The following is a 57,671-nucleotide window of genomic DNA, read 5'->3' as shown; positions in this document are numbered from 1 at the left end:
TTCAAAGGTTAATGAAAACTCATCAATGATGTTTCCAGCATAGCTGAGCGGCTTTGTGCTTGAGACTGTCCCATTTACACCGTCTTTTTTCGGTACGGTAAAGACTTCTTCTGTCGGCATGTTGGCCATGAATGAAACGCCGCGTTCACTTACGCTGCCAGCACCTACCCAAATGTGCTGCTCTGGAAGCTCGATTGTTAAGTCTGTGCCCGGTGCTTCATAATGAAGCTTGTGGTAGTGGCCTTCATTGAGTATTTTGACCTTTTCGTTTAATGAGGCATCGTGCTTTTTCCAAGCCTCAACTGGATCTGCTTGATCAGCGCGTGCGACTTTAAAGATTTGATCCCACAATAACGTGACAGCTTCTTCATCTGTATGATCAGGGAAAATCTTTTTCGCCCATTCTTTTGATGCAGCACCTACGACTGTCCAAGCGACTTTGTCAGATTGAACGTATTGACGATATGTATGTAGTGCTGAACCAGCAGCTTTTTGCTGTGCAGCGATTTTTTTCGAATCAATGCCTCGCAAAAGGTCAGGGCTTTCTGACAGGATGGTAATAAAAGCGCCTCCGCGTTTTGCGATGGTTTCCATCATCTGTGCTTCCCATTCAGGGAATTGCTCAAATACATCTTGCGGTGCATGTTCATACTTTAAACGGGTGAGAACACCATCACTCCAGCGGATATGTACGTTTTTCGCCCCGCGCTCATACGCGTGTTTCGCTACAAGACGAACAAGATGTGCAGATTCAGTAAATGCGGATACAACGACTTCCTGCCCCTTTTGTACATTCACACCGACTTCAACGATGGTCTTCGCATATTGATCTAGTTGTTTTTCAAATGAACTCATAAAAACCCCTCCTTTAGTCATGTTCATCATATCAGATTTATGACCGAAAAGGAAAATGGGGAGCCCGTTTAAAGCCAAAATAAAAAAGCCGCTTTCGTGCGGCTTTTTTAGCGGTTCAGTTGTTTCACAGGCTGTGCATTAGAAGGCGGCATATGTGAAAACGACAGGCTCATTCCTCCTAAAATAATACCCGTTAAAATGACTGTGACAACGACCCGTTTACCTAAATCAAGCAACATGTTCTTCCTCCTTCACGTTTATCCATTTCTCACGATATGATCGAAATGACAAAAAAAGAAGTAGAACAAGAAGATTATTTTAAAGTTTTTTGCAATTTGTCGATCACTTCTAATGAACGACCTGTTCCAATTGCAACAGATTCAAGGGGATTGGCTGCAATATGGACTGGAACAACAATCTCTTGAGAAAGCCATTCTTGTATTCCATTTAAAAGAGCGCCTCCGCCAGTTAAAATGACGCCGCGGTCTACAATATCTCCGCTTAGCTCTGGAGGGCTGTCCTCTAATGTGGCACGAATCGCTTCTAAAATATGAAGAAGTGATTCACGCATGGCGCCTTGAATTTCATGAGAAACAAGTGTGATCGTTTTTGGCAGACCTGTCACAAGATCGCGCCCGCGCACTTCTAATGATTCAGGCTCATGCTCAATAAGACCATACCCAATTTCCATTTTCACCTGCTCAGCAGTCCGTTCGCCGATTAATAGGTTATATTTCTTTCTGACAAACGTAATGATATCTTCATCCAGCTGATCGCCGCCAATTCGGATCGAATGACAAGAGACAACACCGCCAAATGAAATGATCGCAACTTCTGTTGTTCCGCCGCCAATATCGACTACAACGTTCGCAACAGGCTCGTCTACCGGAAGATCGGCCCCGATTGCAGCTGCAACAGGTTCTTCAATTAAATGCACATGTTTTGCTCCGCAGTTTTTCACAGCATCGCTGATCGCGCGGCGCTCAACAGCCGTTGAACCAGAAGGTGTACATACAACGACAGTTGGCTTTCTGAAGGTAAACCCGATATTTTTTCCTGCTTTTTTCATGATTTGTTTAAGTAAATCTGTTGTCATATCATAATCAGCGATGACACCGTCTTTCATCGGACGGATCGCAACAATTTTCCCAGGTGTTTTCCCGATCATTTCTTTCGCTTCTGATCCGACGGCAAGTACAGTCTTTGTTTCTGTATCGACTGCTACGACGGACGGTTCATTTAAAATAATTCCCTTATTTTTACTATAAACCAATATGTTAGCTGTTCCTAAATCAATTCCAATTTCGGCATTTTGAAACATGTTTTCACCCAATCTCTATTTTTGCTGTTTTAAACAATTTTACATTTAAAAGTTCAGAGGGTTGATGTCATTTGTGGGGGTTTGTGATCACCTTGAAATGAATCTGTAAAATTCAAGTATCATTTTGACAATCACAATAAATTTTCCCTTTGTTTTTTCTTTTATGAAAAAAATTTTTATAGAGGAGAAACCTTTTAAGAATCTCTTACGTCTACGATATATCAATTGGTGAAAAACAGATTGATCTTGAGCTAATGAAAGAAAGAGGGAACGAAATTGAAATCTATCGGAGTCGTAAGAAAAGTAGACGAACTAGGGCGTATTGTGATGCCAATCGAATTGAGAAGAGCACTTGATATCGCTATTAAAGACAGTATGGAATTTTTTATAGATGGAGATAAAATCGTCTTGAAAAAATATCAGCCAGAGGGCGTTTGTCTCATGACTGGTGAGATTACATCAGAGAACCATGAATATGGAAATGGTCAAATTACATTAAGCGCTGAAGGCGCAGAACTGCTGTTAAAAGAGCTGCAAGAAGCTCTTCAGAAGTAATCAAAATAGCCTGCTCTCTTCCTTTGTGCTGAGAACAGGCTATTTTTTCTTTAAAAAAGTTCCTTAAAAATGCCCCATCTCCCTCAAAAAATAAGTGGAAAATGGTACAATTGACAAAGAATCTCAGGGCGGCAGGTGGAATCATTTGAACAAAACATATCAAGTGCGGATCGTGTTATCTGTTCTTGCATTTATCTTAATCATAAGCTGGGATTTGTTTTATTATCTAGGCGGCTATCAAATTAATTGGCCGCTCGATCTAGCCTTTACAGTCGTTGTGTTAGCAGGGATCTGGGTTGTCTCAGGATATGTAGACCGCTTGAATTTACTTGTGTCAGATCTAAATAAGAGAGAAAAAGAAGCACACGAACTGACAGAGCGGCTGAATCGAATTACAGATAACTTGCAAGAAATTGTCTTTGAAACAGATGAAAAAGGGCACATCATCTTCTTAAATCAAGCATGGAAACAAATGACCGGCTATGACATAGATGAATGTCTAGGTACGATGTACAATCAGTACTTTGATCAAGAAGAAAGAGTTATTCAGCATTTGTCATCTGTCATCAAAGAGCATAAAGATTCAGGGCGGATCGAGCTGCAGCTTCTTCATAAAGAGGGGAAGAAAGTATGGGGAGACGTTCATTATAAACTCTACTTTGATGAGCAGCACCAGTTTACTGGAGGTATTGGAACAGTTGCAGATATTACAAAACAAAAGCTGGCAAAGCTTGAACTTGAAAGATCAAATCAACAAGTGCAAATGCAGGCGCAAAAGTTAGCCGTTGCAGGACAAATAGCCGCTGGAATCGCCCATGAAGTCAGAAATCCGCTGACCTCAGTAAACGGCTTTTTGCAGCTGATGAAAACACAATATCCTGAAAGAACCGATTATTTTGACATTATCTTTTCCGAAATTAAACGGATTGATTTTGTTTTAAGTGAGCTGCTTGTGCTGGCAAAGCCGCAGTCGGTCCATTTTCAAGAAGTTCAGCTTCATGGACTGTTAGAGCAGGTCATTACATTGCTGAAAACCAATGCAGTCCTTGCGAATATTGATCTCAAACAGCCATTTAAAAAGCAGGATGCCGGCGCTATATTAGCAGACGCTAATCAAATGAAGCAGCTGTTCATTAATTTAATCAAAAATGCCATTGAGGCAATGCCCGAAGGCGGCAGCATATACATATCAACAGAAAAAGTGATGAACGAATGGAAAATTACCATTCAAGATGAAGGAAAAGGGATGTCTGAAGAGGATATTCAGAAAATATATGATCCTTTCTTCTCCACGAAAACAGAAGGGACGGGACTTGGCCTCACCATCTGTGCAGCGATTTTAAAAGATCATCACGGTAGGATGGATGTGGTCAGTGAGCTGGGAAAAGGTACAGCTTTTCATATCTACTTACCTGTGTGGCAAAAATGCAGACAGCAGAAAGGCGAGAGGACGTGATTTCATGAAGGTGAAAGCTTTATTTGTATATGGGACGCTTTTGCAGCATGAAGAGCACCACGAGGCGTATATGAAAGATAGCAGGTCATTAGCTAAATCAGCTTGGATCAGCGGCAGAATCTATGATACAGGTCAAGGATACCCTGCGTGCGTTCTAGAAGAGAAAAGCACAGTATATGGAGAATTGTACGAGGTAACCGCAAGCACGCTGAATAAGATAGATTTTCTTGAGGAAGGGTATGACAAGCAGGTGGTCGATGTCATGACAGACCAAGGGCTGGTGGCGGCTGTTACATACACTTTACCAAAGCAGAAGACATCATCTCTGAAGGAGATCGAGAGCGGCTGCTGGAAGGAATATAGACTGTGGCAGCAGAAGCCGGCATCCTTCTATTATTTTGCCTATGGCTCCTGTATGGATGATGCAAGATTGAAACTGGCAGAAGTTGATCATTATTTTAAACAAATCATCGGCGGCGGTGGTCTGAACGGCTTTACAACTAGATTTACGTTGGTGAGGCCTGATGGATCAAGAGCAGATATGGTAGAAGACGGCGGAGAAACAGAGGGCGTTTTATATGAGGTTCCTTTTGATGCCATTCGATATTTGTACAAACGAGAAGGCGTCTATGAGGGCACATATCGTCCAGCTTTTGTCGATGTCAAAATAGGTGATCAAATATATGCAGACTGTTTAACCTTTCTAGTTCTTCAAAAGAGCGATGAAATTGCTCCGCCAGGTCATTACCGCAGTGAAATTGAAAAAGGAGCAGATCTTTACTTAAGTGAAGCGTTCCGCAAAAAAATTCGCTCGCATATGGATTCGTTAATCAAACCGTAGTAAAATGCATGGTAAGTGAGATAAAAGGAGTCTGAACATGAAAAAGGAATATGCAGTCATTGGTCTTGGACGCTTTGGCGGGAGTATTTGCAAGGCGCTGAGCGAAGAAGGACTTGAAGTCATGGCCATGGATATGAATGAAGATCGAGTGAACGAATACGCGAAAATTGCCTCACATGCGGTGATTGGTGATTCGACGGACGAATCTGTTTTAAAAAATCTCGGCATTCGCAATTTTGATCATGTCATCGTTGCGATTGGTGAAAACATTCAGGCCAGTATTTTAACGACGATCATGCTGAAAGAGCTTGGCGTCAAAATGGTCACAGTAAAGGCGCAAAACGACTATCACGAAAAGGTACTAAATAAAATTGGGGCTGACCGCATCGTTCATCCAGAGCGGGACATGGGCAGACGAATTGCACATAAAATCATCTCCAATAACGTATTAGATTATCTTGAGCTGTCAGATGAGTACAGCCTCATTGAAATCGTTGCCAACAGCAGGCTTGCAGGGCATTCTCTTCTAGATCTCGATATTCGAGCGAGATATGGCATTAATATTGTGGCGATTAAGCGTGGAAAAGAAGTGATTGTTTCACCGCTCGCAGATGAAATGATTCAAAAAGAAGATATTCTGATTGTCATTGGGGCAGTAGCCGATATTGGACGCTTTGAAAAACGAGAAATGCAGAACGATTATTAAACACCCTGGGCGGGGTGTTTTTTTATATGATTGTGTACACATGAGGTGGACAGTGAAGAGGGAAGAAGACATTTAAAAGGGCTGTTTTGTTCTGCATAAACAGCTAAAGTCAATCATCATATTATTCATGCAATTATCACTATTCAGAAATAAAAATCAGTCTTTTTATCTGGATGATTTTCTCTAAATGTCATTGACTGGGCAAACAGATTCGTTTACGATAAGAAACATTATATTGTTTACTTGGAGGAGGCAGTGTCGTTGGATAAGGAGCTTTTCAGACATCAAATTGAGGTAGCTGCAAAGAGAAAAAAAGCAGCCCTAGTGATTAAACATGCGAAGGTTATGGACGTGTTTAACCAGGAATGGCTAAACGCTGATGTCGCTGTTGAAAATGGACAAATAGTAGGGATTGGAGAGTACGAGGGAGAACAGGAGCTGGATGCAGCAGGTCAAATGCTTGTACCCGGTTTTATTGATGGCCACGTTCATATCGAGTCCTCTATGGTGACCCCTGCTGAATTCTCCAAAGCTGTCGTCCCGCGCGGTGTGACAACTGTCGTAACAGACCCGCATGAAATTGCCAATGTGTCAGGGATCACAGGCATCCGTTTTATGCTGGAAGAAGCGAGAAAAGCTGCCTTAAATATTTATTTCATGCTGCCATCCTGCGTACCGGCAGTTAGTTTTGAGCGATCAGGTGCTGTTTTAAAAGCGAAAGATTTAAAGCCTTTGTATCAAGAGAAAGAGGTACTTGGTCTTGCCGAGGTGATGGATTACGTCGGTGTGGAGCAGGCTGAAGAAGATATGCTTCAAAAACTGCTTGATGCTCAAAATGAGAATAAATTGATTGATGGCCATTTAGCAGGCTTAACGGACCGATTAATAAACGTTTACCGCACAGCTAGTGTCCAAACAGATCACGAGGTAACAACAGCCGGCGAAGCCCTTGAACGTGTAAAACGAGGCATGTATGTCATGCTGAGAGAAGGCTCTGTTGCCAAAAACGTGAAAAACGTTTTACCAGCTGTGAATGAAAAGAATGCGAGACGTTTTTTCTTTTGTACCGATGATAAACATTTAGATGATTTAATGGCTGAAGGAAGTATTGATGAACAAGTACGTATGTCTATAAAAGAAGGGTTAGACCCATTTTTAGCGTATCAAATGGGAAGTTTAAACGCAGCGGAGTGCTTTGGCCTCAAAACAAAGGGAGCCATTGCGCCAGGCTTTGATGCTGATTTTATGCTTGTCTCTGATCTTCATCAAGTAGACATCACCAGCGTATTTATTGCAGGAGAATTGGTGGCGCAGCATGGAGAGTACAAGCCAAGTGTCGAAAAAATTGCACCAAGTCCAGCCTTATTACAATCTGTTCATGCTATAGACGTTCAAGAGCAGGATCTGTCTCTGCCTATCACAGCTCATCAAAAAATGAATGTCATCCGCATTATTCCAAATCAGCTAGAAACAAAATTAGAACGCATCTCTCCATCAGAAACGAACGGACAATTCACTAGTGATACAGAAAGAGATGTATTAAAAATGGTGCTTGTTGAACGCCATCAAGGCTTATCTGAAATGGGGATAGGGGTTGTCAGCGGCTTTGGATTAGAAAAGGGCGCAATTGCAACAACGGTTGCGCATGATTCTCACAATTTAATTGCGGTTGGCACAAATGATGCTGATATCGTGAAAGCCATTGACGCATTAAAAGAAGCAGGGGGCGGTTTGACGGTTGTCAAAGAGGGTCAGTCTCTTCATACGCTGCCATTACCGATCTCTGGTTTACTTTCAGATCAGCCGGCACATCTTGTAAATGAAAGCCTTCATGCACTCCATGAAGCGTTGAAAGAAACAGGCTTTACATTAGATTTTAATCCATTTTTGACGCTGTCCTTCTTGGCACTCCCAGTCATTCCTGATGTGAAAATGACGACAAAGGGTTTGTTTGATGTCAGAAGCTTTCAGCATCTCCCAATTCAATAAAAATGAGAAACCGCATGTGTACCTTGTATATATGCGCTTTTTTCAATGAATAGTGAAAAAAAGAGACACAGCCAAGCGGCTTGTGTCTCTTTTTGTGATTACACTTCCATAATAATCGGTAAGATCATTGGACGGCGTCTTGTTTTTTCATAAAGGAAAGGTGCAAGGGTGTCAGTAATTTCGTTCTTGATTTCAGACCACTGAGTTGTCTTACGTTCCATTACTTTTTCAAGATGCTTCGAAATTAAATCCTGTGCATCGTTGATCAGGTCTCCAGATTCTCTCATGTAGACAAAACCTCTTGAGATCAAATCAGGACCAGCAGAGATTTTGAATTCTTTCATGTCCATGCTCACGACGACAATGACAAGACCTTCTTCAGAAAGAATGCGGCGGTCTCTTAAAACGATGTTTCCGATATCGCCAATACCGCTTCCGTCGATATACACGTTGCCTGATGGAATTTTGCCAGCGACACTTGCTTCGTCACCTTTAAGTGCAAGAACTTCACCGTTATCCATGATAAAGCAGTTTTCCTCAGGGATGCCGCAATCATTCGCAAGCTTGATATGCGTTTTTTGCATGCGGTATTCACCGTGAATCGGCATAAAGAATTTTGGTTTAATTAAACGGAGCATGAGTTTTTGTTCTTCTTGTCCGCCGTGACCAGATGTATGAATATTATTAAGCGAGCCATGAATGACCTCAGCACCTGCACGATAAAGCTGGTTAATGGTGCGGCTTACACTAATATTGTTACCTGGAATCGGTGAAGATGAGAAGACAACAGTGTCTCCAGGGTTAATAGAAATCTGGCGGTGAGTACCGTTGGCAATACGAGAAAGAGCTGCCATCGGTTCACCCTGGCTTCCAGTACAAAGAATGGTCACTTTGTTAGCCGGAAGGCGGTTGATTTCATTATGTTCAATAAACGTGTTTTTTGGACATTTAATATAGCCAAGATCTTGACCAATATCAATGGCAGATTCCATACTGCGTCCAAATACAGCGACTTTTCTGCCGTTGGCAACAGCAGATTCAATCACTTGCTGAAGTCTGTGAATGTTTGAAGCAAACGTGGCAAAGATGATGCGTCCATCGACTTTTCTAAAGATGTCATCAATGCTTTCACCTACGCGTCTTTCAGACATCGTAAATTCTGGGATTTCACTATTTGTACTATCAGATAAAAGACAAAGGACGCCTTCTTTTCCGATCTCAGCCATTTTGGTTAAATTGGCAGGCTCGCCAACAGGAGTAAAGTCAAACTTGAAATCACCTGTATGTACGATGTTACCAGGAGGTGTCTTGACGACAATTCCATAAGAATCTGGAATACTGTGAGTCGTTCTAAAGAAAGACACGGCTGTTTTTCTAAATTTAATGGTATCTTCTTCTTCAAAAATGTGAAGTTTTGTTTGTCTCAAGAGACCGTGCTCTTCCAATTTATTACGAAGTAGGCCGATTGCGAGTTTGCCGCCGTAAACTGGAATATTCACTTGCTTGAGAAGGTAAGGGATACCGCCGATGTGGTCTTCATGTCCGTGAGTGATGAAAAGACCTTTGATTTTATCTTCGTTTTTAACTAAGTACGTATAGTCAGGGATGACGTAGTCAATTCCAAGAAGCTCGTCTTCAGGAAACTTAATACCTGCATCAATTAAAATGATTTCATCTTGAAATTGAACGCCATACGTGTTTTTACCGATCTCGCCTAAACCGCCGAGCGCAAAAACTGCCGCCTGATCGTTTTTAACAAATTTCATTCCTCTCATAGCTCCAATACTTTAAAATTTTCACTTTCTCGTTCATAGTCTAAAAAAGCACCGTCTACAGGCTGAATGAATTCAATGTTGTAGTTATGTTTTTTCAACTTATCGCGTACGTCTCTTTCAGAAACCGCTTCAACGTATAGTGAATCTGTGTGTTCTCTTACAGGTACCTCAGTAGTACTTGCCTGAAAAAATACCTTATATATCATCCAAATCTCTCCTTAAATACCGTATGTTACACTCGCTTATTCTATTATATTAAAAAAACGCGCATAAGAAAAGTCTCTGAGAAAAAAGGACCTTCGGCAAATGTGCGGAAGATCCCTTTAAGCAATCGATTTTTTACGAAGCATGTCCTTCCATTGTCTTCGAATTTTCTTACGCAGACGACGAAGCATCACATGCCGCCTCCTTTCGGGTTGAAGTAAGCTTAACCAGCGTGTTCCGGTCTCTCTATATACTTGTATTATATGATGTTTCTATTGAATGTTACATGGTTATATGTGGGAAATAGGCGCTTTCAAAAGGAATTGGTTTCGAAAGCGGAAATCTTTCTGTATGATGAAAGGGAGTGTGTATACATAACGAAGAGCAGGAGGGCGAGATATGAATAAAAAAGTCATCTTCTTTGATATCGACGGTACTTTATATGACCATGATAAAAATATACCTGAGTCAACGAAGCGAGCGGTTCATTTATTAAAAGAAAAAGGTCATCATCTCTTCATTGCATCTGGGCGTTCTCCTTTTTTGATTCGGCCCATTTTAGAAGAATTAGGGCTTGACTCATTCATTGCTTATAACGGTCAGTATGTCATGTATGAGGGAGACGTTATTTACGGCAATCCGCTGAAGCAGGAGCTGATGGAGCGGATTTATGAGACAGCGGATCGTCATGATCATCCGCTTGTTTTTATGGGAGAAGAAACGATGAAGGCGTCTGTGCCGAATCATCCGTTTATCCATGAAGGAATCGGTACTTTAAAAACCGAGCATCCTGAGCACGATGTATCTTACTTTAAAGAAAACGACATTTTTCAAATGCTGTTATTTTGTAAGGCAGAAGAGGAAGTGGAGTATAAGGCATTCCGCGAAGAAATTGACCTTGTCAGATGGCATGAGCTGTCAACAGACGTTCTGCCAAAAGGCGGATCAAAAGCTGAAGGAATCAAACGAGTCATCGAAAGACTTCCTTACGATCAAAAGGATACCATTGCCTTTGGAGACGGACTGAACGATAGAGAAATGATTTCGTTTGCTGGAACAGGCGTGGCGATGGGAAATGCTGTGAGTGAACTGAAGGCATTGGCTGATTTTGTGACAAAGCCAGTAGATGAGGACGGCATATTCCATGCAGTGACCCAGCTTGGCCTCATTGAAGAATAAAAAAGAAGACCCTTAGATCGACGGGTCTTCTTTTTATGTCATGATCTGCCGATCGCAACAGAGTTTTCTGGCTCAGCGAATGGCTGATCCTTTTGAATATGATCATAAAACATAATACCATTTAAATGGTCAATTTCGTGCTGAAAGACAATGGCAGGGAACCCTTTTAGACGGATATCAATGTCCTCTCCTTCAAGCGTAGTGGCCTTGACCCTGATTTTTTGATATCGAGGAACAAATCCAGGGATGGCTTCATCAACTGATAAGCAGCCTTCACCAGTCGCTAAATAAGCTCTTTTGACTGAATGACTGACAATACGCGGGTTGAACAGAGCATAGCTGTATTCTTCTCCGTCTTCATCCTCACAGTGAACAGCGATCATTCGTTTACTAATATTGATTTGCGGAGCTGCCAATCCAACGCCGGGTCTTAGTCCATATTTTTCAGCAATGTCAGCATCCTGACTGTTTTTGACGAATTCGATCATGTCAGCTAATTGCTGTTTTTCCTCTTCTGTCGGCGGGAGCTCGACCGCTTCAGCTGTTTGTCTTAAGACGGGATGGCCGTCCCTTACGATATCATCCATGGTAATCACAAAACTTCACTCCTATTTCCTTTGTATGTAAAGTATATAAAATGATACACAACATATGCAATGAAATAAAGAAGACCGGTCCTATGAGACCGGTCAGAGGCTTAAACAGCCTTAGCAGCAGCCACCGCCGCCTAAGAATGCTGCGCCAACGATAATTAATAGGATGAAAAGCACAACGATTAAAGCGAATGTACGTCCGCCGCCGTATCCGCATCCGTATCCACCGCCATAGCTTGGGTAACAACAGCCGCCGCCATATCCACCACCGAATCCATACCCGTAACCGCCGTATCCACCATACATACTTCCATGACTATAATTAGACATACTTTTGACCTCCTTTGGAAATACACTTGGCCTCTCATAAGTGAAGGCGAAGCGTGTAATATAAACTATGTATGAATGCACTATTTGTATAGTCATGCGCCTATTGCTTGAAAAAAATCTTCTCCGCCTCATTTGACTGACCTCTTTCCTTGTCACAAACGTCTATAAAAATTATAGTGGTATGTGGAGATGTAAAGGGGGACCTTGTCATGAGACAGATGAAAAGAAGCATGAAAGCAGGTGCTGCTTTAGCGGGGATATGTACCCTTTTGCTGACAGGGTGCGGAGGTCAAAGTCCGTTCAATGATATGCAGGACGCAATGACGAAAATGAGTGAAAAAGAAGCATCCTTCGAAAAAGAGCAAGGTACACTGCAAAGCTATGAAGAAAAAGAGCAGAAGCTGTATAAAAAAATGATCCAAACAACGAAGGACCATACAAAAACAGTGGCAAGCCTTTCTGATCAGGCGTTAGCATCGGCAGCGAAACGAGAAGAACATTTAAAAACAGAAAAAGACAGTATGGATGAATCGAAAAAAGAATTGAAAACGGTAAAGGAATCTGCCGCACGATTGCAAGATGCGGAGTTAAAAGAGAAAGCAGATCAAACGGTCAAATCGATCGAGAAACGATATGCGTCATATGATCAGCTTTACAAGGAGTATCAAAAGGCGCTGAAACAAGACCAGCATTTGTATCAATCTTTGAAGAAAAAGGATCTCGGATATGACGAACTGAAGTCCAAGCTGAAGACCGTGAATCGTTCATATAGCAAAGTCAGAAAAGAAAGTAAGAAGTTCAATCGATATACAGATCAATTGAATGATCATAAAAAGGCTTTGTATAATGCAGCAGATCAAGAGTCGAAAAAGAGCTGAAAAACAGCTCTTTTTTTATTTTTCGACAAAAACAAACATTTTCTATTGTAGTACAGTAGTACACTCTATACTAGTACAGATTAGGTTGTTTGTTAAACAGATTGATACAGTTCACCATAAAAAGTAAAGCGAATACATTTATTTAAATAAAGCCGTTAAATCAATTGACGGACTATTTTTCTTGTTGTAAACTATTCCTTGTTAACAGAAGTTGTATTAGTTTTTTGTGAACTATCGTTAATACAGTTAGAAGGACTCAAAAACGAGTGGTCAACCAATGTTTCGACAACGATCTTAGTGGCTATTATATACAGGAGTCATATGAGTATTTTGGGTTATCCTATATCTGTATGTATAAATGGATTCACGACAAATGGACTGTTAAAAGAAAGGAAGAGGTGACTTTAGAATGGCTGCAAAAACAAAAAAAGCAATTGTTGATAGCAAAAAGCAATTTGATGCCATCAAAAAGCAGTTTGAAACGTTTCAAATTTTAAACGAAAAAGGCGAAGTCGTAAACGAAGCGGCAATGCCGGATCTTTCAGATGACCAATTAAAAGAATTAATGCGCCGTATGGTGTTTACACGAGTATTAGATCAACGTTCAATTTCATTGAACCGTCAAGGACGTCTTGGCTTCTACGCGCCAACAGCTGGACAAGAGGCTTCTCAGCTTGCAACTCACTTTGCACTTGAGAAAGAAGATTTCATTCTTCCAGGATATCGTGACGTACCACAATTAATCTGGCATGGTCTTCCGCTAACAAAAGCATTCTTGTTCTCTCGCGGACACTTTGTTGGTAACCAAATGCCTGAAGATGTGAATGCACTTTCACCGCAAATCATTATCGGTGCTCAAATCATTCAAGCTGCTGGTGTAGCTCTTGGTTTGAAAAAGCGCGGTAAAAAAGCTGTTGCAATCACTTACACTGGTGACGGTGGAGCTTCACAAGGTGATTTCTACGAAGGTATTAACTTTGCAGGGGCTTACAAAGCGCCAGCGATTTTTGTTGTCCAAAACAACAGATATGCGATCTCTACACCTGTTGAAAAGCAGTCTGCTGCACAAACTATTGCGCAAAAAGCAGCTGCAGCTGGTATCGTAGGCGTACAAGTTGACGGTATGGATGCATTAGCTGTTTATGCAGCAACTGCTGAAGCTCGTGAGCGCGCTGTAAATGGTGAAGGTCCAACATTAATCGAAACTCTTACATTCCGTTACGGCCCACATACAATGGCTGGTGACGATCCAACAAGATATCGTACAAAAGAAGATGAAAACGAGTGGGAGCAAAAAGATCCATTGGTACGCTACCGCAAATTCTTGGAAAACAAAGGCCTATGGTCTGAAGAAGAAGAGAATAAAGTGATTGAAGATGCAAAAGAACAAATCAAACAAGCGATCAAAGAAGCTGACGAACAGCCTAAGCAAAAAGTCACTGACTTGATTGAAAACATGTACGATGTAAAACCATTCAACTTAGTTGAACAGCTTGAAATTTACAAACAGAAGGAGTCGAAGTAAGCCATGGCGCAAATGACAATGATTCAAGCGATCACTGATGCGTTACGCACAGAACTGAAAAATGACGAAAACGTTCTCGTTTTCGGAGAAGACGTTGGTAAAAACGGCGGCGTATTCCGTGCGACTGAAGGATTGCAAAAAGAGTTTGGTGAGGATCGTGTATTCGATACTCCACTTGCTGAATCTGGTATTGGCGGTCTTGCTATTGGCCTTGGACTACAAGAATTCCGCCCGGTAATGGAAATTCAATTCTTCGGATTCGTTTACGAAGTATTAGATTCTGTTTCTGGACAAATGGCTCGTATGCGTTACCGTTCTGGCGGACGCTGGCATTCTCCAGTGACAATCCGTTCTCCATTCGGCGGGGGAGTTCACACACCTGAGCTTCACGCTGACAGCTTAGAAGGTCTTATCGCACAACAGCCTGGTATCAAGGTTGTTATTCCTTCAACACCTTACGATGCAAAAGGACTTTTAATTTCTGCAATTCGTGACAACGATCCTGTAGTGTTCCTTGAGCATATGAAACTTTATCGTTCTTTCCGTCAGGAAGTTCCTGAAGAAGAGTACACAATTGAAATCGGTAAAGCTGACGTGAAACGTGAAGGTTCTGACCTTTCAATCATCACTTACGGTGCAATGGTTCACGAATCACTAAAAGCTGCTGAAGAGCTAGAAAAAGAAGGCGTTTCTGCTGAAGTGATCGACCTTCGCACAGTAAGCCCGCTTGATATTGAAACAATCATCGCTTCTGTTGAAAAAACAGGCCGTGCGATCGTTGTTCAAGAAGCACAAAAACAAGCTGGTATTGCTGCAAACGTAGTAGCTGAAATCAATGACAGAGCGATCCTTAGCTTGGAAGCACCAGTACTTCGTGTAGCTGCACCTGATACTGTATTTGCTTTCTCTCAAGCTGAGAGCGTATGGCTTCCAAACCATAAAGATGTACTTGAAACAGCGAAGAAAGTTCTTGAATTTTAATTAAATGACAGAGGGGAAAAGAATTTATTTCTCTTCCCCTTTATCAATTACATGACCGTGTAAATATACACAACAAGGGTTCAACAAAATCTAGGAGGCGAAAAACAGTGGCATTTGAATTTAAACTTCCGGACATCGGAGAAGGTATCCACGAAGGTGAGATCGTTAAGTGGTTTGTTAAACCAAACGACGAAATCAATGAAGATGACGTTTTAGCAGAGGTACAAAATGATAAAGCAGTTGTAGAAATTCCTTCACCTGTTAAAGGAAAAGTATTAGAATTAAAAGTTGAAGAGGGAACAGTTGCAACTGTAGGACAAACAATCATTACGTTTGATGCACCTGGTTACGAAAATCTTCAATTTAAAGGCAGCGAAGAAGAAGGCGAAGCAAAAACTGAAGCTCAAGTACAAGGTACTGCTGAAGCTGGTAACGAGCCAGAGAAGAAAGAAGTAGCACAAGAAGAAGCGGCAGCAGCAACTGGTGCAGGCGCACAAGAGCAAGTAGACGCTGATCCAAACAAACGCGTAATCGCTATGCCATCTGTACGTAAATATGCTCGCGAAAAAGGCGTTGAAATTTACAAAGTTGCAGGTTCTGGTAAAAACGGCCGTGTGTTAAAAGAAGATATCGACAGCTTCGTTAATGGTGGTTCTGCAGCTCAAGAGGCAGCACCTCAAGCAGCTGAAAGTGCGAAAGAAGAAGCAGCTCCAAAAGCGGCAGCAGCTCCAGTTCTTGAAGGAGAATTCCCAGAAACTCGCGAGAAAATGAGCGGAATCCGCAAAGCAATCGCAAAAGCAATGGTGAACTCTAAGCATACAGCTCCTCACGTAACATTAATGGATGAAGTTGATGTAACAAACCTTGTTGCACATCGTAAACAATTCAAACAAGTTGCAGCTGATCAAGGAATCAAGTTAACTTACTTGCCTTACGTTGTAAAAGCTCTAACTTCTGCTTTGAAAAAGTACCCAGTACTTAACACTTCTATCGATGATAAAACAGATGAAGTTGTTCAAAAGCATTACTACAACATCGGAATTGCAGCTGACACTGAAAAAGGCTTGCTAGTTCCAGTTGTAAAAAATGCAGATCGCAAAGCGATTTTCGAAGTTTCTAACGAAATCAATGAGCTTGCAACAAAAGCACGTGATGGTAAATTGGCTCCAGCTGAAATGAAAGGTGCATCTTGCACAATCACAAACATCGGTTCTGCTGGTGGACAATGGTTTACTCCAGTCATCAACCACCCAGAAGTAGCGATCCTTGGTATTGGCCGTATCGCTGAAAAAGCGGTTGTTCGTGATGGCGAAATCGTTGCAGCTCCAGTCTTAGCTCTTTCCCTAAGCTTTGACCACCGTATGATTGACGGAGCTACTGCGCAAAATGCCCTTAACCACATCAAGCGTTTATTGAATGATCCACAATTAATTTTAATGGAGGCGTAATGTCATGGTAGTAGGAGATTTCCCAATCGAAACAGATACTCTTGTCATCGGTGCAGGTCCTGGTGGATATGTAGCTGCTATTCGTGCTGCACAGCTTGGACAAAAAGTAACAATCGTTGAAAAAGGAACACTTGGCGGTGTATGTCTAAACGTTGGCTGTATCCCTTCAAAAGCATTAATCAATGCTGGCCATCGTTTTGAAAATGCTAAGCATTCTGAAGACATGGGTATCAAAGCTGAAAACGTAACAGTTGATTTCACAAAAGTTCAAGAGTGGAAAGCTTCTGTTGTTAATAAGTTAACAGGTGGAGTTCAAGGTCTTCTTAAAGGAAATAAAGTAGACATCGTCAAAGGTGAAGCTTATTTCGTAGACAGCAACTCTGTACGTGTAATGGATGATAATTCAGCACAGACTTACACGTTCAAAAATGCAATTCTTGCAACTGGATCTCGTCCAATTGAATTGCCTACTTTTAAATACACAGACCGCGTGATCAACTCAACTGGTGCTTTAGCGCTTAAAGAAGTACCTAAAAAGTTAGTTGTCATCGGTGGTGGATACATCGGTACTGAGCTTGGTACTGCTTATGCAAACTTTGGAACAGAAGTTGTGATCCTTGAAGGTGGAGACGAAATCCTTCCAGGTTTCGAAAAGCAAATGAGCTCATTGGTTAAACGTAACCTGAAGAAAAAAGGAAACGTTGAAATCCATACAAACGCTCTTGCAAAAGGCGTTGAAGAAAAATCTGATGGTGTCACTGTTACGTTCGAAGTAAAAGGCGAAGAAAAAACAGTTGATGCTGATTACGTACTTGTGACTGTTGGTCGTCGTCCAAACACTGATGAGCTTGGTCTTGAGCAAGTTGGTGTTGAATTGACTGACCGCGGAGTTGTCAAAACAGACAAACAATGCCGTACAAGCGTATCTAACATCTATGCAATTGGTGACATCGTTGATGGACCACCACTTGCTCACAAAGCTTCTTACGAAGGTAAAATTGCAGCTGAAGCAATCGCTGGAGAGCCAGCTGAAATTGATTACCTTGGTATTCCTGCTGTTGTATTCTCTGAGCCAGAACTTGCAACTGTTGGATACACTGAAGCAGAAGCAAAAGCAGAAGGAATCGAAATCGTTGCAGCGAAATTCCCATTCGCAGCGAACGGACGTGCACTTTCTCTTGATGCAACTGATGGCTTCATGAAAATGATCACTCGTAAAGAGGATGGTCTAGTTATCGGTGCTCAAATCGCAGGTGTTGGCGCTTCTGATATGATTTCAGAGCTTAGCCTTGCAATCGAAGCTGGAGTGACTGCTGAAGATATCGCTATGACAATTCACGCTCACCCAACATTAGGTGAAATTACAATGGAAACGGCTGAAGTAGCAATCGGAAGCCCAATCCACATCGTAAAATAATGAAACCTATGAAACCCTCTCCTTGATGGAGAGGGTTTTTTTGGCGCCCTGAACACCATATGAAAAACCCCTCATGAGGTGAGGGGTTTTTTCATATGGATATATATAAGTGCAAGGTAAATATCATTAGTTTGTATTGACGCGGTCTAAAGCATGACATAAAGGCGATAAGATCTCTTGTTTACTGCGGACATTTCCTTCCACCTTCACGATCACTTTTTCATCATTGACAAGTAAAATAGCCGGTAATTCGTCCACTTCATTTTTCCAGCCTTTACGATCTTCTTTTACAATCATTTTTGACATTTCCTTAGGGTATTCATTTTTTAAATCGAGGACTGCATCATAATATGGGCTTTCTTTATCAAGGTTTTCTGCATCAGTAAAAAAGAGAATTCTCGGTTTTTGAATATGACGGACTTGGTCGGTCTGATTCGGTATGATATACGCAAATGAGCATGAACTAAGTACAAAGAGCATGGGGAATATAATGAGAAGTGTCCTCATAAAATTCAATCTATTCACCTCAAAATCATTTGGGGTTGTCCCAACATTTTTAGGAGCTTGTTCCCTGTTAGTCACTCTAGTGTATCATGTCCCTTTTGACAATTTTCGATTGTTACTCAATTGTTACAGAATTGATATGAAGCAAAATACAATTGAAACGTTCCCTCAATATGATAAGAAAAAAGCACATATTTATAAAAAATGATTAAATGTGTCATACAATTAACCGTTGACAACTTAAATGTGACATCATATTATAGAAATAAGAAATAGATCAAACGCTTTCAAACTATGAATGAAGAAAAGGGGAATGTACGTGGGTACAATTATTTGTCAAGATTGCAATGAAACCATTGATCAATTTGAAAATGAAAAAGTGACAACGCTATACGGAACATGCGGTCACTGTCATTGCTGTGATGAAGCCTCTGAATAAATAAAAAAGCATGCAGCTCCATTTGGGGCTGCATGTTTCTTTTTTATAAAATTGGTTTTTGTTCCTTAATCACACGGATCATTTCAAGCGTTGAATCTTCAGGTCCTTGGACAGGGAGACCAATTTCAATATTTTTAAAGATATACGATATATTTTCTTCTGTGATAATTTCACCTGGTATAAAAATCGGAATACCTGGCGGATACACCATCACAAACTCTGCGATAATGCGGCCGACTGCTTCCTTAAATGGAACGACTTCCGTTGTAGCGTAAAAGGCGTCACGCGGCGTCATAGCAAGCGATGGGATCTCAGGCAGCAGCACTTCCGTTACTGCTTGTTTGCCGCTCTCACGAGTAGAGGCTGCGGCAATTTCCTGCATCGCCGTCACGAGCGTATCAATTGTCTCATCTGAATCGCCAGGGGTAACGATACATAAAATGTTGTAAAGGTCAGAGAGCTCTACTTCAATTCGATAGCTTTCTCTCAGCCATTTTTCGACATCATGTCCGTTTAACCCAAGGTCTTTAATGGAGATAATTAATTTCGTTGGGTCATAATCGTAAGTGGAAGCTGAACCGAGTACTTCCTTGCCAATGCAGGTAATGCCTTCAATTTGATTCAAGCGGTCTCTCGCTGATTCAGCTAAACGAATGGCTTCTTGAGCTAGTGCCTTTCCTTCAGTGGCTAATCGTTTTCGAGCGACATCAAGTGACGCTAAGAGCAAATAAGAAGTGGACGTTGTCGTCAGCATACTCAAAATCGATTGCACTCGGTCTTTTGAAACAAGCCCTTCCTTCATATTTAAAATAGAGCTCTGCGTAAGAGAGCCGCCGAGTTTATGGACACTTGTTGCTGCCATGTCGGCACCTGCCTGCATCGCAGAGAGGGGAAGCTCATCGTGAAAATGTATATGCACACCGTGTGCTTCATCGACAAGGACAGGCACATCAAATGAATGGGCAATGTCTACGATTGATTTTAAGTCAGCTGAAATACCAAAATACGTTGGATTAATGACAAGCAAACCTTTCGCATCTGGATGCTCAGTGAGCGCCTTTTTGGCTGATTCAGGTGTAATACCGTGAGAGATGCCAAGTTCTTTGTCTATTTCTGGGTGAATAAAAACAGGAACTGCGCCAGAAAATACAATCGCGGACATAATTGATTTATGGACATTACGCGGAACGATAATTTTATCTCCAGGCCCGCATACCGTCATCACCATTGTCATGATAGCGCCGCTTGTGCCTTGAATGGAGAAAAACGTATGATCAGCACCGAAGGCTTCAGCAGCAAGCTCCTGTGCTTCTTTTATCATCCCTCGAGGAGAATGTAAATCATCGAGAGGTTCTATATTAATGAGGTCAATGCTTAATGCATTGTCGCCAATGAATGCTCTAAATTCAGGATCCATTCCGGCTCCTTTTTTATGGCCTGGAATGTGAAATTGGACTGGATTGGTTGCTGCGTGTTTTTTTAGTCCAGTATATAAGGGTGTATCATGTTGTGACAATTGCTTTCCCACCTTCATCGAAATACCTGCTATTATTGTGCCAATTACAGCAGATTTCATTGCATAAAACAAAAGAATTATATTATGAACTGATCGGAATGTAAAGCATAAAATCAATCGGTTTCTGATCAAACAGATGCTATAATAAAAGTTCAAATGAGAAATGAGTGTTAAAGTGAGGGACAAGTAAATGGAATATCAATATCCAATGGATGTCGACTGGACGACAGAGGAAAAAATTGCAGTCATTTCATTTTTTCAGGCTGTTGAAAAAGCCTATGAAAAAGGAATTGCGAAGCAGGAGTTATTAGATGCTTATAAACGATTTAAAGAGGTTGTGCCATCAAAAGCAGAGGAAAAAACGCATTGTGCAGCATTTGAAAAGGGAAGCGGGTATTCCCCTTATCGTGCAGTGAAAACCGCAAGAGAGGCAGAAGAGACTGCTATTATACGTATGTAAAAAACGAGCCTATAAAGGCTCGTTTCAGCGTGCAGACAAACCCTCGCATTCGGTGTCAGGCCTGCGTGCCGGTGCTCACGAATGTCAAATTCGCTCCGCGCGGGTACTCGTCCTTCCTAGACTTCAAAGGTTTTCTATCACGCTGAAAAAGAAGACAAAGGGCTAAAATCAAAATCATTTTAGCCCTTTGTCAACAATTTGAATCGAGCCTATAAAGGCTCGTTTTTTTATACAGATTCTTTCTGTGTGAAGCGGTATAGATACGTCAGCGTGCGGAAGGCATTTTCGATTTTCGATAGGAATTCTTCATTATTCATTTGAACGACTTCCTCTCTAGGCAGCTGAATACCGCACAGAAGCTCGGCTTTCTTCACTGTTTGAACACGTTCAAAAAGCGTTTTCAGCTGTTCGGAATCTAGTTCGCTGTGACGCATGACATCTGGTTTCATATGATCTTTAGACCAAACAAAATCTTGCGGTATTTTCTGCTGGATGGTGTCTAGCTCTTTTTCAAATAGCTGGCCGTACTCACCCTTAACTGGAGATTCATAAATGAGCGCAAACCAGACAAAGACATGTGTTTTCCAAAGCCCAATTTGAAAATGAGGGAGCTTTTTATATCCGCGCTTACTGTTTGCAAAAGCAACCCATGTATCATTTGGCGGGTTGACAGATCTTCTAGCATGCTTTGCGACGTGTACAAACATTTCGTCTCCTGTAATAGAAGAAAGAAGTGGTGCAAAATGTTCGCCAAGTGCCTCAAGCTTTGGACGGACTCTTTCTTTTAATACAGTCATTCGTTCATCTAAACCATCAACTGTGAATGTTTCAAAATCTTCATCTCTAAAACGTATTTCACTCATGTTATGCCTCCTGTATCTTTTCGCTGATCATATTTTATCATAGCTTGGGTCAAGCTCAAAAAAAGATGCACCGGCAGATAAAAGGGCGTGGTGCAGCGTTTAAAACCTTTCAATTTGTGGTACATCATTAATAGGTAAAGACACAATTTTCAGAATGTCGTTGCGGTTATGCGATCGCTTCATACGATATAAGCAAGAACCATTTCTCTTATCGATTGAATTTTTATCAATGAAAACTGACAAGGAATGAATCATTCTCTGGAAGGGGCGTTGACCAATGAAGCAAATCGTGAAGCAGGGCTATAGACAGGAGAAGAAAAATCGCATCGCTGTGTGGAGATTAGAGGTTGATTATGAGCTTTCTACGCTTCATGAAGCCATCGAACAAAAAGATGACATCCAAATCGAACGCAGCAAACGAAAGCTTGAGCGCCTAAGAAAAGAATGGGAGCAGCTTCAAGGGTAAAACAGCGTGAGGTAAAAACGAACCAATTCATCGGTTCGTTTTTGTATGAAGCTGCTTTTTTCTTGCTTTTACGTACATAATATCAGTATGCTATTACAAATAGGTCCTACATAGAAAAGAGGTTTACAATCTGATGACAAACTGGGTGGAAATTGACCGTCTTGCAAAGCTCTGGGTAAAAGAAGCAGGAAGCCGTATTAAAGCGTCCATGCAGGAAGGTCTATCAATTGAAACAAAATCAAATCCAAATGATCTAGTCACGAATATCGATAAAGAAACAGAACGTTTTTTTATTGAAAAAATACAGTCGACATTTTCAGATCATCACATTTTAGGAGAAGAGGGACAAGGGGAAGAGGTCACCTCACTCGATGGAATTGTGTGGATCATTGATCCGATCGATGGCACAATGAACTTTGTCCATCAAAAACGAAACTTTGCCATTTCAATCGGGATATTTGAAAATGGTGTGGGGAAAATCGGTCTTATTTATGACGTCATTCATGACGAGCTCTACCATGCCATTAAAGGAGAAGGAGCCTATATGAACGATATCCTGCTCCCGCCATTAAAAGATGTGGAGATTGAAAAAGCCATTGTGGGTATTAATCCGACATGGGCGATTGAAAGCCCTTATTTTGACGCCAAACCATTTGCCCGTCTTGTGCGTGACGTGAGAGGGACACGAACGATTGGATCAGCTGCCCTTGAGCTTGCTTATATTGCAAGCGGCAGAAGTGACGCATATGTCACCTTAAGGCTTGCGCCGTGGGATTATGCAGCGGGCTGCGTACTGCTTGATGAAGTAGGGGCCGTTTACTCAAATATTCACGGAGAACGTCTTACGTTCCTAGACAAAAACAGTATAGTGGCTGGAAATCGATCCATTTGTGAAAAAATCTTGCATGATTACATAAAAGGAAGCGGAAATAAAAAATAAACGACATCACTTCATGAGAATGAAGTGATTTTTTGTTTTTCCTGAAACTTTTTGGTAAGGCGGATGTCTATACGAATGAGGCCTTAATTTCAAGTAAAGGATTGTGTATCAATGTTTGATTTGTTTAGTGATTTATCGCTCCATTTTGAAAGGTATTTTATTTTAAATGAGTACAGTATCCACATCATTCAATGGTGTGTACTTGGACTATTTGTCCTGTTCGTAACACTCCCCATATGGAAAGAAAAGAGGAGTAGTTATGTATTTTATGCTGGAATCGTATTAAGAGTTGTTCTGCTTGGCGGGATGACAGTTGAAATGATCCACCAAGTTCTGTCTAGACAGTATACGATCGAAACATTTGAAGTGCTGACAGATTTCATGCAATTTCTCATTTATGGGTATGTCTTGCTTGCATCACTGTACTATGTGATTACTCTTCCTTATTTAAAAAATAAAGGTATGTTCTTTGTTTTTGATTTATCTGTATTACTTCTGCCTTTATGTCAAACAGTGTTTATTGTGTTTGCTGAAAGCAAAAAGTTCTTTCTTAGCGGTGATACGGGGCTAGTATGGAGAGATATGATCACCATTTTGGTTATGGCTTGCTTTGCCGCTTTGCTGCTGCACCTTTTCTTTCGCTTGTTTTGGCACCGAAAGTGGAAGGAATTGCTTTTCTTCTATGGCTTAATTTTCGCAGCCTTGCTTTATATATTTTATCCTTCTATCTCGAAGCATGAGCTCCAATCTTCATTTAAATCGATAGTCATTTTAGCGGCAGCAGCAGGAAGCTTTATGACGATTGATTTGTTATCTGCTTTACTACGGGACAAGCTGAGATTAAGGAAGTGGGGCGTTGGTTGTATAACTGTCTTTTTTCTGCTGTTACTCAACCCGGTTGTCAATATTCCTCATACCATGTTCCAATTTACCAAAACGGAACTGGTAGATACTTTTTCAGAAGAATATCGCCCTTTATCAGCAGCAAGTGCAAAAGCATTCGCTTCAAAGTTTGTACCGGAGAATCAATCGCTGTATTTAAATACTAGTCATCAGCCTATCCCTTACCATTACGTGTTTGCAGATGATCAGTATGAAGTGAATATTTCTCCGTTTACAGGTGAATTAAGCGGATATTCTTATCGAGGTCGTGTAGAGGGAAAGGAGATGACCGATAAAGAATATAGGAAAAAAACCATTGAATTTTTCGAAAGAAGCGGGCGGTCAATAGATCTCAATCGCATTCAATTGACTGTACAAAAAGAGGACGGAGAAACGGACGTTCTTCTTCTGCCAAAAATGTCTCAGAATGAAGAGGACAGTTTAGCGTCTGCCACCTGGAAAAAAGGGACGCTTCGACAAGCGCGATACGTAAACGCCATCTTTCAATTAAAGGATATAGACGGCATCCGTTTAACAGAAACGGAGATAAAAAACAGGATCAACAGTATTTATAAACATTTAAATTTAAAGCCGCCAGCTTATCAAATCACAGGCATTGATGAATTTTATTTTAATTGGCAGCATGAAGTGAGGGTCACAACTAAAGATCAATCGGAGTTTCTGTTTAATGGCTCAACAAAAGAAGTTATCAGCTTTAAGCTGTCAAAAACGATTCTTCAACAGAAAAAAGGGAACGTCAGCGATGAAGATTTGTTAAAAATCATAGGGAAAACGCCAAAAGACGTAAGGAAAGAAACAGGTACTAGTGAAAGCAAACAATATACGTTTAACCGTTTCTCTCATGTCGCCAATCTGTTTAAAGGGGATGATGGAATTGAGTTGAGAGTACAATCAGATTCTTCAATCCCGCACGCAGTATCTAATCAAGATCGGGAGGACGTCTATCAGCAAGTACTTAAAAGGTATAAACCATATACGATTTATAAAAAACAAATAAAACCTGTGAAGATGATCGACAAAGAAGGGAACATCGACATTTCATGGCTTGTCATCATCCAAACCTTCGGATCAAATGAGCATAAAATCTATGAAGTGAATGGACGAACAAAAGAGGTGCATCGTTTTGACAGATAAAGAAAAACAAGCCATCTTTCAAGACTTATATGAACTGTATCAAGAAGGGGATCTGGGAGCCGAGGCAGCGAGCTGGATGAAGGCACACGAGCAGCAATTTCAGCATGTGGACACGGGTAAAAAGCAGTCTTCAGCGCCGATGGAAAGTCAGAATGACTATGACGAGTTAAAACGTATGAAAGGGTTTATTTACTCATTATATTTCTTTTTTATCGTTTTATCGATTTGGATGACTGTGTGGTTTTATTTTTGATGTCCAGACCAGCAGAGCAAATTGAAAAAATCTATGAAGAATATTTTCAGGAAATCACCAAATATTTATATCGCCGGACGGGAAATATGGAAACGGCCAAGGACCTTGCGCAGGACGTATTTATGAAGGCACTTCATGGGTTGTCCTCCTTTAAGGGACATTCAAGTATAAAAACATGGCTTTATACCATTGCGTATCACACATTTGTGAATGATTATCGCCGAAAAGTAAAATGGACTTTTACGAACGTAGAGGAAATGGATTTCTTAGAGCAGCAGTCGTTCACGACACCAGAAGATCACATTGAAAAACAAGCTGACATCGAAAGGCTGTGGCATCATATTTATCAGCTGAAGGATTCCTACCGGGAGGTCCTTATTTTAAGAGATATTCAAGAATTGTCATATGAAGAAGTAGCAGAAATTTTGAATTGGACTTTATCTAAAGTCAAAACAACCCTTCATCGAGCCAGATTAGAGCTGAAGCGAAAGCTACATTGTGAGGAGTTCAATAAATGAGCTGTTATTTGATTGAAGAATTGTTACCACTTTATATAGAGGGGGACACAAGTGCAGAAACAAATAAAATTGTTGCAGAGCACTTACAATCCTGCGAGAGCTGCCAACACCTTTATCACGAAATGAAAGAGCCAATAACCTTTATACAAACTCCTGATCTCATGCCATATATAGATGAAAAGGAAGAAAGAAGAAAATTTGAAAAGCGCTACTATGGCAAGCTGTTATATCGAGCAAGTATCGCGTTTTGTATAGGATATGTCGTGATGATCATTCTTTATTGGCTGAAATAAAAAACCCCCATCTGGATAAACCAGGTGGGGGTTTTTCTAGCTTAGCTTAATTTTTCTTTCGCAATTTGAACTGCATCATAGAACGTTTTCAATTGCTCTTGAGGAATTTTCTTAAGCATTTGGTTGAAAACAAGTAATTCAGTAGAGCTGAATCCAAGACCTTTTGCGATTTTTGAATCAATTACAACGTTTCCTTTTTTGTCTAGAACAAGGGCATCACCAGCAAGATCAGCAATTCTGATCACTGATTTGAAAAGCTTTTCGAATTTAGCCGCTTCTTCTTTTGTAAGACCAAGTTCAACAGCTTTTGCTGCATCAAAAACCAATTTCCCTTTTTCGTTTTTAGTGATGCTTTCACTGAAAACGATTGTAAGAACAGCTGCGCGATCTAAGAATTTCTCAGCAGTCGCCGCTTCTTCTTCAGTTAGTCCGAGCTCAACAGCTTTTTTCACATCAAATGTGTAGTTGTTGTCTTCCTCAACAAATGAATTGATGAGAATGTTGATGACACGCTCGTTTTTCTCCAATAATTCTTTAATGATTTGCTGCTGTTCAAAAGGAATTCCTTTGAAAGTTGCAGCGCTTGCTTGCCCAGGAGCTACTGTTGTGAAAGTAAGAATGATAGCTAAAGCGAAAAATACAACAGAGCTGAGCGATTTGCTCAAAAACTTCTTCATGCTTCTTTTCTCTCCCTTTTCTGTTAAATTTTGTTGCAAGAAAAGCATACCATGAGAAACTTTGTGGAAGAATAGGAAAATTGTAACTTTATGTTTGGTTTTGGAGAACTATAAAAGTTCTTGTCGAAAAATGGAGGGGTTCAGATTGCTTACTTTTGTCAACTCTTCAAGATACGTTCCGTCTGATGAATGAAGCTTTCATAGGTGATTTGTCTTGTTTTTACTCAAAATAAAAAGCCTTCTACATATAGAATGTAAAAGGCTTTTAACTAATTTTATGATTGCACGTTTAATTTTCTTTTTAATGTAAATCCTGTACCCATGAAAATCATGGCGAACACGATACTTAAACATATGCCCAGTATGTTTTTTTCAGCAAGAGATACCCCAATAAACGCCATACTGACAACTGCAAGTAATGCACATAATAATAGAAGCCATTTGATTTGTTTCATATGTCCCCATCCCTTTTTTTAGAGTTAATATAAGTTTACAGAAAAACGATCGGCATTTAAAGGGGATTGTGATATAATATGAAAGTTATCTAATTATTTTAGGAGATGAAAATGTGAAACTTCGAAAAGACCTTCGCAACATCGCAATTATTGCCCACGTTGACCATGGTAAAACGACGCTTGTTGACCAATTGCTCCATCAAGCTGGTACTTTCCGTGCGAATGAAAATATCGCTGAGAGAGCCATGGATTCAAATGATTTAGAGCGAGAGCGCGGTATTACGATTTTAGCTAAAAATACTGCGATCCATTATAAAGATACACGCATTAATATTTTAGATACACCCGGACACGCCGATTTCGGTGGTGAAGTTGAGCGTATCATGAAAATGGTAGATGGTGTACTCCTTGTTGTGGATGCTTATGAAGGCTGTATGCCTCAAACACGCTTTGTGCTGAAAAAAGCACTTGAGCAAAACTTAACACCAATCGTTGTCGTCAATAAAATTGACCGCGACTTTGCTCGTCCGGCTGAAGTAGTCGATGAAGTGATTGACTTGTTCATTGAATTGGATGCAACAGAAGAACAGCTTGAGTTCCCAGTTGTCTATGCATCAGCAATCAATGGTACAGCAAGTAACGATGCGAGCAAGCAAGATGAAAACATGGAATCTTTGTTTGAAGCCATTGTGAACCATATTCCTTGCCCAGTTGATAACCATGAAGAGCCGCTTCAATTCCAAGTGGCACTACTTGATTACAATGATTATGTCGGCAGAATTGGAATTGGCCGTGTATTCAGAGGAACAATGCAAGTAGGACAGCAGGTAGCCTTGATGAAAGTCGACGGCACTGTGAAACAATTCCGTGTGACAAAGATCTTTGGTTTCCAAGGGTTAAAACGAGTGGAAATCAACGAAGCGAAAGCGGGAGATCTTGTCGCTGTATCTGGAATGGAAGACATCAACGTAGGTGAAACGGTTTGTCCGGTAGAACACCAAGAAGCACTTCCAATCCTTCGTATTGATGAGCCGACACTTCAAATGACGTTTGTTGTAAACAACAGCCCATTTGCAGGCCGTGAAGGAAAATACGTGACATCACGTAAAATCGAAGAGCGTTTAGAGCAGCAGCTTCAAACAGACGTCAGTCTTCGTGTAGATCCAACTGATTCACCTGATGCTTGGGTTGTTTCTGGACGCGGAGAGCTTCACTTATCCATTCTCATTGAGAATATGAGACGTGAAGGTTTTGAATTACAAGTATCGAAGCCAGAAGTTATTGTAAAAGAAGTTGATGGTGTTCGATGTGAGCCTGTAGAGCGCGTTCAAATTGATGTACCAGAAGAGCATACTGGCTCTGTTATGGAATCAATGGGTGCAAGAAAAGGTGAAATGATTGACATGATCAATAATGGTAACGGTCAAGTTCGCCTGATCTTTACAGTGCCATCACGTGGTTTAATTGGATATACAACTGAATTTCTTTCATTAACTCGTGGTTTTGGTATTTTGAACCATACGTTTGACAGCTACCAGCCAATGCAGTCTGGTCAAGTCGGCGGACGCCGTCAAGGTGTACTTGTTTCAATGGAAACAGGTAAAGCGACTGCTTACGGAATCCAAGGTGTTGAAGAGCGCGGTGTGATCTTCGTTGAGCCAGGTACTGAAGTATACCAAGGGATGATCGTTGGGGAGCATAACCGTGAGAACGACCTTGTTGTAAACGTAAGCCGTATGAAACAACAAACAAACGTACGTTCAGCGACGAAAGATCAAACAGTTAGCATGAAAAAACCTCGCATTATGTCACTTGAGGAATCTCTTGAGTACTTGAATGAAGACGAATACTGTGAGGTTACACCTGAATCCATTCGTCTTAGAAAGAAAATTTTAGACAAAAACGAACGTGAGAAAGCAGCGAAGAAGAAAAAGCTAGCAGGATTATCTTAATTCCATGAAGAATTAAAAAGATAGAACCCTGAAAGATAAGGGGAGGGAATCTTTTTGAATGATCAGGAAGTAAGTGAAAATCTATCCTTTTTCGCGATGCTGTTTCGTGTCGATGAAAATCCGCAAACAGGGATGTGGCTCCTATATGGCACCATCCTTGTTTTAGCGATTATTGTTTTTAAGCTCGGCTTTGCAAGACGTTTACCGATTTTAAAAGCGCTCGTGATTTATTTGTTTTTGATTTTTGGCTGCACGTTTCTCACATTTCTAGGTATCTTCCTGCCAGTAGCGGAAGGACTGGTTGTGGCAGCTGCCATTTTGATTATTTATAAAATACGGCTGCATCGTGCGAAAAAAGAAGGAACAGTCAATACGTAAAAAAAGACCTGAACATGTGTCAGGTCTTTTTTATGTCTTTTGTTCTTTCTTTCCTTTTTTCTTCTTTTTCTCTTTCGTCGCAGGATCCTGATAAAGAGAGAATCTGCCAGTTTTGATGCGAGCTTCAGTCTTTATTTTAATGCGTTCTTGGCAGTCATCGCACATATATGTATGAATAGGCCGGTTTCTTAACCGTTTAGCAACAAGTGTATCATCATCAATGGTTTCAAGCTTTTCACATAATGAGCACTTCACTCTCATCATTTTCACCTCACTTTATTGCATTTATTATAGCATGTTTTCCAGCTACTTAAAATCAGCGTAGAAAAAGGCTTATATCACAGGAGATATAAGCCGTTCTCATTAGTTCTTCTGATTCATATGATGGTTTGATTGGTCGTTTTGATTTTTTTCTAACTGCTTTTGATCCTGTTCTTTGAGCTGATTATTCGGATCATTTGTCGGATCCTTTTCGTTACGGTCGATCTCATTTCTCGGCATCTCTGGCATCACGCGGCCGACAATGGCAGCCAGTTCATCCATAATACCGCTTACCGGACGGCCTGCTTGGATTTCTTTGCCCATTTCTTTTAATCGGCTGACTGTATCCGGATCAGCAACCACAACAGCATTTGCGCCTTCCGGGTCATTTCTCAGCGCTTTTGCAACTGAATATTTAATGGTTTCTACTTTGCTTCTATCTAAATCATCTTTTACATCAATACCAACAACAGCATAACGGCCGATGACGATTGCCGTTGCATCATTGACATCTGCTACGTGCTCTGTCACATTGACAAGATGCTGCGCAACATCTGTGGATGGGCGGGCTTGATTGGTCTCTTTCTTGGATGAGTCAGACACCCTTACTAAGTGCTGGCGTCCATCTTGCTTGTCCAGCGCTTCTGGCTTTTCCTGCTGCTGGCAAGCGCCTAACAGAATGATCGATTGAATCATGAATAATGTTAAAAATAGTCGCATCTAAATTCCCTCCTTCACAAACTGCATGATTTATTTTATTGTTGAATTAACCTTCTAACTTTATTCATGAAAACATATATTTTAACAATCGTTTTGGGAAAGACAAGGATGAATGAAACCCCGATCAGGAGGCGAAGGACCTGAGTAAAATTTATGTATTAGACACAAATGTGTTATTACAGGATCCGAATTCAATCTTTTCATTTGAAGACAACGAGGTCGTCATTCCGGCCGTTGTGTTAGAAGAAGTAGACTCGAAAAAGAGATACATGGACGAGGTTGGGCAAAACGCCCGGCGTGTCTCACGTTTAATCGACGGTTTGAGATCGAAAGGGAAACTGCATGAAAAAATTACGCTAGAGTCAAAAGGGACGCTGCGAATTGAGCTGAATCACCGCTCTTTCCATGAGCTTCAAGAAATTTTTATTGAAAAAACAAATGATAATCGAATTTTGGCTGTCGCGAAAAATTTGAGCTTAGAGGAAGAAACAAAGCCTCACGGACGGCCTGTTATTTTGGTCAGCAAGGATGTCTTAGTCAGGGTAAAGGCAGATGCTATAGGTCTCCAAGCAGAGGACTTCTTAAGTGACCGTGTGCTGCAAAACGAAGACATTGATAACGGCTATCATGAGCTCTATATTCCGACGGAGCAATTGAATACATTTTATAAGCAAAGTCAATTGCTGGTAAAAGAAGTCACAAGTGCACCATTAAACCCTCATCAATTTGTCATTATGAAGGGGAATGAAGGCGGCTCTGCTTTAGGAATGCTTGATCAAAAAGCAGAGCATGTGAAACGGCTTATTTATGATCAAGAGCATGTTTGGGGAATCCGTCCGAAAAATGTTCAGCAGACGATGGCCCTAGAGCTGCTATTGCGACGTGATATTCCGCTTGTGACATTGATCGGAAAAGCGGGTACTGGTAAAACACTCCTTGCACTTGCTGCCGGATTAATGCAGACAGAGGATCTCGGCATGTTTAAAAAACTGATCGTAGCCCGTTCCATTGTCCCTGTTGGCAAGGATTTAGGCTACTTGCCAGGTGAAAAGGAAGAGAAACTCAGACCATGGATGCAGCCGATTTATGACAACCTGGAATTTTTATTTAATACAAAAAAACCTGGTGAACTTGATGCGATTTTGGCGGGAATTGGTTCTATTCAAGTGGAAGCTTTAACGTATATCCGTGGAAGAAGTATTCCTGATCAATTTATCATCATTGATGAGGCGCAGAATTTAACGAAACACGAGGTAAAAACATTATTAACGCGCGTCGGAGAGGGAAGTAAAATCGTGCTGATGGGGGACCCGGAGCAGATTGATCATCCTTATTTAGACAGCTTAAATAATGGGCTTACGTATGTCATTGAGCGGTTCAAAGGTCAGCAAATATCTGGACATGTCAAGCTTGTCAAAGGAGAAAGATCTGGACTTGCACAGCTTGCAGCTGATTTGCTGTAGTCCAGACCCTCTGTCTTATGTAATGATGAGCTCTTTGACACCTTTTATCGGCTGAGTGAGGTTGGACTGATCTGCGAAATAAACGTGGATTGGTCCTTCTTCTGTCATCGGCTTCCCATTTTGGCTGAAGTGTGCAATGCTTTCCATTGCCTGAGAAAGCGGAACAGCAACTGTCTCTGTTTCTGTGACAAATTCGCATGTGTCTGCATGTTCAAGCGGTTCTGCATTTTTCAGCATATCACCCAGCTTCATTCCGAAGCTGCCTGTGATGAGTCTTTCCTTTTCGTACTTCTTCTCTGTTTTTAAAGTGGGTGGAAGTGTTTGTCCTTCTCTGATCACCCGCTCTTGGTCAAGCTCCTGATCCAGCTGACTTTCTTCATTTGCCGTGCTTTTTTCAAAAAATGAATCCATTAAAAATTTGCGGTCATCAAAAATCCATACACTTGGATCAATGGTGATCTTGTATTTTACGTTCCCCTTAATTTGAATGATGCTCATGTTCAAGACAACCCCTTTCCAACATAAATTATAGAAGTTTTCGTCTGCTTTGTCACTTTCATAAACATGCTTTTCCTTGTACACACTAATCGTACATGAAAGATAGGGAGGATGTTGGGCATGGCATGTCGTGACAATGAAGAGCTTCAGCGATTTGTAGAAGAAGCAAAAAAAGTGGCCAAAGATGGCAAAGTAGCATCCTATATTCCCGCTCTCGCCAAAGCGGATCAGACGGATTTATCTGTGGCTGTGTACCATGTGAGTAATACTTGCCACTCGGCAGGAGATGTAGATAAACGCTTTACCCTGCAAAGTATTTCTAAAGTATTAGCTCTTGCGCTCGTGCTTTCAGAAGAAGGGCCAAAAAAAGTCTTTCAATTTGTTGGACAAGAGCCTACAGGTGACCCATTTAATTCAATGATAAAGCTGGAAACAGCAAGTCCGAATAAGCCGCTGAATCCAATGATTAATGCAGGAGCGCTTGCAGTCACAAGCTTAATAAGAGGAGCCACTCCGCAAGATCAGCTGAACCGCCTGCTTGGCTTTATTAGAGAGCTCGCAAATGATAAAAGCATTACATACTGCAAAGAGACAGCCGCATCCGAATTTGAGACATCGATGATTAACCGGGCTATGTGCTATTATATGAAGCAATATCATATTATTAGAGGGAACGTAGAAGAGGTCATGGACGTGTATACGAAACAATGCGCCATCATGATGAACAGCTTAGATTTGGCGAAAATTGCTTGTGTTTTTTCATTAGATGGCAGACATCCAGAGACGGGCAAGCAAATTCTTTCAAAAGATGTCGCTAGAATTTGTAAAACCTTTATGGTGACGTGCGGCATGTATAATGCAAGCGGGGAATTTGCCATTAATATCGGCATACCTGCTAAAAGCGGTGTTTCAGGCGGAATTATGGGAGCGGCACCATATGATTTTGGAATCGGAATTTTCGGTCCTGCCCTGGATGAAAAAGGGAATAGTATTGCTGGGATTAAGCTGCTTGAGCTCATGAGTGAAAAATATGAGATGAGTATCTTTTAATGAGAAATGTCTTCTTTTTATTTTCACAAAGCGAACTGTACAAATCTGCTTGCAATTTTGGGCGTTTCGCTTTATGATAAATAGAAGAATTAGGTACTCGCCTGGGGAACGGAGGGATACTTTTGGCGTCAGAAATTTTAGTCGATCATCGGCAAAAAGCACTGGCTTTATTAAAATTGGATGCAGATAAAATTTTAAAATTGATCCAAGTGCAAATGGACAACTTAACGATGCCGCAATGTCCTCTTTATGAAGAGGTTTTAGATACTCAAATGTTCGGATTATCGAGAGAGATTGATTTTGCTGTCCGGCTTGGATTAGTTGATCAACATGAAGGCAAGAAACTACTCGATAAACTTGAGAGAGAGCTTTCCGCACTTCATGATGCGTTCACAAAAAAATAACGATTGAAAACTCAAACTTCCACAACATAAGTTTGAGTTTTTTTGTCCCCTATTTTCTTTTGATGGATTGACGGCAAACGGACTTGATTCTTTCATGAATGACGAACAATATAAAAGAGGTAAAACGGGATCAAACGGAGAAAATGTAGTAGAATAAGAACAGCTAAGAAGATATCAAGCAGTAGAAACAGACGTTAGGAAGAGGATTATATGTTAAAGAGAATGCTAAAATCGTATGACTACTCATTATTGTTCGCCATTATCTTAATCAGCGCATTTGGTTTGGTTATGGTGTATAGCTCAAGTATGATTACATCTGTTATCAGATACGATGCCGCGCCAGATAACTTTTTTAAGAAACAGCTCTTATTTATGATTGTTGGAGCAGTCATCTTGATCTTTACAGCATTAGTTCCATATCAGCTGTTTTCAAATAAGAAATTCCAGATTGGTATGCTGCTGATTTCAGTTTTTTCCCTCATCTATGTGTACTTTGGCGGTCATATTGCAGGGAACGCAAGAAGCTGGATCAAATTAGGCCCTTTTAGTCTTCAGCCAGCTGAATTTGTAAAGATTGTCGTCATCATCTATCTTGCTGCGGTGTATGCCAAAAAGCAGCATTATATTGATCATATTTTAAGAGGTGTCACGCCTCCAATCGTGATTGTCTCTATCCTGTGCGGATTTATCATTTTGCAGCCAGACTATGGGACAGCCTTTATCATTGGCATGATTGCCCTTGCGATGATTTTATGCTCAGGCTTTAGCGGCAAAACGCTTGCGAAGCTGCTGGCGCTATTTAGTGCAGTAATGGTCGTCGTGACCCCGTTTATTATTCTTTTTTGGGATAAAATTTTCACGCAAAATCGTCTCGGACGTTTTGAGAGTTTCCAAGATCCATTTAAAGATGCAGGGGCTACTGGGCATCAATTGATTAATTCATATTATGCGATTGGATCAGGCGGCTTTTTTGGACTCGGTCTAGGAGAAAGCGTTCAAAAGTACGGGTATCTTCCAGAACCGCACACAGACTTTATCATGGCAATTATCTCAGAAGAGCTTGGCTTTTTCGGCGTGTTTTTTGTTCTCGCTCTTCTTGGTTTCATCGTCGTGAAAGGTTTTTATATTGCGAGAAAGTGTGAAGATCCGTTTGGAAGTTTGCTTGCAATAGGAATTTCCTCCATGATTGCGATCCAAACTTGTATCAATTTAGGCGGTGTTTCAGGTCTTATTCCAATTACTGGGGTGACACTTCCGTTTATCAGCTACGGGGGATCGTCTATCATTTTACTTAGCATCTGTATGGGAATGCTGCTGAATATCAGTATGTTTACTGAATATAAAGAGCGTTACAAAAAGAAAAAATCAATGAGCAAACCAGCGGTTGAAAAAAATGGATTGCAGAAAACTTTGAATCTTTAGAAAACAAAAGTGTACAGTTTTCATTTCTTCCTTTATTATAGAGTACATATAAAATTTTAAGGGATATGGAGGAGTGAGAATGTCACAGAGAACAATTCAAAAGGTTCTAGTTGCAAACAGAGGGGAAATCGCTATCAGAGTCTTCAGGGCCTGTACGGAGCTCAATTTACGTACAGTGGCCATTTATTCCAAAGAAGACTCGGGCTCTTATCATCGCTATAAAGCTGATGAAGCATATCTAGTTGGAGAAGGGAAGAAACCGATTGATGCCTACCTCGATATCGAGGGGATCATCGAAATTGCAAAACGAAATGACGTGGATGCAATTCATCCAGGCTACGGATTTTTATCCGAAAACATTCATTTTGCAAGACGATGCGAAGAGGAAGGCATTCAATTTATCGGTCCAACTTCTCAGCATTTAGATATGTTTGGAGATAAAGTAAAGGCGAGAGATGAAGCGAAAAAAGCTGGTATTCCAGTCATTCCAGGAAGTGACGGACCAGTTGATTCGGTCGAAGAAGTCGAAAAATTCGGTGAAGAATACGGTTACCCGTTTATTATTAAAGCTTCACTAGGCGGCGGCGGCCGGGGTATGCGGATTGTCAGATCAAAAGAAGAGCTGAAGGAAGCCTATGACCGTGCGAAGTCAGAGGCCAAAGCTGCTTTTGGAAATGACGAAGTATACGTTGAAAAGCTGATTGAAAATCCAAAACATATTGAAGTGCAGGTGATTGGAGACAATCACGGCAATATCATTCATTTATATGAGCGTGACTGCTCTGTTCAAAGGCGGCATCAAAAGGTCATTGAAGTGGCGCCAAGTGTGTCTCTAACAGATCAATTGCGTGAAGATATTTGCGAAGCGGCTGTCCAGCTGGCCCAGAATGTATCGTACATTAATGCAGGGACTGTAGAATTCCTAGTTGCAAATGGAGAGTTTTACTTTATTGAAGTCAATCCAAGGGTGCAGGTAGAACACACGATCACAGAAATGATCACAGGTGTCGATATCGTTCAAACCCAAATTCTTGTTGCAAAGGGGCATAACCTTCACAGCAAAGAAGTTGGTATTCCAAAGCAAGAAGATATCTTTACACACGGCTTTGCCATTCAATCAAGGGTCACAACAGAAGATCCTTTAAATGACTTTATGCCAGACACAGGAAAAATTATGGCCTACCGCTCAGGTGGGGGATTTGGTGTACGTCTTGATACAGGGAACAGCTTCCAAGGTGCGGTCATTACACCTTATTACGACTCACTATTGGTCAAGCTGTCTACATGGGCGCTCACGTTTGATCAAGCGGCTGCTAAAATGGTTCGAAATTTACAAGAATTCAGGATTCGCGGAATTAAAACTAACATCCCATTTCTTGAAAATGTGGCTAAGCATGAGAAGTTCCTAAAAGGGGAGTACGATACATCGTTTATCGACTCAACGCCAGAGCTATTTAATTTCCCTAAGCAAAAAGACCGCGGAACGAAGATGTTGACTTATATTGGTAACGTTACCATTAATGGGTTCCCGGGTATTGCGGAGAAAAAGAAGCCTCATTTTGACAAGCCAGACGTTCCGAAGCTTCCTCTCAATCAAGAGATTCCGTCTGGGACAAAACAATTGTTAGATACGCATGGACCTGAGGGGCTTGCTAACTGGGTGAAAGAACAAAGTAACGTCCTTTTAACTGACACAACCTTTAGAGATGCGCATCAGTCTCTGCTTGCGACACGCTTCAGAACACATGATTTAAAGAAAGTTGCCCAGCCGACAGCAGGTTTATGGCCAGAGCTGTTTAGTATGGAAATGTGGGGCGGGGCTACATTTGATGTTGCGTACCGTTTCTTAAAAGAAGATCCTTGGGAACGATTGAAAGAGCTTCGTCAAGAAGTGCCAAACACGCTGTTCCAAATGCTATTAAGATCATCAAATGCTGTCGGATATACAAACTATCCAGATAATGTGATCAAAGCATTTGTAAAAGAATCAGCCGAGGCAGGCATTGATGTGTTCCGTATTTTCGACAGCTTAAACTGGGTCAAAGGCATGACGCTTGCCATTGATTCTGTTCGGGAATCAGGCAAAGTGGCAGAGGCGGCGATTTGTTATACGGGAGATATTCTTGATCCATCTCGTCCAAAATATGATCTTGGGTACTATGTATCTCTTGCAAAAGAGCTTGAATCTGCCGGTGCACATATTTTAGGTATTAAAGATATGGCGGGGCTATTAAAACCGCAGGCAGCCTACGAGCTAGTCTCTGCTTTAAAAGATGAGCTTACGATCCCTATCCATCTTCATACGCATGACACGAGTGGAAATGGACTGTTCACCTATGCAAGAGCGATTGATGCAGGTGTTGATATTGTGGATGTTGCCGTCAGCTCTATGGCAGGACTCACATCGCAGCCAAGTGCAAGCTCACTTTATTATGCTTTAGATGGACATGAAAGAAAGCCAGACATGAATGTCCAATCTGTCGAACGCCTTTCTCAATACTGGGATTCCGTCAGAAAATACTATCATGAATTTGAAAGCGGCATGAATTCGCCTCATACAGAAATTTATGAGCATGAAATGCCCGGCGGTCAATATAGTAACTTGCAGCAGCAGGCGAAAGGTGTCGGTCTTGGCGAGCGCTGGAATGAAGTAAAGGAAATGTACAGACGTGTGAATGACATGTTTGGTGATATTGTAAAGGTAACACCATCCTCTAAAGTAGTTGGAGATATGGCACTTTATATGGTGCAAAATGATCTAACAGAAGAAGATGTTTATGAAAAAGGCGCAACACTAGACTTCCCGGATTCTGTTGTGGAATTATTTAAAGGCTATTTAGGCCAGCCGCATGGCGGATTCCCAGAAAAGCTGCAAAAGCTGATTTTAAAAGGGGAAGAGCCACTTACTGTCAGACCTGGTGAGAAGCTGAAGCCAGTGGACTTTGAAGACATTAAGAAGCAGTTCAAAGAATCTCATGACCTGACGTTAACAGAGCAAGACGCAATTGCGTATGCTTTATATCCGAAAGTCTTTTCTGAATTTGTCCAAACAGCAGAAAGCTATGGTGACATCTCTGTTCTTGATACACCAACGTTCTTCTACGGGATGAGGCTTGGAGAAGAGATTGAGGTAGAAATCGAAAAAGGAAAAACCCTGATTGTCAAACTCGTATCAATTGGTGAACCGAATCCAGATGCCACAAGAGTTCTTTACTTTGAGTTAAATGGCCAGCCGCGTGAAGTGGTGATTAAGGATGAAAGCATCAAATCCTCCGTTCAAGAAAAAATGAAGGCGGACCGTTCAAATCCAAATCACATCGCCGCATCGATGCCAGGCACTGTCATCAAAGTACTCGTCGAAAAAGGGCAGAAAATTTCACAAGGTGAGCATTTGATGATCAATGAAGCCATGAAAATGGAAACGACTGTACAAGCTCCATTTTCTGCGGTCGTAGATGAAATACATGTGACAAATGGAGAACCGATTCAAACCGGTGATCTTTTAATTGTATTAAAGCCTGAATAAGAAGCGAGACACATCCACCGTGATGTGTCTTTTTTTGAGCGCATTAAAATGTGCAGCAGCAAGTGAGAGTGATTACACTATAGAGTGAGGTGAAGAAGGTTGGACAACATTGTTGTGATTTGGTTTCGCCGGGATATGCGATTAGATGATCATATCGCCTTATCAAAAGCGATCACATATGCAAAAAAACACGAGTGCAAATTATTTGCTCTTTATCATCTAGATCCATTTTTTACTGAAATGGACCTCGATTTAAACAACGAACATTTTTTTCAAAACTTGGCGCATTTCGTCAAGGTAGCAAGAGAATCTCAAATGTATATTCATCTTCTCTGTGGAGATGTCTTGCGTGCCTTTCAGCAAGTTATCGATGTGTATGACATCAAAGCTGTCTTTTTTAATGAAGATCAAGTGGGAATCGGTCAAAAGCGTGACCATCAAGTAACCGCTTTTTTAGAAAAGAAGGGCATTCATGTGTCAAAATGGCAAGATACACACCTTCACGGGGCGCAAGATATTTTAAAAGCGGATGGCACTCATTATCAAGTGTTTACTCCATACTATCAATCATGGCGAAAGCAAGAGAAGCAGCCTGTGATAAAAGTTGACAAATCATTTCTCAATAGCGCTCATACGATTTGTGATGAGTCACTTTCACACAAAGGAAATGACAAACTGCGCAGTATAATCATGAGATGCTCAAGAAAATTTGATCAAATCGGCTCACACAAAGCGATGAACACGCTGCATGACTTTATCCAAAAAAGACTAACACGTTACCATGAAAAACGAGATATTCCATCTGTTTTTGGAACGAGCAAGCTGTCACGTTTCTTAAAAACAGGGACCATCTCAATTCGAACGATCTTTCATGCGGTAGATGAGGAAGCACTGTTTGAAGACGAGGGCAGAGAAACCTTTATTAAAGAGCTGGCGTGGCGAGATTTTTACCATATGATTTATGCTCATTATCCAGAGATGAAAGAAAAAGAAATCAATTCAGTGTTTCAAGGGGTGAAATGGAATGAAGATGAGACGCTGTTTGAAGCATGGTGTAAAGGTGAAACAGGCTTTCCTCTCGTTGATGCAGGGATGAGACAGTTAAATGAGGAAGGCTGGATGCATAACCGTTTAAGGATGGTCACCGCCTCATTTTTAACAAAAGATTATTTGATTGATTGGAGAAAGGGAGAAGCGTATTTTGCAAAAAAGCTTGTGGATTATGATGAGGCTTCGAATATCGGAGGATTTCAGTGGGCAGCTTCTGTTGGGACAGATGCCGTGCCGTACTTCCGTATTTTTAACCCAACGACCCAGTCGAAGCGGTTTGATCCAAGCGGGGAATATATTAGAAAATATGTACCAGAGCTAGAGCATGTTGATGAAAAATGGATTCATGAACCAAGTAAAATGCCGACTGATGAACAACTGAAATCGAGCTGTGTACTAGGGGATACATACCCGCTGCCGACAGTTGATCACAAGGAAAGACGCAAAAAGGCCATTTCACTATTCGAAAATGCAAAACAACAATAAAAAATCCCCCTCTCCACATGAAAGGGGGATACAATTCTTATCTAAATGGCTCTTTGTTTTCATATTTAAACCGGGCAATGAGTAAGCAGAAGTAGCATAGTACCCCAAACAAACAAGAAATAAAGAATGAATGAGCCAGCGCGTAACCAAGTGCAAGCTGAGAATAAACAGACATCACACCTGAAATGGCTTGAAGTGTAATCAGAATGGCTGAGATAATCCACCCATAATAAAGCTGCTTCTGATCTTTATAATGTTTCATGGCATGGAACATTGCGACAAATATCCAGACGAATAAAAGAAGTGCTGCTGCTCGGTGAGACATTTGAACCCACTGATTAAAATACGTTGGAAGCGCACCGTCTTTTGAACAAAACGGGAAGACAGAACAAGCAAGGCTTGACTTTGTATGTCTCACATAAGCGCCCGTATATACCACGATATACGTATACGTGATCAACCCATAAATATGGAACTGCATTTTTTTGCCGATATGAAGCGGCTTCACAAGCTTTGTTTCAGATCTGGTTGCTTCAAAGACAAGAAGTGCAAGCAGTAATACTGAAGCAAATGAAATGAGTGAAATACCGAAGTGCAGTGCCATTACAAGTGCGTTAGAACCAAATACGACGGCAAGAGCTCCTAACAGCGCTTGAAGCATTAAGAATATAATGGACATGATGACCAAAAACTTGGTTTCACGGAATACTGGACTAATTTTTTTCCAGCATAAGACCGCCAGTGCCAGAACAAGAATGGTGGAAACCCCTGTTGACATGCGGTGACTCCATTCGATGATGGAAGCGGGGTTCATTTCAGGAAAGAAACGACCGTGGCAAAGGGGCCACTGTCTACCGCAGCCAAGACCCGAACCGGTTTTCGTCACAAGCGCACCGCCAATCAGTACGATCAGCATCACAAACGTTGTGATCACGCTCAATAGCCTTAAAGCAAATTTCATCAAATTATTTCACCTTCTCTAAAAAACTTCTGATGTAAATGAAAACCTCACATGCTCTCAAGTTTAAGCCAAATGCGTGTTCTGTTGCAATTCATAATGACCAAAGTTCACAAAAAAATGATATGTTAGTTCACAAAGTTTACAGATTTAGAGTGCTTGATCTTTCTTTGACAGTCTGATAGAAATAGAGGAGAGAATATTTCATTTTGCACCGCCTTCTGAAACACACATATATCCTAATAAATTCACGAAAAGTTCACAAATAACTTCAAGTTTGTCGTTTATTATTTAATAGGATGTTTTTTTACAGCTGTTTATCTTGTATGATAGAGTTGTAATGATTTTACGTGTCATTCGTTCGTTTGAAGGTTTGGGCAAGGGAGGTTATACACATTGGCAAATTCCAAAACAGCCGCGGAAGCAGCTATTCATGGACAAATAGAAGAAACAACAGCGTGGAAAGATTTTCTTGCTCTGATTAAAATGGGCATCGTCAATTCCAATTTCATTACGACATTTACTGGAATGTGGCTTGCTTTTTATTTTACAGATATGAGTTTTCTTGGAAATCTTGATATTGTGCTGTTAACAATGATTGGTTCTTCTCTTATTATTGCCGGTTCATGCGCAATTAATAATGCGTTTGACCGTGATATTGATATATTAATGGAAAGAACAAAAACAAGACCGACGGTTACAGGTAAAATTCAGCCGGGGCAAGCGTATGCATTTGGCATTCTGCTTGTTGTATTAGGACTCATTATGCTTCTGATGACAACCATTACATCAGCAGTGATTGGATTTATTGGAGTCTTTACTTATGCGGTTCTTTACACCATGTGGTCTAAACGCCATTACACCATCAATACAGTTATCGGAAGTGTATCTGGCGCGGTTCCGCCATTAATCGGCTGGACAGCTGTCACAGGTACAATTGACACAACGGCTTGGGTTTTGTTTATGATTATGTTCATTTGGCAAATCCCGCACTTCCTGTCACTTGCGATTAAGAAAACGGAAGATTACCGTAAGGCGGGCATTCCAATGCTGCCAGTTGTTTACGGCTTTGAAGTCACAAAACGCCAGATCATCATTTGGACAGCATGTCTTCTTCCGCTTCCATTTTTCTTAGGTGGATTAGGATGGCCGATTGTCGCACTTGGTACATTGCTTAATATTGGATGGCTTGTTATTGGCCTTATGGGCTTTAAAATGAAAGACATCATGAAGTGGTCAACGCTCATGTTCGTTTATTCATTAAACTACTTAACCATCTTTTTCGTAGCGATGATTATTATTACACTATTCTAGAGTGAAATACACTTTGATCACATCAAAACAATGGCTATATCTTATAACACAACATTTTCTAACAACTATGAAAGCCGCCTGATATTCAGTTCTATTTAGGCGGCTTTCTGTTTATACATAGATGGTATTTTGAGTAAAAACATCATTTTTTTATGAAAAGAGGAAATGTAAGTGCTTTTATAAGAGGCGGGGGTTATGCATGGGTGAGAAGTGATTTTATAAATAAGAGGTAAAAAGCGAAAGGCAAAGGAGATCAAGCAAAAGGGGTTGGGACAAATTATGATAAGAAAATGGCGTGTTTATTCACTGTTTCTCTTACTGACGCTCGTTTTGGCGGGCTGTGGTGAACCATACTTATCAACACTCAAGCCTGTTGGGGAAGTAGCAGATAAACAGTTTTTCCTAACGGTACTGAGTACACTCATTATGGTTCTTGTCGTCATTGTTGTATCGATCATTTTCTTTTACGTCATCATTAAATTCAAACGTTCTAAAGTGGGAGAAGATACGATTCCAAAGCAGGTGGAAGGGAACCGCAACCTGGAAATCACATGGACAGCGATTCCGATTCTTCTACTCATTATTCTCGTTGTACCTGTTGTGGCATACACGCTTGAACTAGGGGATACAAGCGCTATGGATAAGAAAAAACGAGATCCTGAAAAGACACTTGTTGTCAATGTAAGAGCCAGCTTATATTGGTGGGAATTTGAATACCCTGATTATGGGATTGTCACAAGTCAGGAATTGATCGTACCAACAGATCAGAAGGTATATTTTAAGCTGAAAGCGTCCGATGTCAAACACTCATTCTGGGTTCCATCGGCTGGCGGTAAAATTGATACAAACACAGATAATGAAAACAAATTTTATTTAACCTTTGACTCGAAACGAACGAAAGATGCAGGGGAATATTTCTACGGGAAATGTGCGGAGCTGTGCGGGCCGTCACATGCTTTAATGGACTTTAAAGTTAAAACGCTTTCTCAAGATGAGTTTTTAGGATGGACGAAAAAAATGGCTGATTACAAGAAGCCTGAATCCACAAAGGATCTCGCTTTAGAGGGTGAAAAGCTATTTAAAGAGAAAAATTGCTTAAGCTGTCACGCAGTAGAGCCTGGTGACGAACGGCCGGAAGCAGCAAGGACTGCACCAAACCTTGCGACCTTCGGAGAGCGGACGAAAGTAGCTGGAATTAAAGACATGAACAAAGAAAATGTGAAAGCATGGCTGAAAGATCCAGAAAGCTTTAAACCAGGTAATAAGATGACAGGAACGTACCCTAAATTAAATGACTCAGAAGCAGATGCACTTTACGAGTATTTAAAAGGTCTTAAAATCGAGTAACAACTAGAGCAAATATTCAAGAGGGTATGTGATCGATGTGAAGTTTTTGTTAAGAGCTCCCGAATATGTCTCTACAACCGAGAAGCCGTCATCTGTCAGACATAGTCTGCTTAAAGGATCGTGAAGAAAGACATCTATATGAAAAGGGGCAAATGGGAGATAAGAGGGGGATTTCATGGTGAGTACAATAGCTAAAAAGCGGGGGTTTGGCGCTGTCTTATGGGATTACTTGACAACGGTTGACCACAAAAAAATTGCCATATTATATTTAGTGGCAGGGGGATTTTTCTTTTTGGTTGGCGGCCTAGAAGCGATGTTTATCCGTATTCAGCTAGCCATCCCTGAAAATGATTTTGTCAGTGCAGGGGTTTACAATGAAATCATGACGATGCATGGAACGACAATGATTTTCCTTGCAGCTATGCCGCTGTTATTTGCATTAATGAATGCGGTAGTACCAATTCAAATTGGTGCACGTGACGTAGCATTTCCGTTTGTGAATTCACTTGGTTTTTGGTTATTCTTTTTCGGAGGAATTTTCTTAAACCTTGGATGGTTTATGGGCGGAGCACCTGATGCAGGCTGGACTGCATACGCTTCGCTCACGCTGAATTCAGAAGGTCATGGAATGGATTTCTACATTTTAGGTTTACAGATCGCGGGTATTGGTACGCTGATTGCAGGAATTAACTTTCTTGCAACGATTATTAATATGAGAGCGCCTGGTATGACGTATATGAGAATGCCGCTCTTTACTTGGACGACATTTGTCGCCTCCGCACTTATTTTATTCGCATTCCCTCCGCTGACAGCAGGGCTTGCGATGCTGATGCTTGATAGAATGTTTGACACGAGCTTTTTCAATCCAGAGCTTGGAGGAAATACAATCATCTGGGAGCATTTGTTCTGGATTTTCGGACACCCGGAAGTATATATCTTGATCCTGCCGGCATTCGGAATCTTCTCTGAGATCATTCCGGTGTTTGCAAGAAAAAGATTGTTTGGTTACTCGTCCATGGTGTTCGCTACTGTATTGATTGGTTTCCTTGGATTCATGGTGTGGGCGCATCACATGTTCACTACGGGGCTTGGACCTATCGCCAATGCGATCTTTGCTGTAGCGACCATGGCAATTGCGGTGCCAACAGGAATTAAAGTATTCAACTGGCTGCTCACGATATGGGGCGGTAATGTGAAGTTTACAACGCCGATGCTTTATTCTGTTGCCTTTATTCCGTCGTTCTTACTTGGCGGGGTAACTGGGGTCATGCTTGCAGCAGCTGCAGCGGATTATCAGTTCCATGATACGTATTTTGTTGTCGCGCATTTCCATTACGTCATTATCGGCGGGGTTGTATTCGGTATTCTAGCAGGTGTGCATTACTGGTGGCCGAAGATGTTTGGAAAAATACTGAATGAGAAGCTTGGGAAAATTGGCTTTGTGCTGTTTTTCGTCGGTTTCCATTTAACTTTCTTTATCCAGCATTTTCTCGGTTTATGGGGCATGCCGCGCCGGGTCTTTACATTCCTGCCAGGTCAGGGTCTCGAGCTTGGGAACTTAGTCAGTACGATTGGAGCACTGTTTATGTTTGTAGCTGTTGTGATCATGCTGATTAACATCATCTGGACAACAGCAAAAGGAGAGCGGGTATCGAGCGATCCTTGGGGAGATGGAAGAACACTTGAATGGGCAGTTTCTTCGCCTCCGCCAGAATACAACTTTAAACAGCTGCCGCTTGTGAGAGGACTAGATCCATTATGGATTGAAAAAATGGATGGTAAAAAAGGAATGACAGCATCTGAACCGCTCGATGATATTCACATGCCGAATAACTCCATTTTGCCTGTCATTATCTCATTCGGTCTATTTGTGTCAGCGTTTGGTTTCATGTATCGTCAAGAGCACAGCTGGGGGCTTCCGGTGATCTTCATTGGTCTTGGTATTACGTTTGCGACTATGCTCGTTAGGTCTTTGAAAGATGATCATGGATACCATATTCACAAAGAAGATTTGACTGACGACGATGATAAAGGGGTGAAAGCATAATGGAACCACAAAAAATGACGGCGGAAACCTTTCCGGCTTCTCCTGAGAAAGCCACGTTAGAAGGGAAGAATAAGTTTGTCGGGTTCTGGCTGTTTCTTGGAGGAGAAACCGTTCTGTTTGCATCGCTTTTCGCCACGTATTTGGCGCTGAAAAACTCAAATGCAGGCGGAGCAAAAACAACTGATATGTTTGACCTCACACTTGTCTTTATTGCCACAATGCTTCTATTAACGAGCAGTTTAACGAGTGTGTATGCCATGTATCATATGAAAAACTTTGCCTTTAAAAAGATGCAGCTTTGGCTTGGTATCACGGTCCTTTTAGGTGCTGGATTTTTAGGGGTTGAGATTTATGAGTTTTATCACTACGTGCATGCGTATGAATTTACGATTACCAGCTCAGCTCTTGGTTCTTCCTTCTATACACTTGTAGGAACTCACGGAGCTCACGTCGCCTTCGGACTTTGCTGGATTACCGCTCTCATGATTCGAAATATGAGACGCGGACTCGATTTATACAATGCACCGAAATATTATGTGGCAAGTCTCTATTGGCACTTCATTGATGTTGTGTGGGTCTTCATCTTTACCGTTGTATATTTAATGGGAATGGTGGGATAAGAATGGGAAATAAAAACACAAATCAGTCCAAAGTCGACCTTGTATATCGTAAAAAGAAAAATGCCGAAGAAATGAAGCATCAGCTCATTTCTTTCGGCTTGATGATTGGATTAACATTTGTTGCGTTTTTAACGATCGCCTCAGAAGACGTTGGAAATTGGTTCGCTGTACCGTTTATTTTACTGCTTGCAGGCATTCAGGTGGCTTTTCAGCTTTATTATTTTATGCACATGAACCAAAAAGGGCATGAAACACCCGCCTTGTTTCTATACTCAGGTGTGTTTGTTGCGTTTATTACCGTATTAGCCTTTTTGACCATTATATGGTGGTAAACCCGCTTTGCCCTTGAAGGAGGCGCAGCAATGGAGAACTTAGAAATATTCGGATTTCGGGCATTATGGAGCCCTTATTATTTGACTTGTATTGTGATAGCAGCTGCTCTTTATCTGCTTCTTGTGACAAAGGGGAAGCACCGTGCGACGGTGAAAGAGAAAACGTTATTTCTGACGGGGCTTGTTCTGTTATATGCTGTGAAAGGGAGCCCAATTGATTTAATGGGGCATATTATGTTTAGTGCACATATGGCGCAAATGGCAGTGCTCTATTTAGTCATCCCGCCTCTCCTTATTACAGGATTGCCTGCAGCCATCTGGGAGCGGATCATTCAAACACCAGGTATTCAAGCCGTTTTCCGTTTGTTTTCCAAGCCTTTAATTGCACTGCTTGGGTTTAACGGCTTGTTTTCGCTGTATCACATTCCGCTTGTGTTTGATTTTGTGAAAACAGATCCGTTTTACCACGCATTGATGACGGTTGTTATTTTTATCGCTGCCTTTTTCATGTGGTGGCCGCTTGTCCATAAAGTTCAAAGTCTGCCGCAGATCACAGGCATTTTGAAGCTTGGATATATCATGGCAGACGGGATATTGATGACTCCGGCCTGTGCACTCATCATGTTTAGTGAGGCGCCGATCTATGCAACCTATTCTGATGCAGGTGCATGGATACAAGCACTGCATTTATGTGTGCCAAGTGATATGCTGGCAGGTCTTGCTCTCACTGGCCCTGATATGTTCCACACTTTGCCGCTGCTAGAGGATCAGCAGCTAGGTGCCATTTTGATGAAAATTATTCAGGAGATTGTGTACGGCTCTATTCTTGCTGTTGTCTTCTTTGACTGGGCAAGAAAAGAAAGAGCAAAAGATGCCGTACCAGATGCGCTTATTCCGAAATATGAATAAAAAAGCACAGCCGACTGGCTGTGCTTTCATCTTAGAAAAAGGGCTAAAAGATCATTTTAGCCTTGTTTTATGCTTCAGCCGTCATGGCTTCTAGTTTTTCCTTCAGCTGTGCAAGTGTTTTTTTGCTTGATTGGATGAGAGACTTAGGGAATTCTTCGCCTTCGCCATATTCAACGCCATGTGGATAATAGTGTTTTCCAAGTAATGGTGTTAGAAGCTGGATGTGTGCCTTTTTGGAACCGACATCTCCTTCAGTGGCGTAGCCGGAAATTCGTAAATAAAAGGTTCCCTCTACCATGCTGTACTTTCTGTCGTACGTCACACGCTCATAATCCCATTGATCGGCTCGTACAAATCCTTCACTTTCCATAATGAAATCTAATTTATTTAAGTCAGCTGATACCTCTTCAATCCCCGTACCTTCAAACTTCACCCAAAACCCCTCCTTATAAAATTTCCCTTTACTGACAATCATAGTATGAAAGCGTTAAACTTTCAACTGTGAAAGGTATGTTCTTTTATAAGCTGGTTACAGTAATAAAGAAAATAACGTATGGAGGAATCAACGTGAAAACAAAAAAAATCAAAGATATTATGACAAAAAAAGTAGTGACATGTCAGCAGGATGACAATACGTATGAAGCAGCAGTCAAAATGAGAGATGCTGACATCGGTGCCATTCCAGTAGTTGACGGAGATCAGCTCGTTGGAATAGTGACAGACCGTGACCTTGTGCTTAGAGGCATTGCAGAAAAAAAGCCAAATTCACAGGAAGTGGGCTCGCTGATGACAAAGGAAGTACTAACAGCTGAAGAAGATGCAACGCTTGAAGAAATTGTCCGGCTCATGTCAGAGCATCAGCTCCGCCGCATTCCCGTTGTGAAAAACGGCGCATTAACAGGGATTGTCGCTCTTGGAGATTTATCAGTCGAAGATTTATCAAATGATCGCGCGGGAGATGCACTGACAGAAATCTCTCAACAGGATCAAGATCATGGACAAGGATTTCTTCATTAAGAGGGGCATATTTTAAATTCGTGTTAAATAGGCTGTATTGTCGTTGATAAATGGAGCAAGTTTTGTTTAAATGACAGTAGAAGGTACTTTTTGTACCTTGCCAATTTAACGGAGGTGTTTATTTGAAAACTGTGCTCAAAACACTCCTCATCCTCCTGATTATATCTGGAACGTACGTTCTGTTTATTCAATATGGATCTTCACCAGAAAAAGAAAACAGCAATGAACCGAAGGTGTCTAATGAAGAAACATCTAGCGATAAGCCGATCAATATCCCGAAAAAGGGGCTCATGTCCTTTATGGGGAAATCTTCAAACGAGGTGCTTAAACAGCTGGGAGAACCAGATCGCATTGATCCTTCCGCATATGATTATGACTGGTGGATTTACAACCAATCGAAGAAGCACTATATTCAAGTAGGGGTAAAGGATAGTAAAGTGGTGACCTTGTTTGCAACAGGAGACGGACTGAATGTAGAACCATTTAAAATCGGTCAAGCCACGAGTGAAGTATTTAAGAAAACACAAATTGCACCTTACATTCATGTAGAGGATGAACAAAATTCATACCGCTTTGAATTCTCAGAAGATGATATGAATACAAGACCCACTGTGAAAGTGGGAGATGATGTGTATGTTCAGCTTTACATGGATAAGTTTGAAAGCACCCTTTCAAGTATCAGGGCCTTCAACGCAGATACATTTGTGAAACAAAAGCCGTATGAGGTCGTCTACCGAGGTCAATTGGTAGAACCTGAGCCGATATCGGGCGAAAAGTGGAAAGATATCGAAACATCCAGTCAAAAACAAATTTTTGATATGACCAATATTATCCGCCATAAGTACAACCTGCCGATCTTAAAGTGGGATGATGAAACCTCTGAAGTGGCCTTCATGCATAGTGAGGACATGAAAGAGAATCATTATTTCTCCCATGAATCTAAAAAATACGGTACGCTGAAAGACCGGTTAGAAAGAGGCGAGGTGGGCTTTCAGCTCGCAGGTGAAAACATTGCCTATAACTATGTCGATGGACCTGCAGCGGTAGAGGGCTGGCTCAATAGTGAAGGTCACAGGAAGGCGTTATTAAATAAAGATTACACGCATCTTGGCGTAGGGGTGAAAGAAAAATATTACACCCAGAATTTCATCAAGAAATCATCTTAAACGAAAGCAGCTGCATAAGTCGCAGCTGTTTTTTTGATGTTTAAAAAGAGGCTCACCAAAATAGATGGTGGTGTATATAGTATAGTAGGCATTTGTATGGGGGGGTGAGGATATGACAAACAAGCAAAAACAAACATCCATTGATGAATTTAAACAATTCGTCAGACGCCATCCGAAGTTAATTCAAGAAGTGCAAACGCAAGAAAAAAGCTGGCAAAGTGTCTATGAGAATTGGGTCATGTTTGGTGAGGAAGATGAGATGTGGTCACCTTACCGGCAATCGAAATCTGAAGACGCTAAAGAAGAAAAAGCCTCTAAGCCAAGTGAAGCAGGAAAAGCTGATTTTATGTCTAAAATGGTTTCTGCTGTGAAAAAAATGGACGCTGATCAAATGAATGAACAGATTAACAAAATGAGCCAGTCTATTTCCTCTTTACAAAGCTTACTCGGCCAATTTTCATCCAATGGTTCAAAGAAAGGTTCATCTGGAGGCAGTCAGCACCCATTCTCCTTCAGGAAAGATTAAGTGAAAGGGGATGCTTCTGGTGCGAAAAGAAGTACAGGAATTTGTCATGGCCGAAGAGGATCGAATCAAATTCATAAGGCAGCGTCCTCTCTGGTACAGACAGCTGACGCGACATCCTGAAAATCTATCGTCCTTTGAATTAGATAAAATGAACTTTTACGAAAAAACCATTCCTCATCGTGTAAGTCAGTTGAGCAATAGCGTCCAAATGGCTGAAATGATGATTCAAATGTTCCAAGCAATGCGCAATCAAAATGGAGCCGGTTGAGGCTTTTTTGAGTTGATTAAGATGTCTATTTCCTGAGCATCCTATAAAAGTAGATGAAAGGAGAATCAGATGATGAAATGGATGCTGTCAATAGGCGCATTGCTTTTTCTTGTTACCGGATGTCAAAGTCAACATGGAGAAGAGCAAGTGATCAAGCAAGACCCAGCATTACCAGTCATGCAGCAAACCCAAAGCGAAATGAAGCAGCAAGGCTTTTTGAAATACAAAGTGCAGGGATCGTCGGTCTATATAGAAAGTACACTTCAAGATTTTCATCTTCAGCCAGAGCGTCTAAAAAAGAACGAGAAGGCGGGATATTTCACAGTGTATGTAGACGGGAAACGTGCAGGGAATGAGTATACTGCGGCATTTGTGGTCAAGCACCTTTCAAAAGGAAAGCATAAAATGACCGTTGTGCTGAATTCTCGTCATCCAGAATATAAACAGAAAAGAGAAACATGGGATGTATTTGTCACGTAAAAGCATTTTCTGATCCATAGGTTTCGTGGTAAACTATGAATTGGAGGTGCAACATTTATGTATGCGACAATCGAATCTGTGGAGCTCCAAGAGGAAGCAAATCAATTGGCTGCCATGATTCTTCAGTCGGAGGAGGCTGAACATTACCGCAACTGCTTTAAGCGTCTCCAGCAAGACGAAGAAGCCCAACAAATTATTGCCCATTTTACAAAAGTAAAAGAGCAATATGAGGATGTGCAGCGGTTCGGCAAATACCATCCGGACTATAGAACGATCTCAAAGGAAATGCGTGAGGTCAAAAGAAAGCTAGATCTTCACGATACAGTGGTTGATTTCAAAAAAGCAGAAACAGCGATTCAATCCATCTTAGATGAGATTAGTATTGAAATCGGTCAAGCTGTATCAGCATATATTAAAGTTCCAACAGGGAACCCATATTTTGATGGTCTATCATCATGCGGCGGTGGCTGTGGATCAGGTGGCAGCTGCGGCTGTAAAGTATCTTGACGAGACTTGAATGTCTCGTCTTTTACATAATGAATGAAAAGAATTGAAAAGCGGCAGGTGAAAAGATGGAAACCAAACGTCAAGGGATGGTCGTCTGGCTGCATTCGTTAAAGCAGTCTAAAGCGCTAAGAAAATTCGGGAATGTTCACTATATTTCAAGGAAAATGAAATATGCTGTGATCTATTGTGATATGGATGATCTTGAGCGCCATATGGCTAAACTCAGCTCGTTACCATTTGTGAAACGTGTTGAGCCTTCATATAAACCTTTTATTAAATTAGAGTACGAATCCAAATTGGACAAAGCAAAAGAGTATGATTATAAGGTGGGCTTTTAAAGACACAAAAAAATCCCCGCGGCATCACCCGCGGGGTCCTTCTATTCTTAATGATTCATTAAGGAGAAGGCAAAGGGAGAGGAGAAACCGGAGGAAGAACTTATGGGGAAACGTAAGTCTTCTCCGCGGTTGGCAACAGCACCACATCAGATGCTGTTATAAATAGTATGACCCCGGATTTCTTGATCTATACATAGAAAATGAATGAATATCAGTGCATTGTTCCTTGAGGAGTGATGTGGTAAGATAATGTTGAATTTTTTGTCATAAACAATGACGAATAGAAGCAAGTAGAAAAAGTGGTGGAAAAATGAGAGTCATCTCTGGAACGAGAAAAGGCCGCACACTTAAAGCGGTACCAGGTCAATCAACAAGACCGACGACAGATAAAGTAAAAGAATCAATATTTAATATGATCGGCCCGTATTTTGATGGCGGATGGGCTCTTGATTTATTTGCAGGAAGCGGTGGTTTAGGGATTGAAGCGCTTTCTAGAGGATTCGATCATTGCATATTTGTTGATCGAGATATAAAGGCGATTCAGACGATTAAAGGAAACCTGAATCAATTGTCGCTAATGGATCAAAGTGAAGTGTTTCGAAATGAAGCAAAGCGTGCACTTGCAGCTGTTGTGAAACGAGAGGAATCCTTTCAAGCCATTTTCCTTGATCCGCCCTATAAAGATCAACAGCTAAAAGCACTTCTTGAAATGATTGACGAGCACGCCTTGTTAACAGATGACGGCGTGATCGTGTGTGAGCATGATAAAGATGTGAAGCTGCCAGAAGAAGCAGGGCAGCTCCACATCACAAGACAGGAACTGTACGGATTGACTGGTATTACGATCTATAGAAAGCGGGGAAATTAGCATGGGGAACATAGCCGTTTGTCCGGGCAGCTTCGATCCAGTTACATTGGGGCATTTGGATATCATCAAAAGAGGTGCAAAGATTTTTGATGAAGTGTATGTATGTGTACTAAATAATTCATCTAAAAAACCATTATTTACTGTTGAAGAACGGTGTGAGCTTATTCGCCAAGCAACGAAGGAGCTGCCAAATATCAAAGTTGAATCGTTTCACGGCCTGCTTGTTGATTATGCGAAGCAAAAAGAAGCCAAAGTCATTTTACGCGGACTAAGAGCTGTGACGGACTTTGAGTATGAGATGCAAGGCACCTCAATGAACAAAGTGTTAGACGATGAAATTGAAACGTTTTTTATGATGACCAACAATCAATATTCTTTCTTAAGCTCCAGCATTGTCAAAGAAGTAGCGAAATATCATGGAGCAGTCAACGATCTTGTACCAAAAGAGGTAGAAGCAGCGCTGAAGGAAAAATTTAATGGATGAGTGCACCCGGCACTCATCCATTTTTTAATTTCCGATAGTATAGCGCGATATACACTATCATACTGCAAAGTGTGATGAAGGGACCGGCTTTCACAAGCTGATTCCAAAGCACGCTGCTGAACATGACGACCTGCTGGCTTGCATCAAAGGCACCCGCTGGGAGAGCCATGTCTGATCGAGAGACATAAAGAGGCTTGAATAATAAAAAGGCAAAAACAGCTGCATAAATTCCGTGAAGCAAACGGGCGAAGAAAAACGGTTTAAAGCGGATATCGGTTGCCGCTAAAATGCCAGCGACTTGTGCTTGAACAGAGAACCCGCTGAATCCTAAAATAAAGCTGACGACAATGGTTTTAGCGAGAAGGGTGACTTCCTGTGACCCCGTCATCTGGCTTCCTAATGTGATTTCAAATAAACCGGCAATCATGGCAAGGTCTAATTCTGGCGGAAGATGCATCGTTTGTAGCATATATCCGAGCCCGATGGATAAAAGGTCTGTCACATGGACAACTGACAGCATTTTGCTAAACACAGAAAATAAGATAATAAAGCCGCCAATCATAAAGAGTGTTTGGACTGATGACATGACTGCATCACTTAAAATTTGGCCGAGCGGTCTTTTCTCTGCGAGTCTTGCTGTATGAAGAGCATTGAATGCCTCTTTAAACGGCGGGAATAAAAACTTCTTGCGGCTTCTTAGGTGTGCATCATGCCGCGCTTTATATGCCCGCATCGTCACACCAACAGCGAGATTCCCTAAATAATGAGCGCTGGCCAATACAATGCCTAAAGCTGGATGATGAAAAAAACCAACAGCCACTGCACCGAAAATAAACAATGGATTCGATGAATTTGTAAAGGAAACGAGACGCTCTGCTTCGATCCGCGTCAGCTGCCTTTCCTGCCTCAGTCTTGTCGTTAATTTCGCACCAGAAGGAAACCCTGAAGCCATTCCCATAGCCAGTACAAATCCCCCTACACCCGGCACCCGGAAGATGGGGCGCATAAATGGCTCTAATAATACCCCGACAAATCTGACAATCCCAAAACTAATTAATAGCTCGGACAAAATAAAAAAAGGAAGCAATGATGGAAATACAACCTCCCACCACATTGCAAGTCCATTTTTCGATGCTTGCAAAGAGGCTTGTGGGTGTGTAATCACAGTGGCTGTTAAGAAAATAAAAAAAGCAGCGATGAACAGAGTGTTCCATTTTTTCATGGAGATTTCGCCCCTTGCCGTATGATCTATTGGCGAGCTCGTGATTATAGAAAAAGAAACTAGCCGAGCCTGTCTTCTATTACTATACGAGCAGTAGGGGCATGTTTAGACCTATAGATTCGTATATATGCATAGAAAGAGGAGGGTGGATTTTCATGAAGCGACCGATCATCGGGCTTGCACTAGGCTCCGGGGGTGCGAGGGGAATGGCGCATATCGGGGTTTTGTCTAGTCTTGAGAAGCAAGGGATACAGGTAGATATGATCGCTGGAAGCAGTATTGGCGCACTTGTCGGGAGCTTTTATGCGGCAGGACAAGACGTAGAAAAAATGAAAAAACTTGCACTTGTCTTCAGAAGAAAGTATTATGCTGACTATACACTGCCAAAAATCGGTCTTTTAAAAGGAAATCGAATTTTGCAGCTGATTCACACGTTTACATATGGGAAAAAATTCGAAGAATTAAGAATGCCCCTTGCGGTGGTTGCCTGTGACCTCGAAACAGGGGAGAAGGTTGTGTTTAAAGAAGGGTCTGTCTCACAAGCAGTCAGAGCAAGCATCAGCATTCCAGGCGTGTTTGTTCCTCACGAAATGGGCGGCAGACAGCTAGTGGATGGAGCGGTTGTTGACCGCATTCCTGTGTCTGTTTTAAAAGAAATGGGCGCAGACCTTATTATCGCCTCTGATGTATCTAGGGTGAAAAAAACAGAAAAGGCGACGAGATTATCGGATGTGATTATGCAAAGTTTGGACATCCTTCAAAATGAATTGGTCCGTCACCAAACCATTCATGCAGATCTCATGATTCGGCCGAGGCTTGAAACATTTAGCTCCAGTTCATTCACTCAGGTTCAGGAGATGATTGAGGCTGGTGAACTCGCCGCTGACCAATTAACAGGTAAACTGAAAGATGTCATTGATAAATGGGAGTGTTAATCGAATGAAAAAATTGAATATTCGCTGGCTCAGCTTTTTTGTTATTGTTCTTGTCTTATTTGGCTTAACTTTTGTTAAACTGCCGTATTACGTGACAAAGCCGGGTGATGCAACAGAGATTGCCCCTCACATTCAAGTGGATGGTGGATACGGCGAGAAGGGCAGCTTCTCTCTTATGACGATAAAAGTAGGTCCAGCCAATCCGTATACGTATTTGCTTGCGAAAATGAATAAATATGACGAAATCGTCCCAGAAGAAAATATTAAAGCGGACGGAGAGTCTGATGAAGATTATATGAAAAGACAGCTTCAGCTGATGAAAAGCTCTCAAGAAAATGCCATGATTGCAGCGTATACAAAAGCAGGCAAAAAAGTAGATTATACGTTTAATGGGGTATATGCGAGCTACGTCATGAAAGGCATGCCTGCTTACGGCAAAATTGAAGTGGGCGACCGGATTAAAAGCGTTGATGGCAAAACGTATGATTCTGCTGATAAAATGGTGTCGTATATCAGCCGTCAAAAAGCTGGTACATCTGTCCGTTTTGTCCTTGAACGAAACGGCAAGGATATCACGCAGAAAGTGAAGTTGAAGCCTTTTAAAGAAGAGCCGAATCGAGTCGGAATTGGCGTATCTTTATTTACAGACCGAAATGTGAAAGTGTCGCCTTCAATTAAGGTGGATATTGAAAATATCGGCGGTCCATCGGCAGGTTTAATGATGTCACTTGAAATTTATAATCAGCTGACAAAAGAAGACGAAACACATGGCTATGCGATTGCAGGGACTGGAACGATAGACGCTGATGGTACGGTCGGGCCAATTGGCGGAATAGATCAAAAGGTTGTTGCAGCAGATAAAGCAGGAAAAGATATCTTCTTTGCACCAAACGATAAAGGTGATCCAAATTCAGACTACAAAAATGCAGTGAAAACAGCGAAAGATATTAAAAGTAATATGAAAATCGTTCCTGTGGACACTATGCAGGACGCACTGAACTATTTAAACAAGTTAAAAGAGAAAGCATCTTAAGTGAAAAAAGAGCAGCCTTAGGCTGCTCTCAGCGTGTAGACAAACCCTCGCATTCGGTGTCAGGTCTCTGCGCCGGTACTCACGAATGTCAAATTCGCTCCGTTCCGGTGCTCGCCCTTCCTAGACTTCAAAGGTTTTCTATCACGCTGAAAAGAAGACAAAGGGTTAAAATAAAGATCATTTTAGCCCTTTGTCAACAATCAGAGAGCAGCCTTTATCAAAGGCTGCTCTTTTTATCAAGATTGGAAGAGACCAGTCTCTTCATCATAGCGGATCGGTGAGGTTTTAAATTCTGCTTCTGTTAACTTTGTTTGCATTGGTTCGCTGATGGGAAGGCTGAAGACGCGGGAAGCGCGAATGTCAAGATCAAGGGCAGGATGTGAAAAGGAAGACAGCTTGCTGACAAGCGGTACGTCCAATTCCTTTTTGACAAGAGATAAGTATTGCTGACCTTTCTTTGACATACCAAGTAAACGAATGTATGGCGCGTGTTTCTTCTTTAGCAGCTCATGCATAACAGTTTTCTTCACCCTCATTAAAAGGTGCGTATTCATCCGCTGCAGCCTTGTCCACGTATATCGTTTTGTTTTCACAAGTGATAGATATTCCTCGTAGG

The 57,671-nt window shown here is 41.3% G+C and carries 63 protein-coding genes (2 of these 63 cut by a window edge); 44 read left to right on the top strand and 19 right to left on the bottom strand.

Features of this window, described 5'->3' with window-relative positions; all coding sequences use genetic code 11:
- The 3 genes from M1D84_RS11875 to mreBH form a co-directional block, all read right to left on the bottom strand.
- Positions 1–855: the 5' portion of an aminopeptidase gene (locus M1D84_RS11875; RefSeq protein WP_375851273.1), read on the bottom strand. It extends 378 nt beyond the left edge of the window; only the first 855 of its 1,233 coding nucleotides appear in the window; it begins with the start codon at positions 853–855; its stop codon lies off the left edge, out of view.
- A gap of 107 nt (positions 856–962) precedes the next feature.
- Positions 963–1,094 carry a protein YkpC gene (locus M1D84_RS11870; RefSeq protein ID WP_003210922.1) on the bottom strand — a complete coding sequence of 44 codons (132 nt, stop codon included), beginning with the start codon at positions 1,092–1,094 and terminating at the stop codon, positions 963–965.
- A 74-nt stretch (positions 1,095–1,168) separates the two neighbouring features.
- On the bottom strand, positions 1,169–2,176 hold the full coding sequence (mreBH, locus tag M1D84_RS11865; protein ID WP_024424745.1) for a rod-share determining protein MreBH: 1,008 nt from the start codon (positions 2,174–2,176) through the stop codon (positions 1,169–1,171).
- A 276-nt stretch (positions 2,177–2,452) separates the two neighbouring features.
- Here mreBH and M1D84_RS11860 point away from each other — a divergent pair, with 276 nt between their 5' ends.
- From M1D84_RS11860 to ade, 5 genes are all read left to right on the top strand, one after another.
- On the top strand, positions 2,453–2,731 hold the full coding sequence (locus tag M1D84_RS11860) for an AbrB/MazE/SpoVT family DNA-binding domain-containing protein (protein ID WP_024424746.1): 279 nt from the start codon (positions 2,453–2,455) through the stop codon (positions 2,729–2,731).
- A gap of 145 nt (positions 2,732–2,876) precedes the next feature.
- Positions 2,877–4,187 (top strand): ATP-binding protein, encoded by a 1,311-nt coding sequence (locus M1D84_RS11855; RefSeq protein WP_332284462.1) that lies wholly within the window; start codon positions 2,877–2,879, stop codon positions 4,185–4,187.
- A gap of 4 nt (positions 4,188–4,191) precedes the next feature.
- Entirely contained in the window at positions 4,192–5,028 is an 837-nt protein-coding gene (locus M1D84_RS11850; protein ID WP_332284460.1) for a gamma-glutamylcyclotransferase, read from the top strand.
- 37 nt (positions 5,029–5,065) lie between these two features.
- Positions 5,066–5,734: a potassium channel family protein gene (locus M1D84_RS11845; protein WP_008345123.1), complete on the top strand. Its 669-nt coding sequence runs from the start codon at positions 5,066–5,068 to the stop codon at positions 5,732–5,734.
- A 261-nt stretch (positions 5,735–5,995) separates the two neighbouring features.
- Entirely contained in the window at positions 5,996–7,723 is a 1,728-nt protein-coding gene (ade, locus tag M1D84_RS11840; protein ID WP_025092364.1) for an adenine deaminase, read from the top strand.
- Positions 7,724–7,821: 98 nt separating this feature from the next.
- On the opposite strand, the gene rnjA is transcribed toward ade, so the two are convergent.
- A complete protein-coding gene (gene rnjA / locus M1D84_RS11835; protein ID WP_012009818.1) occupies positions 7,822–9,489 on the bottom strand; it encodes a ribonuclease J1 in 1,668 nt (555 codons plus the stop codon).
- A gap of 5 nt (positions 9,490–9,494) precedes the next feature.
- Positions 9,495–9,704, bottom strand: a complete 210-nt coding sequence (locus tag M1D84_RS11830) for a DNA-dependent RNA polymerase subunit epsilon (RefSeq protein WP_008345114.1) — start codon at positions 9,702–9,704, stop codon at positions 9,495–9,497.
- Between the two features lie 397 nt (positions 9,705–10,101).
- Here M1D84_RS11830 and M1D84_RS11825 point away from each other — a divergent pair, with 397 nt between their 5' ends.
- Positions 10,102–10,881 carry a Cof-type HAD-IIB family hydrolase gene (locus M1D84_RS11825; RefSeq protein ID WP_101677235.1) on the top strand — a complete coding sequence of 260 codons (780 nt, stop codon included), beginning with the start codon at positions 10,102–10,104 and terminating at the stop codon, positions 10,879–10,881.
- A gap of 38 nt (positions 10,882–10,919) precedes the next feature.
- Here M1D84_RS11825 and def read toward each other — a convergent pair whose 3' ends face one another.
- A complete protein-coding gene (def, locus tag M1D84_RS11820) occupies positions 10,920–11,477 on the bottom strand; it encodes a peptide deformylase (protein ID WP_024424751.1) in 558 nt (185 codons plus the stop codon).
- Positions 11,478–11,588: 111 nt separating this feature from the next.
- Complete coding sequence (locus M1D84_RS11815; protein ID WP_029706718.1) at positions 11,589–11,780, bottom strand: YjcZ family sporulation protein; 192 nt, start codon at positions 11,778–11,780, stop codon at positions 11,589–11,591.
- 233 nt (positions 11,781–12,013) lie between these two features.
- Between M1D84_RS11815 and M1D84_RS11810 the strand changes: the two genes are divergently transcribed.
- From M1D84_RS11810 to lpdA, 5 genes are all read left to right on the top strand, one after another.
- Positions 12,014–12,682: a YkyA family protein gene (locus tag M1D84_RS11810; RefSeq protein WP_056766352.1), complete on the top strand. Its 669-nt coding sequence runs from the start codon at positions 12,014–12,016 to the stop codon at positions 12,680–12,682.
- 409 nt (positions 12,683–13,091) lie between these two features.
- The gene (gene pdhA / locus M1D84_RS11805; RefSeq protein WP_024424754.1) at positions 13,092–14,207 is read left to right on the top strand and encodes a pyruvate dehydrogenase (acetyl-transferring) E1 component subunit alpha; all 1,116 of its coding nucleotides are present in this window, start codon (positions 13,092–13,094) and stop codon (positions 14,205–14,207) included.
- A gap of 3 nt (positions 14,208–14,210) precedes the next feature.
- Entirely contained in the window at positions 14,211–15,188 is a 978-nt protein-coding gene (gene pdhB / locus M1D84_RS11800) for a pyruvate dehydrogenase complex E1 component subunit beta (RefSeq protein WP_012009824.1), read from the top strand.
- Positions 15,189–15,295: 107 nt separating this feature from the next.
- Positions 15,296–16,636 (top strand): dihydrolipoamide acetyltransferase family protein, encoded by a 1,341-nt coding sequence (locus tag M1D84_RS11795; protein ID WP_024426891.1) that lies wholly within the window; start codon positions 15,296–15,298, stop codon positions 16,634–16,636.
- A 4-nt stretch (positions 16,637–16,640) separates the two neighbouring features.
- On the top strand, positions 16,641–18,053 hold the full coding sequence (lpdA, locus tag M1D84_RS11790; protein WP_024426892.1) for a dihydrolipoyl dehydrogenase: 1,413 nt from the start codon (positions 16,641–16,643) through the stop codon (positions 18,051–18,053).
- A 126-nt stretch (positions 18,054–18,179) separates the two neighbouring features.
- On the opposite strand, the gene M1D84_RS11785 is transcribed toward lpdA, so the two are convergent.
- Positions 18,180–18,560: a hypothetical protein gene (locus M1D84_RS11785; RefSeq protein ID WP_223250976.1), complete on the bottom strand. Its 381-nt coding sequence runs from the start codon at positions 18,558–18,560 to the stop codon at positions 18,180–18,182.
- A gap of 316 nt (positions 18,561–18,876) precedes the next feature.
- Between M1D84_RS11785 and M1D84_RS11780 the strand changes: the two genes are divergently transcribed.
- Positions 18,877–18,996, top strand: coding sequence for a GapA-binding peptide SR1P (locus M1D84_RS11780; protein WP_003212464.1), 120 nt, complete (start codon positions 18,877–18,879; stop codon positions 18,994–18,996).
- A gap of 43 nt (positions 18,997–19,039) precedes the next feature.
- Here M1D84_RS11780 and M1D84_RS11775 read toward each other — a convergent pair whose 3' ends face one another.
- A complete protein-coding gene (locus M1D84_RS11775) occupies positions 19,040–20,512 on the bottom strand; it encodes an aminotransferase class I/II-fold pyridoxal phosphate-dependent enzyme (protein WP_120207552.1) in 1,473 nt (490 codons plus the stop codon).
- Between the two features lie 190 nt (positions 20,513–20,702).
- Here M1D84_RS11775 and M1D84_RS11770 point away from each other — a divergent pair, with 190 nt between their 5' ends.
- Positions 20,703–20,972 carry a UPF0223 family protein gene (locus M1D84_RS11770; protein WP_024424759.1) on the top strand — a complete coding sequence of 90 codons (270 nt, stop codon included), beginning with the start codon at positions 20,703–20,705 and terminating at the stop codon, positions 20,970–20,972.
- Positions 20,973–21,199: 227 nt separating this feature from the next.
- Here M1D84_RS11770 and M1D84_RS11765 read toward each other — a convergent pair whose 3' ends face one another.
- A complete protein-coding gene (locus M1D84_RS11765) occupies positions 21,200–21,835 on the bottom strand; it encodes a DUF1054 domain-containing protein (protein WP_103132175.1) in 636 nt (211 codons plus the stop codon).
- 277 nt (positions 21,836–22,112) lie between these two features.
- Here M1D84_RS11765 and M1D84_RS11760 point away from each other — a divergent pair, with 277 nt between their 5' ends.
- The 6 genes from M1D84_RS11760 (at position 22,113) to M1D84_RS11735 (ending at position 26,342) form a co-directional block, all read left to right on the top strand.
- Positions 22,113–22,301, top strand: a complete 189-nt coding sequence (locus tag M1D84_RS11760; protein ID WP_024424761.1) for a hypothetical protein — start codon at positions 22,113–22,115, stop codon at positions 22,299–22,301.
- 133 nt (positions 22,302–22,434) lie between these two features.
- Positions 22,435–23,241 (top strand): inositol monophosphatase family protein, encoded by an 807-nt coding sequence (locus tag M1D84_RS11755; protein WP_024426895.1) that lies wholly within the window; start codon positions 22,435–22,437, stop codon positions 23,239–23,241.
- Positions 23,242–23,352: 111 nt separating this feature from the next.
- On the top strand, positions 23,353–25,278 hold the full coding sequence (locus M1D84_RS11750; RefSeq protein ID WP_216100329.1) for a hypothetical protein: 1,926 nt from the start codon (positions 23,353–23,355) through the stop codon (positions 25,276–25,278).
- On the top strand, positions 25,268–25,531 hold the full coding sequence (locus M1D84_RS11745; RefSeq protein ID WP_283860055.1) for a hypothetical protein: 264 nt from the start codon (positions 25,268–25,270) through the stop codon (positions 25,529–25,531). The genes M1D84_RS11750 and M1D84_RS11745 overlap by 11 nt, the downstream gene beginning before the upstream one ends.
- Positions 25,531–26,049 (top strand): sigma-70 family RNA polymerase sigma factor, encoded by a 519-nt coding sequence (locus M1D84_RS11740; RefSeq protein WP_187470532.1) that lies wholly within the window; start codon positions 25,531–25,533, stop codon positions 26,047–26,049. The genes M1D84_RS11745 and M1D84_RS11740 overlap by 1 nt, the downstream gene beginning before the upstream one ends.
- On the top strand, positions 26,046–26,342 hold the full coding sequence (locus M1D84_RS11735; protein ID WP_044334015.1) for an anti-sigma factor family protein: 297 nt from the start codon (positions 26,046–26,048) through the stop codon (positions 26,340–26,342). Before M1D84_RS11740 ends, M1D84_RS11735 begins: the two co-directional genes overlap by 4 nt.
- Before the next feature lie 41 nt (positions 26,343–26,383).
- Here M1D84_RS11735 and M1D84_RS11730 read toward each other — a convergent pair whose 3' ends face one another.
- Together M1D84_RS11730 and M1D84_RS11725 are read right to left on the bottom strand one after the other, a co-directional pair.
- Positions 26,384–27,019 (bottom strand): hypothetical protein, encoded by a 636-nt coding sequence (locus M1D84_RS11730; protein WP_024424766.1) that lies wholly within the window; start codon positions 27,017–27,019, stop codon positions 26,384–26,386.
- Between the two features lie 275 nt (positions 27,020–27,294).
- Positions 27,295–27,474: a DUF5325 family protein gene (locus M1D84_RS11725; protein ID WP_024424767.1), complete on the bottom strand. Its 180-nt coding sequence runs from the start codon at positions 27,472–27,474 to the stop codon at positions 27,295–27,297.
- Positions 27,475–27,587: 113 nt separating this feature from the next.
- On the opposite strand from M1D84_RS11725, the gene typA reads away from it, so the two are divergent.
- Both typA and M1D84_RS11715 read left to right on the top strand, forming a co-directional pair.
- Positions 27,588–29,426, top strand: a complete 1,839-nt coding sequence (typA, locus tag M1D84_RS11720) for a translational GTPase TypA (protein ID WP_041084955.1) — start codon at positions 27,588–27,590, stop codon at positions 29,424–29,426.
- A gap of 96 nt (positions 29,427–29,522) precedes the next feature.
- Positions 29,523–29,804 carry a YlaH-like family protein gene (locus M1D84_RS11715; protein WP_044334035.1) on the top strand — a complete coding sequence of 94 codons (282 nt, stop codon included), beginning with the start codon at positions 29,523–29,525 and terminating at the stop codon, positions 29,802–29,804.
- Between the two features lie 30 nt (positions 29,805–29,834).
- Here M1D84_RS11715 and M1D84_RS11710 read toward each other — a convergent pair whose 3' ends face one another.
- Both M1D84_RS11710 and M1D84_RS11705 read right to left on the bottom strand, forming a co-directional pair.
- Complete coding sequence (locus tag M1D84_RS11710) at positions 29,835–30,065, bottom strand: YlaI family protein (protein ID WP_024424769.1); 231 nt, start codon at positions 30,063–30,065, stop codon at positions 29,835–29,837.
- 102 nt (positions 30,066–30,167) lie between these two features.
- The gene (locus tag M1D84_RS11705) at positions 30,168–30,785 is read right to left on the bottom strand and encodes a YhcN/YlaJ family sporulation lipoprotein (RefSeq protein ID WP_133743858.1); all 618 of its coding nucleotides are present in this window, start codon (positions 30,783–30,785) and stop codon (positions 30,168–30,170) included.
- 140 nt (positions 30,786–30,925) lie between these two features.
- Between M1D84_RS11705 and M1D84_RS11700 the strand changes: the two genes are divergently transcribed.
- Positions 30,926–32,248, top strand: coding sequence for a PhoH family protein (locus M1D84_RS11700; RefSeq protein WP_213404948.1), 1,323 nt, complete (start codon positions 30,926–30,928; stop codon positions 32,246–32,248).
- A gap of 15 nt (positions 32,249–32,263) precedes the next feature.
- Here M1D84_RS11700 and M1D84_RS11695 read toward each other — a convergent pair whose 3' ends face one another.
- On the bottom strand, positions 32,264–32,746 hold the full coding sequence (locus M1D84_RS11695; RefSeq protein ID WP_087977216.1) for a hypothetical protein: 483 nt from the start codon (positions 32,744–32,746) through the stop codon (positions 32,264–32,266).
- Between the two features lie 120 nt (positions 32,747–32,866).
- Here M1D84_RS11695 and glsA point away from each other — a divergent pair, with 120 nt between their 5' ends.
- The 5 genes from glsA (at position 32,867) to M1D84_RS11670 (ending at position 40,684) form a co-directional block, all read left to right on the top strand.
- Positions 32,867–33,796, top strand: coding sequence for a glutaminase A (gene glsA, locus M1D84_RS11690; protein ID WP_044334025.1), 930 nt, complete (start codon positions 32,867–32,869; stop codon positions 33,794–33,796).
- A 122-nt stretch (positions 33,797–33,918) separates the two neighbouring features.
- Complete coding sequence (locus M1D84_RS11685; protein WP_003212509.1) at positions 33,919–34,200, top strand: YlaN family protein; 282 nt, start codon at positions 33,919–33,921, stop codon at positions 34,198–34,200.
- Between the two features lie 210 nt (positions 34,201–34,410).
- Positions 34,411–35,622, top strand: coding sequence for a putative lipid II flippase FtsW (gene ftsW, locus M1D84_RS11680; protein WP_025092373.1), 1,212 nt, complete (start codon positions 34,411–34,413; stop codon positions 35,620–35,622).
- Between the two features lie 79 nt (positions 35,623–35,701).
- Complete coding sequence (pyc, locus tag M1D84_RS11675; RefSeq protein ID WP_034621095.1) at positions 35,702–39,148, top strand: pyruvate carboxylase; 3,447 nt, start codon at positions 35,702–35,704, stop codon at positions 39,146–39,148.
- Positions 39,149–39,283: 135 nt separating this feature from the next.
- Entirely contained in the window at positions 39,284–40,684 is a 1,401-nt protein-coding gene (locus tag M1D84_RS11670) for a cryptochrome/photolyase family protein (RefSeq protein WP_458106468.1), read from the top strand.
- 37 nt (positions 40,685–40,721) lie between these two features.
- On the opposite strand, the gene M1D84_RS11665 is transcribed toward M1D84_RS11670, so the two are convergent.
- Complete coding sequence (locus tag M1D84_RS11665) at positions 40,722–41,645, bottom strand: COX15/CtaA family protein (RefSeq protein ID WP_212052052.1); 924 nt, start codon at positions 41,643–41,645, stop codon at positions 40,722–40,724.
- 393 nt (positions 41,646–42,038) lie between these two features.
- Here M1D84_RS11665 and cyoE point away from each other — a divergent pair, with 393 nt between their 5' ends.
- The 6 genes from cyoE (at position 42,039) to ctaG (ending at position 48,211) form a co-directional block, all read left to right on the top strand.
- Positions 42,039–42,956 (top strand): heme o synthase, encoded by a 918-nt coding sequence (cyoE, locus tag M1D84_RS11660; RefSeq protein WP_024424777.1) that lies wholly within the window; start codon positions 42,039–42,041, stop codon positions 42,954–42,956.
- A gap of 279 nt (positions 42,957–43,235) precedes the next feature.
- Positions 43,236–44,303: a cytochrome c oxidase subunit II gene (gene coxB / locus M1D84_RS11655; RefSeq protein WP_024426909.1), complete on the top strand. Its 1,068-nt coding sequence runs from the start codon at positions 43,236–43,238 to the stop codon at positions 44,301–44,303.
- Between the two features lie 175 nt (positions 44,304–44,478).
- A complete protein-coding gene (gene ctaD, locus M1D84_RS11650) occupies positions 44,479–46,350 on the top strand; it encodes a cytochrome c oxidase subunit I (protein ID WP_034621096.1) in 1,872 nt (623 codons plus the stop codon).
- Positions 46,350–46,970, top strand: a complete 621-nt coding sequence (gene ctaE / locus M1D84_RS11645; RefSeq protein ID WP_024424780.1) for a cytochrome c oxidase subunit III — start codon at positions 46,350–46,352, stop codon at positions 46,968–46,970. Before ctaD ends, ctaE begins: the two co-directional genes overlap by 1 nt.
- 2 nt (positions 46,971–46,972) lie before the next feature.
- Positions 46,973–47,302, top strand: coding sequence for a cytochrome c oxidase subunit IVB (ctaF, locus tag M1D84_RS11640; RefSeq protein WP_024426910.1), 330 nt, complete (start codon positions 46,973–46,975; stop codon positions 47,300–47,302).
- Positions 47,303–47,332: 30 nt separating this feature from the next.
- Positions 47,333–48,211, top strand: a complete 879-nt coding sequence (gene ctaG / locus M1D84_RS11635; RefSeq protein ID WP_144491175.1) for a cytochrome c oxidase assembly factor CtaG — start codon at positions 47,333–47,335, stop codon at positions 48,209–48,211.
- A 67-nt stretch (positions 48,212–48,278) separates the two neighbouring features.
- On the opposite strand, the gene M1D84_RS11630 is transcribed toward ctaG, so the two are convergent.
- Positions 48,279–48,644, bottom strand: a complete 366-nt coding sequence (locus M1D84_RS11630) for a YugN family protein (RefSeq protein ID WP_039178290.1) — start codon at positions 48,642–48,644, stop codon at positions 48,279–48,281.
- Positions 48,645–48,805: 161 nt separating this feature from the next.
- Here M1D84_RS11630 and M1D84_RS11625 point away from each other — a divergent pair, with 161 nt between their 5' ends.
- From M1D84_RS11625 to coaD, 9 genes are all read left to right on the top strand, one after another.
- Positions 48,806–49,228: a CBS domain-containing protein gene (locus M1D84_RS11625; protein WP_034663862.1), complete on the top strand. Its 423-nt coding sequence runs from the start codon at positions 48,806–48,808 to the stop codon at positions 49,226–49,228.
- A gap of 122 nt (positions 49,229–49,350) precedes the next feature.
- Positions 49,351–50,394: a CAP domain-containing protein gene (locus M1D84_RS11620; RefSeq protein WP_058837749.1), complete on the top strand. Its 1,044-nt coding sequence runs from the start codon at positions 49,351–49,353 to the stop codon at positions 50,392–50,394.
- A 112-nt stretch (positions 50,395–50,506) separates the two neighbouring features.
- Positions 50,507–50,920, top strand: a complete 414-nt coding sequence (locus tag M1D84_RS11615; RefSeq protein ID WP_024424279.1) for a YlbD family protein — start codon at positions 50,507–50,509, stop codon at positions 50,918–50,920.
- 19 nt (positions 50,921–50,939) lie between these two features.
- Positions 50,940–51,188, top strand: a complete 249-nt coding sequence (locus M1D84_RS11610; protein WP_039178297.1) for a YlbE-like family protein — start codon at positions 50,940–50,942, stop codon at positions 51,186–51,188.
- A 72-nt stretch (positions 51,189–51,260) separates the two neighbouring features.
- Positions 51,261–51,668: a hypothetical protein gene (locus tag M1D84_RS11605; RefSeq protein ID WP_216100488.1), complete on the top strand. Its 408-nt coding sequence runs from the start codon at positions 51,261–51,263 to the stop codon at positions 51,666–51,668.
- Between the two features lie 57 nt (positions 51,669–51,725).
- Positions 51,726–52,175, top strand: a complete 450-nt coding sequence (locus tag M1D84_RS11600) for a YlbF family regulator (RefSeq protein ID WP_007499807.1) — start codon at positions 51,726–51,728, stop codon at positions 52,173–52,175.
- 65 nt (positions 52,176–52,240) lie between these two features.
- Positions 52,241–52,513: a YlbG family protein gene (locus M1D84_RS11595; RefSeq protein WP_024424276.1), complete on the top strand. Its 273-nt coding sequence runs from the start codon at positions 52,241–52,243 to the stop codon at positions 52,511–52,513.
- A gap of 310 nt (positions 52,514–52,823) precedes the next feature.
- Positions 52,824–53,381 carry a 16S rRNA (guanine(966)-N(2))-methyltransferase RsmD gene (gene rsmD / locus M1D84_RS11590; protein WP_024426916.1) on the top strand — a complete coding sequence of 186 codons (558 nt, stop codon included), beginning with the start codon at positions 52,824–52,826 and terminating at the stop codon, positions 53,379–53,381.
- 1 nt (position 53,382) lies between these two features.
- The gene (gene coaD / locus M1D84_RS11585) at positions 53,383–53,865 is read left to right on the top strand and encodes a pantetheine-phosphate adenylyltransferase (RefSeq protein WP_024424274.1); all 483 of its coding nucleotides are present in this window, start codon (positions 53,383–53,385) and stop codon (positions 53,863–53,865) included.
- A gap of 13 nt (positions 53,866–53,878) precedes the next feature.
- Here the strand turns inward: coaD and ylbJ are convergent, their stop codons facing one another.
- A complete protein-coding gene (ylbJ, locus tag M1D84_RS11580; RefSeq protein ID WP_326849054.1) occupies positions 53,879–55,087 on the bottom strand; it encodes a sporulation integral membrane protein YlbJ in 1,209 nt (402 codons plus the stop codon).
- A gap of 155 nt (positions 55,088–55,242) precedes the next feature.
- Here ylbJ and M1D84_RS11575 point away from each other — a divergent pair, with 155 nt between their 5' ends.
- Together M1D84_RS11575 and M1D84_RS11570 are read left to right on the top strand one after the other, a co-directional pair.
- Entirely contained in the window at positions 55,243–56,022 is a 780-nt protein-coding gene (locus tag M1D84_RS11575; RefSeq protein WP_048238859.1) for a patatin-like phospholipase family protein, read from the top strand.
- A 4-nt stretch (positions 56,023–56,026) separates the two neighbouring features.
- Complete coding sequence (locus M1D84_RS11570) at positions 56,027–57,055, top strand: SepM family pheromone-processing serine protease (protein WP_133743855.1); 1,029 nt, start codon at positions 56,027–56,029, stop codon at positions 57,053–57,055.
- Positions 57,056–57,291: 236 nt separating this feature from the next.
- Here the strand turns inward: M1D84_RS11570 and M1D84_RS11565 are convergent, their stop codons facing one another.
- Positions 57,292–57,671 carry the 3' portion of a nucleotidyltransferase gene (locus M1D84_RS11565; RefSeq protein WP_212048340.1) on the bottom strand. 865 nt of this gene lie beyond the right edge of the window, so only the last 380 of its 1,245 coding nucleotides appear in the window; its start codon lies off the right edge, out of view; it ends in the stop codon at positions 57,292–57,294.

This window comes from Bacillus sp. PK5-006, assembly GCF_054161415.1.
The sequence above is the reverse complement of the archived record's forward strand: the minus strand, read 5'-3'. Positions and strand labels throughout refer to the sequence as shown.

Coding starts and splice junctions, on each gene's coding strand:
- M1D84_RS11755 (WP_024426895.1), top strand. CDS start 22,435: ATGACAAACTGGGTGGAAATTGACCGTCTTGCAAAGCTCTGGGTAAAA.
- M1D84_RS11730 (WP_024424766.1), bottom strand. CDS start 27,019: ATGAAGAAGTTTTTGAGCAAATCGCTCAGCTCTGTTGTATTTTTCGCT.
- ctaE (WP_024424780.1), top strand. CDS start 46,350: ATGGAACCACAAAAAATGACGGCGGAAACCTTTCCGGCTTCTCCTGAG.
- M1D84_RS11760 (WP_024424761.1), top strand. CDS start 22,113: ATGAAGCAAATCGTGAAGCAGGGCTATAGACAGGAGAAGAAAAATCGC.
- M1D84_RS11810 (WP_056766352.1), top strand. CDS start 12,014: ATGAGACAGATGAAAAGAAGCATGAAAGCAGGTGCTGCTTTAGCGGGG.
- glsA (WP_044334025.1), top strand. CDS start 32,867: ATGGCATGTCGTGACAATGAAGAGCTTCAGCGATTTGTAGAAGAAGCA.
- M1D84_RS11870 (WP_003210922.1), bottom strand. CDS start 1,094: ATGTTGCTTGATTTAGGTAAACGGGTCGTTGTCACAGTCATTTTAACG.
- mreBH (WP_024424745.1), bottom strand. CDS start 2,176: ATGTTTCAAAATGCCGAAATTGGAATTGATTTAGGAACAGCTAACATA.
- lpdA (WP_024426892.1), top strand. CDS start 16,641: ATGGTAGTAGGAGATTTCCCAATCGAAACAGATACTCTTGTCATCGGT.
- M1D84_RS11740 (WP_187470532.1), top strand. CDS start 25,531: ATGTCCAGACCAGCAGAGCAAATTGAAAAAATCTATGAAGAATATTTT.
- ctaD (WP_034621096.1), top strand. CDS start 44,479: ATGGTGAGTACAATAGCTAAAAAGCGGGGGTTTGGCGCTGTCTTATGG.
- ftsW (WP_025092373.1), top strand. CDS start 34,411: ATGTTAAAGAGAATGCTAAAATCGTATGACTACTCATTATTGTTCGCC.
- M1D84_RS11830 (WP_008345114.1), bottom strand. CDS start 9,704: ATGATATATAAGGTATTTTTTCAGGCAAGTACTACTGAGGTACCTGTA.
- M1D84_RS11575 (WP_048238859.1), top strand. CDS start 55,243: ATGAAGCGACCGATCATCGGGCTTGCACTAGGCTCCGGGGGTGCGAGG.
- M1D84_RS11710 (WP_024424769.1), bottom strand. CDS start 30,065: ATGAGAGTGAAGTGCTCATTATGTGAAAAGCTTGAAACCATTGATGAT.
- rnjA (WP_012009818.1), bottom strand. CDS start 9,489: ATGAAATTTGTTAAAAACGATCAGGCGGCAGTTTTTGCGCTCGGCGGT.
- M1D84_RS11670 (WP_458106468.1), top strand. CDS start 39,284: ATGCGATTAGATGATCATATCGCCTTATCAAAAGCGATCACATATGCA.
- M1D84_RS11695 (WP_087977216.1), bottom strand. CDS start 32,746: ATGAGCATCATTCAAATTAAGGGGAACGTAAAATACAAGATCACCATT.
- coxB (WP_024426909.1), top strand. CDS start 43,236: ATGATAAGAAAATGGCGTGTTTATTCACTGTTTCTCTTACTGACGCTC.
- M1D84_RS11665 (WP_212052052.1), bottom strand. CDS start 41,645: ATGAAATTTGCTTTAAGGCTATTGAGCGTGATCACAACGTTTGTGATG.
- M1D84_RS11785 (WP_223250976.1), bottom strand. CDS start 18,560: ATGAGGACACTTCTCATTATATTCCCCATGCTCTTTGTACTTAGTTCA.
- M1D84_RS11725 (WP_024424767.1), bottom strand. CDS start 27,474: ATGAAACAAATCAAATGGCTTCTATTATTATGTGCATTACTTGCAGTT.
- ctaF (WP_024426910.1), top strand. CDS start 46,973: ATGGGAAATAAAAACACAAATCAGTCCAAAGTCGACCTTGTATATCGT.
- M1D84_RS11750 (WP_216100329.1), top strand. CDS start 23,353: ATGTTTGATTTGTTTAGTGATTTATCGCTCCATTTTGAAAGGTATTTT.
- rsmD (WP_024426916.1), top strand. CDS start 52,824: ATGAGAGTCATCTCTGGAACGAGAAAAGGCCGCACACTTAAAGCGGTA.
- M1D84_RS11715 (WP_044334035.1), top strand. CDS start 29,523: ATGCTGTTTCGTGTCGATGAAAATCCGCAAACAGGGATGTGGCTCCTA.
- M1D84_RS11625 (WP_034663862.1), top strand. CDS start 48,806: ATGACAAAAAAAGTAGTGACATGTCAGCAGGATGACAATACGTATGAA.
- M1D84_RS11765 (WP_103132175.1), bottom strand. CDS start 21,835: ATGAGTGAAATACGTTTTAGAGATGAAGATTTTGAAACATTCACAGTT.
- ylbJ (WP_326849054.1), bottom strand. CDS start 55,087: ATGAAAAAATGGAACACTCTGTTCATCGCTGCTTTTTTTATTTTCTTA.
- M1D84_RS11570 (WP_133743855.1), top strand. CDS start 56,027: ATGAAAAAATTGAATATTCGCTGGCTCAGCTTTTTTGTTATTGTTCTT.
- pdhB (WP_012009824.1), top strand. CDS start 14,211: ATGGCGCAAATGACAATGATTCAAGCGATCACTGATGCGTTACGCACA.
- pyc (WP_034621095.1), top strand. CDS start 35,702: ATGTCACAGAGAACAATTCAAAAGGTTCTAGTTGCAAACAGAGGGGAA.
- M1D84_RS11815 (WP_029706718.1), bottom strand. CDS start 11,780: ATGTATGGTGGATACGGCGGTTACGGGTATGGATTCGGTGGTGGATAT.
- M1D84_RS11850 (WP_332284460.1), top strand. CDS start 4,192: ATGAAGGTGAAAGCTTTATTTGTATATGGGACGCTTTTGCAGCATGAA.
- M1D84_RS11735 (WP_044334015.1), top strand. CDS start 26,046: ATGAGCTGTTATTTGATTGAAGAATTGTTACCACTTTATATAGAGGGG.
- M1D84_RS11770 (WP_024424759.1), top strand. CDS start 20,703: ATGGAATATCAATATCCAATGGATGTCGACTGGACGACAGAGGAAAAA.
- ctaG (WP_144491175.1), top strand. CDS start 47,333: ATGGAGAACTTAGAAATATTCGGATTTCGGGCATTATGGAGCCCTTAT.
- M1D84_RS11615 (WP_024424279.1), top strand. CDS start 50,507: ATGACAAACAAGCAAAAACAAACATCCATTGATGAATTTAAACAATTC.
- M1D84_RS11595 (WP_024424276.1), top strand. CDS start 52,241: ATGGAAACCAAACGTCAAGGGATGGTCGTCTGGCTGCATTCGTTAAAG.
- M1D84_RS11605 (WP_216100488.1), top strand. CDS start 51,261: ATGAAATGGATGCTGTCAATAGGCGCATTGCTTTTTCTTGTTACCGGA.
- M1D84_RS11600 (WP_007499807.1), top strand. CDS start 51,726: ATGTATGCGACAATCGAATCTGTGGAGCTCCAAGAGGAAGCAAATCAA.
- M1D84_RS11705 (WP_133743858.1), bottom strand. CDS start 30,785: ATGCGACTATTTTTAACATTATTCATGATTCAATCGATCATTCTGTTA.
- coaD (WP_024424274.1), top strand. CDS start 53,383: ATGGGGAACATAGCCGTTTGTCCGGGCAGCTTCGATCCAGTTACATTG.
- M1D84_RS11825 (WP_101677235.1), top strand. CDS start 10,102: ATGAATAAAAAAGTCATCTTCTTTGATATCGACGGTACTTTATATGAC.
- pdhA (WP_024424754.1), top strand. CDS start 13,092: ATGGCTGCAAAAACAAAAAAAGCAATTGTTGATAGCAAAAAGCAATTT.
- M1D84_RS11845 (WP_008345123.1), top strand. CDS start 5,066: ATGAAAAAGGAATATGCAGTCATTGGTCTTGGACGCTTTGGCGGGAGT.